We start from the raw sequence: 45,559 nt of genomic DNA, 5'->3' as shown, positions 1-45,559 counted from the left end.
CGCCCTTTCACGGCGGTAACAGGGGTTCGAATCCCCTATGGGATACCACTTTCTTGAGTGGTTGACTGCATAAGTTGACGATTCGATAGCGTTGAAGCGATAGCCTACTGGCTTCAACGAGTATTCACTCCCTTACGGAGTCTAAATGTAAGACCGGCGTCCCATTCGTCTAGAGGCCTAGGACACCGCCCTTTCACGGCGGTAACAGGGGTTCGAATCCCCTATGGGATACCACAACTTATTTTGATAAATTTTGAAATAAGACGTTGTGTTTGTTCAGGTTTTACTGTATAGTCACAATCAGTTTCGGGGCCTTAGCTCAGCTGGGAGAGCGCAACACTGGCAGTGTTGAGGTCAGCGGTTCGATCCCGCTAGGCTCCACCAAATAAGCGTTTAGTTACGCGGAAAAAACCACCCAATAGGGTGGTTTTTTTTCATCTGTTATTTATCTCTATCTCTATCTCTATCTCTATCTCTATCTTGCTTCTATCTGTTTGCTACCAGTACTAAACCGCTGGCTCCGGCAAAGCGTATCTATTGCGTCTACACTGACAGACTAACCATCAGTGCATTTGAGCAACAGAGTGAGTCAGACAATGAAGACATTTCTTTTACTGCTGTTATTAGCATTTTCATCAGTGAGTTACGCTGAGGAAACCACACCTTTGCCGTCCCATAAGATCGCCTATCCTCAAGGCTGGCAAACCTGGTCGAGTATCGCTGTCTCCCATCGCACTGATAACAACACGGTGAGGGCGATCCTGGGTAACGAGATTGCCGTCAATGCCGCCCGCAGTGGTAAGCACTCGCCTTGGCCCGATGGTGCCATCTTGGCCAAGGTGGTTTGGAAGGCTGGGGAATTGAGCCACTGGCCGCAGGCGATAGGGCCAAAGGCCTTCGTCCATGCCGAGTTTATGTTTAAAGACTCGGTAAAGTATGCTGATACCTATGGCTGGGGCTGGGCACGTTGGGTTGGCGAGGATCAGACACCCTTTGAGGGCGGCATGCAGGTCTGCATCAGCTGTCACACGCCGGTAAAAGACAATGACTGGGTCTTTACCGAACCGGCCTGGTTTCCGGCTAAGTGAAAGAGTCGCTGAGAGTAAAAGTGGAGGCTTTAGACCAAGCTTAAGAGCTAAGATTTAAAATTTAAGCATTCATCGACAGGCACCACGCGCTAAACGCGGCGATGCCTGTCGATGATTGATATGACTCGGTAACTAGGGTTACTCGATGCCGAGGAAACCACCGGTCTGATGGGCCCAGAGCTGAGCGTAGATCCCGCCCTGTTTGATCAGCTGCTGATGTGTGCCTTGCTCGACGATCTTGCCTTGATCCAACACGATCAACCTGTCCATGGCGGCAATGGTCGACAGGCGGTGGGCGATGGCGATCACCGTCTTGCCTTCCATCAACTGATAGAGACTCTCCTGAATGGCGGCCTCGATCTCCGAATCCAGTGCCGATGTGGCCTCGTCCAACAAGAGGATGGGGGCGTTCTTCAACAGCACGCGGGCGATAGCGATACGCTGACGCTGACCGCCCGACAACTTCACTCCTCGCTCGCCTACCTGGGCATCCAAGCCATGATTGCCTTCGGGATCGCTAAGTCCTTGAATAAAATCGAAGGCCTGTGCCTGACGGATGGCATCTTCCAGCTCTTCCTCGCTCGCATCCGGCTTACCGTAACGTATGTTGTCACGGATGGAGCGATGCAGCAGGGAGGTATCCTGAGTCACCATGCCTATGTTGGCCCGCAGCGAGTCTTGTGCCACCTCGCGAATGTTTTGCCCGTCTATGGTGATGCTGCCTTGCTCCACGTCGTGAAAGCGCATCAAGAGGTTAACCAGGGTGGACTTGCCGGCGCCCGAGCGTCCAACCAGCCCCACCTTTTCGCCTGGCTTGATCTTAAGGTCGAGATCTTCGATGACGCCGCTGGCCTCGCCATAGTGGAAACTGACGCGATTAAAGGCGATCTCACCTTGGGAGACGGTGAGCTGGCTGGCATTGTCGCTGTCTTGCACGCTGGTGGGACGTGACAGGGTATTCATGCCGTCGGCTACTGTACCTATGTTTTCAAACAATGAGCTTATCTCCCACATGATCCATTGCGACATGCCGTTGAGTCTGAGGGACAGGCTGACCGCGACCGCGATGGCGCCTATGGTGATGGCGTTGTCGCGCCACAGCCAGATGGAGACGGCGGCGACCGTGAAGGCGAGTAAGTAGTTAATCACCTGTACGCTAACGTTGATCCCCGTCACCAGGCGCATCTGCCGATACACGGTATCGAGGAAACCCGTCATGCTCTCCTTGGCATATTGGGCCTCTTTCTGGGTGTGAGAAAAGAGCTTCACCGTGGCGATGTTGGTGTAGCTGTCGACGATACGCCCCGTCATGGTTGAGCGGGCATCGGCCTGCTCGGTAGAGACTCGCTTTAACTTAGGCAGGTAGTAGCATTGTAGCCCCACATATATTATCAGCCAGGCCAGCATGGGCAGCATGAGACGCAGGTCGGCGTCGGCGATGATCACCAGCATGGAGAGGAAGTAGACCAGAATATAGACCAGGACATCCAGCAGCTTAGTGACCGTTTCGCGCACCGCCAGCGAGGTCTGCATCACCTTGGTGGCGATACGCCCGGCAAAATCGTTTTGATAGAAGGCGATGCTCTGTTTAAGCAGATATCGGTGGGCGAGCCAGCGGATCGACATAGGGTAGTTCCCCAAGAGCCCCTGGTAGATCACCAGGGCGTGCAGCAATACCAGCGCTGGGATCACCACAAGCACCAGGAGCGCCATCACCAATAGCTTGTCACCCTGCTCGGCAAACAGTGTCTCCGGGCTGTGGCTGGCGAGTAGATCCACTAGGTCGCCCATGAAGGCGAACAGGGAGACTTCGAGTATGGCTAATAGCGCGGTCAGTATCGACATCAAGGCCAGCGGCAGTTCGAAGCCGCGTGTGTAATGCCTGCAAAATTGGAAGATCCCACGCGGCGGCTGCACCGCTTCTTGGTCGGGGAGGGCGGAAACCCATGATTCGAAACGCTTAAACATTTAAGTCCTTATAAAAATTAGGCTTACTGGATTTAGTCGCTAGGTGTGATCCTTGTCACTCATCATATAGCAGGCGCCAGCCGAGTGCGATGAATTGTTGCGCTGAGATCTCATCTCGCCATGAGTGCCGTTTTCCGCTAGTATCCTAACTCGTGCTGCATTAGAGTGGCCTTATCAATCGAAATCGAGTCATCTGTTAGTGAGTCAGCAACAAGGTAAGATCAGTGCCGAGGCGCGCAATACTAAGTTCCCTGGGGGCCAGCATCCCAAGGCGGAGCAGTATCGCATCGCGCGTCTCTCCCGGGATGCAAGGTTCGACGGTCTCTTCTTTGTCGGTGTCTTCTCCACCGGCATCTATTGTCGTCCTATCTGTCCGGCCGTGCCTGCCAAGGAGGCGAATGTCAGGTATTTCGACGATGCCCTGTCGGCGGCCCAGGCGGGCCTGAGACCCTGTCTGCGTTGTCGTCCCGACAGTGCGCCGGGCTCTAACCCCTGGCTTGGCAAGCAGACCAGCCTGAATCGCGCCATGAGCCTGATCGATGCCGGAGTCTTGAGTGGCCCCCAGGCGATCCCTATGACAGGGCTTGCCGACCGCCTCGGGATCAGCGAGCGATATCTGCGCCAGTTGTTTCACGACAGCCTGGGAACCTCGCCCAAGCAATATGCCCTGTATCAACAGTTGATGTTTGCCAAGCAGCTGTTGCATCAAACCAAGATGCCGATCACTCAGGTTGCCTTCGCCGCCGGTTTTAACAGCGTGAGGCGTTTCAACGAGGTTTTCCGTGAGCAGTTGCAATTGACCCCGAGTGAGATCCGCAAGGCATCGAGTGAATCACAGTTGCCAATGCAGGGGCTGACACTCAAGCTTGCCTATCGCCCTCCCTATGACTGGCACCATCTGCGCAGTTTCTTTGCCCAGCGCGCCGTGCCCGAGATGGAGTGGCTGGATGAACACAGCTATGGCCGAAGCTTTGAGCTCGGCAGTGGTCGTGGCCGTAATAGTGACAGTGGTCGTGACGGTGACGGTGACCGTGACATTGTGAATGGCCGCGACAATGCTGGTCACGCCAAGGGCTATTTCTGCGCAGTCCATAGTGAGCGAGAGGCCTGTTTTCACGTCACGATTCACCTAGCAGAGGCTGACGCTCTTGGTCAGCTAAAGGGGAGCATCAGCCATATACGTCGCATCCTGGATCTCGACGCCGACATGCTGACCATAGGCGACAAGCTGCAGCAAATGGGGCAGGCCTTGCCTCGAGTCTCACCGGGCATACGTCTACCCGGTGTCTGGTCGCCATTCGAGGCCGCCTGTCGTGCCATTTTGGGGCAGCAGGTGAGCGTCACTCAGGCCATCAAGCTCCTGGGGCAACTGGTGGCCGATTATGGCGAGACGATCAGCCTAAACGAGCGAATGGTGCGTCTGTTTCCAAGCCCAGAGGCACTCATGGACGCCAGCCTGGAAGGGCTTAAGATGCCCGGGATACGAAAAGAAGCGATTCGGGCGCTGGCACGTTTTGTGGTGGCCAATCCTGAGGCAAACATAGACGACTGGCTGCAAATCAAGGGGATCGGCCCCTGGACGCTGGATTATGTGCGCCTGCGTGGGCAGAGCCTGCCGGACGTGCTACTCGTTGGGGACCTCGTGGTCAAACAGCAACTGCTGGCGAACCTATCGCCCGAGCCGTCCAGTCGTGATGGTGAGCCTGCTGAAGACGAAGATCCTAAGGCGGCCAAAAAACGGGCGCAGGCGTACTATCAAGGGCTTAGCCAAGAGGTGTTGCTGCAGGTTGCCCCATGGGGCAGCTATCTCACCCTGCAGCTCTGGAATCAGCAGTGAGCAAAAGCGTCAGCGATAAACCTCAATATTGATTAAGGAACTAAAAATGAGTCAGAAGAGCTTAGAGGCTAAGTATATTCCCTTAAATCGGGACGCTGGGTTAAGCGGCTATCAGGCGCTCGCCGAGCGCATCATAGCGACTCCCCTGGGGAAGGTGAGCCTGGCGGCCAATCAGTTTGGGCTGTCGCACCTGAGCTTTCTGCCCGGGCAAGATGATGATTTTACCGCGCGGCAGGTGACGCTAATTGAATGTGACCAGGAAGCGCAGATTAAGGCTCAGGCGCACCTAGAGCAGGCTGAGGATGAGTTAGCCGCCTATTTCGCCGGTCAGCTAACCGCCTTTAATGTGGCCCTGGCACCTGTGGGCACAACATTTCAGCATCAGGTATGGCAGGCGCTGCTCGCTCACCCCTTTGGCGATGCGGCAAGCTACTCGGATATCGCTAGTGCGATAGATAATCCCAAGGCTGTGCGGGCGGTGGGCAGCGCCAACGGCGCCAACCGAATCGCCATCATCATTCCCTGTCATCGCATCATAGGCAAGGATGGGGCGCTGACAGGCTATGCCTATGGCCTGACGATTAAGCAGCAACTACTGGCCTTGGAGGCTAAGGCTGTGGGTTGCTAGGGCCTGTTGACCTTTTGAGAACAAATTTTGTTCTAATTGAGCACGTTCAAATCGCGGCATGAGGCTTGTAGTATAGTTATTCTATATAAAAGCCGAGCAACAAAGAGTTGAACGTGCTCAAGACGAACCCTGCGGGCAGCGTCTGTATCATTTTTCTACTGCGTTATCGCTCATTGATGTAGCACACCACATTACAATCGCTCTGCCTTGTATAAAATCGATACAGAATGCTGCAAAAATGAACGCGAAAGATAAACAGGCCCTAGGCAGACGCAGAATAAAACCTAGGTATTATCTCTTAAGGTGAGAGTTTTATGGTAAGAGTCTTATGGTAAGAGTCTCGAGGCAAGGCTCTTAAGGCAAGATTCTCAAGGCAAGAGTCTTGAGGTAAGAGAGTAGCGAAAGATGAGGTGTTTACCCGTAAATTTAGGTACAATGCGCGGCTCTATTTTGTACGGGTAGCTAAATTTAATGACACCATCTGATCAGGCTCCATCAGCTCCGAAACCGACTGCGCCATCGGACCTGCCACTGTCGACCACAGATTTTAATCAGTTAAACCTGGTTAAGGCGTTGCAAGCCAGGCTACATCATCTTGGTTATCAGCAGGCGACGCCGATTCAGGCCGAGGCGATCCCTGCGATATTAGCCGGTCGCGATCTGCTGGCCGGTGCCAAGACGGGCTCGGGTAAGACCGCCGCCTTCGCCTTGCCGCTGTTGCAGAAACTGGTGGGCCAGAGAGCCTCTGGCGGCAATCATATCGGCGCCTTAGTGCTGGTGCCGACCCGCGAGCTTGCCCAGCAGGTTGCCGACAGCTTTACCAGCTATGGCGCCGAACTGGCACCCAGAGCCAAGGTTGTCGCCGTCTTCGGTGGTGTCTCGGTCAATAGTCAGATGCTGGCCCTGCGAGGCGGCGCCGATATACTGGTCGCGACGCCGGGGCGTCTGCTGGATCTGCTTGGCAGCAATGCCGTTAAGCTTTCTCAGCTCAAGGTGCTGGTGCTCGATGAAGCCGATCGCATGTTGAATCTGGGCTTCACCGAGGAGCTTGGTGAGATCCTCAAACAATTACCCACTCAGAAGCAGACTTTGTTGTTCTCGGCGACCTTTCCCGAAGAGGTGCTGAGCCTCACGGCCAAGCTGCTGAACGATCCCGTGGAGATCCAACTGCAAGAGGCGCAGAGTGCCGATATCGCCCAGCGCGTCTATACCGTCAATCGCAGTAACAAGACGGCCCTGCTGGCGGAGCTTATCAAGGTGCGTCAGTGGCGTCAGGTACTGGTGTTTGCCAGTGCCAAGCGCAGCTGCGATCACCTGGCGCAGAAGCTGGAGAAGCGCGGTATCACTGCTCAGGTGTTCCATGGTGACAAGGCGCAGGGCGCCAGAAGCCGTGTGCTCGAAGGATTCAAGAGCGGTGAGATCACAGTGCTGATCGCTACCGACATCGCGGCGCGCGGTATCGACATCGACAAGCTACCCGTGGTGATCAACTTTGAGTTACCAAGAAGCCCCGCCGATTATCTGCATCGCATCGGTCGCAGCGGCCGCGCGGGCGAGAGCGGCGAGGCGATCTCGCTTATCAGCCACGATGAGTATCATCACTTCAAAGTGATAGAGAAGAAGAACAAGTTGCGCCTGCCAAGGGAGCAGTATCCAGGCTTCGAGGCCGATGCTGAGGCGCCGGCCGATTGCCCATCACGTCAGGCGAAGCCTATGGCCAAACCCGAGGGCACGGGCAAGAAAAAGCGTAAAAAGTTACCCAAGATCAATGACGGGATCTGGAAGCGTCCCTCATAGTAGGGTGTTCAACTAACAGAGTGGAAGAGAGATGCAGCAGCTTTTTTGGTTAGTCGAAGGCCAGATCGCCGGTCGTTGTGGCCCCAACCTGGTGCCCTGGGAGCTAAGTGAACTCAAGGGGCAAGGGGTCGGTGCCATACTGTCGGTCAATGGCGGCGATCTCTGTGAGCCCGATGAGATGGCACGGCTAGATTTACGCTACGCCTGTATTCCGCTGTCGGGCAACATCCCGCCTATGGAGGGGGATGAGGCACACTGTGTGGCCCAGCTGCCCAAGGCGCTGGCCTTCATTCGCCAGTGTGAGGCCGATGGCCTGCCTGTGATGATTCACTGCCGCTCAGGCAAAGACAGAACCGGGCTCTTGATGGCCTATTATCTGATGGAGAATGGCGCCGCGCCGCTACATGCGGTCAGCCAGGTGAGGGCGGTGCGAGACATCGCCTTCAGCGCCGAGGGCTGGGATCAATTTGTCTACGACGTCTTGTACGCTTTACAGGAGTAAGCCTAACGCCTATGTTAGGCCCTAGGCCCATAAATTCATGGTGTTAGCCTAAGTGATTAACTTCTCTGCGGTAAGTCAAAAACGGATGCCCACAGTCTTAATGCGCATGGCATTGATGCTGATGGCCTGGACATTGGTGTCGGCCTGTAGCAGTCTGCCCCCGCCGCAAACGCTTACGCCCAGTCATAAACTGGCGGCGCCGACAGATTCTAGGCTATATCGTTACCTCGCCGATGACCTAGAGGCGCACCCTAACCTGACGGGCATACTGCCGCTTTCCTCCGGTGTCGATGCCTTCGTGGCGCGTCTGGCGATAGTGGATGCGGCGAGCCAAAGCATAGATCTGCAATATTATATCTACCATGACGACGAAACCGGCCGGCTGCTTATTTGGCACTTGATAGACGCAGCCGATCGTGGCGTGCGGGTGAGGGTATTGTTAGACGACCTCACCACTAAGACCCTAGACGTTGGCCTGATATTGCTGGCCAGCCACCCCAATATCGAGATCCGCCTCTTTAATCCTTCCTATGAGCGCACCTTTCGCAGTTTCGCCATGTTGACCGGGTTTTCCCGCCTCAACCATAGAATGCACAACAAGTCCCTCACGGTGGATAATCAGATCACCATAGTGGGCGGGCGCAACATAGGAAACGAGTATTTCTCCAAGAACGATGATGTGGATTTTGGGGACTTCGATCTGCTCACCATAGGCGATGTGGTCGATGAGGTGTCCGAACAATTCGACCGTTACTGGAACAGCGAACAGGTGGAGAGCGTGATCAACCTGGTGCCGCCGGCAACCAGTGAGATGTATCAAGCGGCGGCCAAGACCATGGCCAGAAACAAACAGAACTTCCTCCATGACGAGTATCTCAATCGTCTGGAGTTGAGCGAGCTGTTAAAACAGATCACTGGCAAGGGGCTTGATTGGTATTGGGGCGACGCCCAGCTGCTCTATGACCCGCCACAGAAGGCGAGCAGACAAGATAAGCAGGAGTGGTTGCTAACCGACTTAAGCCAATTTCTGGCTAGGGCCCGCGAGGAGGCGCTGATCGTTTCGCCCTATTTTGTGCCCACCGAAGGCGGTTGTCAGGCCTTAATTGAGGCGGCCAAACAGGGCATTAAGATCACCATAGTCACCAACAGCCTGGCGGCCACTGATGTGTTGGCGGTGCACGCCGGCTACAAGGCCTATCGTGAGCGTCTTTTGGAAAATGGTATCGCCCTGTATGAGGTGAAGGTGGATATTAATAACCGTCCCAGCGCCTGGAAGGGCAGCTCGCGCACCAGCCTGCATGCCAAGACCTTTGTGCTCGATAGAAGCTCAGTGTTTGTCGGCTCCTTTAATTTCGACCCTAGATCGGCCTGGATCAACACCGAGATGGGGCTGATTGTCGACCAGCCCAGGTTTGCCGGAGAGATGGTGGATGAGATCACAGCGTCCCTCAAGCGCAGCAGCTATCGCTTAGGCCTGCAACAGGGAGAGTTGATCTGGCATGATGATTTAAACGGTAAAGTCTATTATGCCGACCCTGATGCCAGCTTCTGGCGGCGTTTCATGGCCGATTTCATCGGTGTGCTGCCCATAGAGTCACAATTGTAGAGGTAATTTATCGGGGCATGAGCATCGTCAATTTAATCTGGCTATGCTAGGGTTAAACTTATCGCTAATTAAGCATTTATGTGTCGGTAAGAATATGAAAAGTAAGGCGAGCCAATCTCAAGGCCTATTATTGTTCCGCTTGTCCCATACTCAGTTGTTTGCCCTCGGCACGCTCAAGATCCGCGAACTGGTTCCTTTCTCTAAACTCAGTGCCATCCCTCAGTCTCATCCCGCTATTTTGGGCGCCGCGACGGTGAGGGGGCACACCATTCCCATCATCGACATGGCCGCGGCCGTGGGCTATGCGCCTATCACAGAGCAGGAGTTCGCTAACGCCTATATCATCATCACAGACTGCCAGCGCATGGTGATGGGCTTTCTGGTGCGCAGCATAGATAAGATCATCGAGTGCAACTGGCGTGACATCGAGTCGCCGCCGGATAACCTGGGTAAGAATGCCTTCCTGACCGGGGTGACACGGGTCGATGACAAGCTGGTGCAGCTGCTGGATGTGGAGCTCTTACTGTCGAAGATATTCCCCACCAGTCCGGAAAGCACCCGGGCAATACTGACAGATGTGCAGCGGGAGATCTTAAAACCGCTCAATATCCTGCTGGTGGACGATTCCATGGTGGCACGCAAGCAGCTCAGTGACGCGCTCGATAGCATCAATATTCCCTATCTGGTCACCTCGGACGGTCGGGAGGCGCTCTCCATCATGGAGGAGGCCGCGAAGGAGGGAAGACCCGTGGATCTCCTGGTGAGCGACATCGAGATGCCGGGACTCGATGGCTATGAGCTGGCGTTCGAGGTGAAGAACACACCTGCCTTGGCCGACGCCTACATCATACTGCACACCTCACTCTCCAGTGAGATCAGCGTGAGTCAGGCCCATCAGGTGGGCGCCAACGAGGCGCTGACCAAGTTCGATGCCCACGAGTTGATCGAGGCCATGCTGAGGGGCGCCAAGCGGCATCAGGCGAGTTAAAAATTAGATTTTTGTTATCTTTATGATGCTAGTGGGTAATAACTAAAGCGAAATCGAGCGGTTTGCTAGACAAGACGGGGGAGTTTCTATAAAACACAGGATGAAGGAAGTTTAACCTTGGGCCAGATCCTGTGTTTGACGTCAGCTTTTACTCTCATCCCTGGTACTTTTAGGCCGTAGTGGCCAAGCGGTATCGTGACGAGAGACGATAAATACCATAAAGAAAGCTGTTCTGCTCAGCGAACGTTGAAGGCGATGAGCAAAGGTTAAATTCAATTAATTATAATGATAGGTCAATCAATGAATCAAAATCGTTCCTTATTTGCCAAGTTGGCAGATGGCAGCTTAGTGCTGCAAATTATCTTGGGGATCATTGCCGGGGTAGCTCTGGCGAGTTTTTCACCTTCCTCGGCAGGGAGTGTTGCCTTCTTAGGGGATCTGTTTGTCGGCGCGTTAAAGGCGATCGCGCCTATTTTGGTGTTTATTCTGGTGGCGGCCTCGATTGCCAATCAGAAGAAAAACACCAAGACCAATATGCGACCTATCATAGTGCTCTACCTCTTTGGCACCTTTGCGGCGGCCATTACCGCTGTGACCATGAGTTTCCTCTTTCCAACCACTCTGGTGCTGGTAAGTGGCGCCCAAGGCGCGACGCCACCGGAGGGAATAGGTGAAGTTCTCAATACCTTGCTCTTCAAGGTGGTGGATAATCCGGTCAATGCCCTGATGACGGGTAACTACATCGGCATCCTAGCCTGGGGTATAGGTCTGGGCATCGCCCTGCATCACGCCTCAGAGAACACCAAGACGGTATTTGCCGATGTGAGCCATGGGGTATCGCAGATGGTGCGCTTCGTGATCCGTCTGGCGCCTATAGGTATCTTCGGCCTGGTGGCCAACACCTTCGCGGCAACCGGCTTCGAGGCGATTGCCGGCTATGCCAAGCTGCTTGCGGTGCTCCTGGGCTCCATGCTGATCATCGCCCTGGTGATCAACCCGCTTATCGTCTGGTTTAAGATCCGCCGCAACCCTTATCCTCTGGTATTAACCTGTTTAAGAGAGAGCGGCGTGACCGCCTTCTTTACCCGTTCGAGCGCGGCAAACATTCCGGTCAACATGGCCCTGTGCGAGAAGCTCGATCTGCATGAAGACACCTACTCAGTGTCTATCCCACTGGGCGCGACCATCAACATGGCGGGCGCGGCGATAACTATTACCGTGTTGACCCTGGCGGCCGTGCATACCGAAGGGATCCAGGTCGATATCCTGACCGCTATCTTGCTGAGCGTTGTGGCGGCGGTATCTGCCTGTGGTGCCTCTGGCGTGGCCGGTGGCTCGCTGCTGCTTATTCCGCTGGCCTGTAGCCTGTTTGGTATCTCTAACGATGTTGCCATGCAAGTGGTGGCCGTGGGCTTCATCATAGGGGTGATCCAAGACTCGGCGGAAACGGCGCTTAACAGCTCGACCGACGTGCTCTTCACCGCGGCGGCTTGCGAGGCGGCCGAGCGTCAGGTGGAGATCTAAGCCTTTTAGATATCAGCCTCAGAGGCAATATCGATTTGAAAAGGAGCCTGCTGGCTCCTTTTTTTGTGGCGGCCTTTTAAAGCTTATTCACCTAACCCTAATGTTATACCAATCGTAATAAATAATTGATCATTCTAGCTTGTTAAAACGCTCGATAACTGTATTAGTATTTTTAATTGTAGAATAACTACTTATCTAAAAATCCTGCTTTGTTCTCAAGCGTTTTTCCTGCGCTATTTCTGATCACATGTTTACTGTGATTGGTATTAAGAGGACGTGCGGCCGATAGGGTTATATTGCTTTGGCCTGTTGAAAAAAATTTGTATTACACTTTACTTAAATAATGCATTAAAAGTGATTTAGATCGCGTTTTTATTTTCGCTCTAGGTTACAATTTCACATAAAGGAGACGACAAGTTGGTTTAACTTGTTGGTTTATAGTTGCTTTTTTACAATGTTTTAACATTTGCGATAATTTAGAGGTTAAATAAATATGAGTTCTGAGCTTAGGGTAATGTTAGGCAATGCCAGTGCGAATGGTTCACAGTCATTACTTCAAGTTATCGAAATGTCGGTTGTTGAAAAGCGAAAACGTTTACGTTGGCAGGAGCAAGATATGGAAGCACGCGAAATTATTGGCCAGTGGATAGATGAGCGCCCCTCTCTGGGCGACAAGATCACCCTTTATCGTCAAGGCGAAAAGCTGTTTCTAGAGACCTGGTATAACGACGGTTGCCATAGCTTAGATGAGATGCAGGCAACGCAGCTCGATAACGGCCTCAAGCTGGAAGACTTAGGTGGCAACCTGTTTGGTGAGTATTTCCTCCTATCTCACGACAATAACCTGCAATTTTGCAACAGCACGAATGCTTCTATACCGCTAAACGCGCGGCATAAGGGTTAAAATAAAGGCGCCAGATAGGCGCCTTTATTGTGTCATGGCGATAAGCCGCAGTCCGCACGGCTATCTAGCCTAGAAGGGATGAAGACTCGAGAAACTCAGCCTGGTCTGTTTGTAAGGATGAGTGATGCTTAGGTGCTCGGCGTGCAGGTGTAGACGCGGCGCGGCGGCGATAATGGCGTCGTCGCCATAGAAGTCATCACCCAGTATGGTGTGGCCCAGGGCCTTCATGTGTAACCTGAGCTGGTGGGTTCGGCCGGTGATCGGCTTGAGCTTCACCAGGGTGCTGTTGCTGCGTCGGTCCAGCACCTCAAAATAGGTGGTCGCTGCCTTGCCATCGCTGGCAATTATCTGCAGCGGCGGCTGCTCACTGTCTGGCTTCATCGCCAATTCTATTTTCCCCCTGTCCTGGCTCATCAGACCCGCGACCTCGGCCACATAATATTTCTCTGTGGTGCGATTTTGAAATTGGGTCTTGAGGTGAGATTCGGCCTTCTTGTTGAGGGCGAACACCATGATGCCAGAGGTGGCGCAGTCTAGCCTGTGCACCAGGATGGCTTCGGGAAATCGCTGTAACAGGCGGTTGATGGCGCAATCATGGGTCTCCTCGGCGCGGCCGGGATTGGACAACAGGCCTGATGGCTTATTGATGATAATGATGTCGCGATCTTGATAGCGAATGTCGAGCCAGGGAATAGCCGGGGGCTGGTAACTAAAAATTTTCATCGTCTCTCCTCGGCGGCGATACTAACAAAGAATGCCTGCCGTGCCTATCCTATGCGCCCCTCTTTGCGCCTTGACGGCCACTTTAGGGGCGGTTTACACAGCCCTTTACAGGAGCGGTTAGTTGAATTTTCTTAAGCTTTGCCACAGGCAGGCCGAGTTTGGTTATCATAGGTCAATTCAAACGAACAAAAATGGTTTGGCCGAGGCAGAGAATAAGATGGAAAACGAGAATACAGCGCAGCAAGGTTATTGGATTGGCGAGGCGGGTAAGCCATGGGGCGAGGCGGAAAAGGCGCAGTGGCGCGCGGCGCAGCAGAAGAAACGCTCCTACGAGCAGGAGGTGCTGAGCAAGTTCAGCCAGATCAGCGAGGCCTTCGAGGCGCAGCAGTATGGTGAGCTGAACTATGATGAGGGGCGATATCCGCTCTATGGTTTTAAATCACGCGACTGGGACCAGACTAAGCCTACTATTTTGGTCACCGGCGGTGTACACGGCTACGAGACCAGTGGCGTGCAGGGGGCGCTACGCTTTTTGATCGCCAAGGCAAGTGAGTACAGCCAAGATTTCAATATCCTGGTTGCCCCCTGTGTCAGCCCTTGGGGTTACGAGACCATCAATCGCTGGAATCCTGAGGCGATTGACCCAAATCGTTCTTTCTATGCCGATAGCCCGGCTCAGGAGTCCCGCGCCCTGATGCAGTGGGTGGCGAGTTTCAACCAGCCGCTGATGGCGCACATAGATCTGCACGAGACCACTGACACTGACAACAGCGAGTTTCGCCCGGCGCTGGCGGCCAGAGACGCCAAGGTACAGACCAACTGGAATATCCCCGACGGCTTCTACTTGGTGGGCGATAGCGAAAATCCCAACGATGAGATGCAGGAGGCCATCATCGAGGCCGTGGCTAAGGTCACCCATATCGCCCCCGCCGATGAGCAGGGTAGGTTGATCGGCGAGCCCATCACTCAATTCGGGGTGATCAACTATGCGACTAAGGCGCTGGGGCTGTGCTGTGGTTTCAGCGATGCCAGATACAACACCACCACGGAGGTCTATCCCGACAGTCCGCTGGTGGACGATGAAAACTGTATTCAGGCACAGGTGATGGCGGTGAGCTCGGCGCTGGATTATATCCGCACTCAGACCCATACCCAGAGCCAGAGCCAGAGCCAGGGCTAGTCGTCCACCGTCTACCTTATATTAGAGAATAGGCGGTGGCAGGGGCTTGGCGCCACTGGATTAACGGCGCACAGGTTTAACCGTGCATAGGTTTTTACGCTGCACAGGCTTAACGGCCTAGGGCACCGCTGAGGATGACCCCAGCGACGAAGATAAAGAGCAATCCGGTCAGCAGGTTGATCATTGGGGTTGCTCTTTTCATTTTGAGCTGCATCCTGGGATGGGACAGCACCAGGGCGATCAGGCTAAACCAGCCCAGGGAGAGGGCAAACATCATCAAGGTGGCGGCGACCTTAGTGGTCAGCGTCACCTCTGGCGTGATCAGAGTCGAAAACAGTGTGATAAAAAACACCAGCGCCTTGGGGTTAAGTAGGTTAGTCGACACGCCCTGCATGAAGCCCTGTGCCGCGCCGAGACCTCGTCCCGCGACGCTCGCCCCATTCAGATGGGCCTCATCTCGCCAGTGGGCGATGGCGGCGCGTATGGCGCCAATGCCCATCCAACCCAGGTAGCTGGCGCCAATCAACTGCACCGCCATGAATAGGTTGGGGGAGCCCTTGATGAGCAGGCTGACCCCGGTCAGACTCAGGAGGGTGTGCAGCGTGATGGCCACCGCCAGTCCCAGCGCGGCGGCGATAGCCGTGCGTCTGTGCTCCTGCGCCGCCAGTCTGACCACCAAGGCAAAGTCCGGACCTGGACTCGCCAGGGCGACCGTGTGGATGACGGCCAATGAAACAAGCAGTTGCAGTTGTAATTCCATCTCGGTGTTGCACTCTCAAAGGTTAGGCTTTCTCTGTTAGGGAAAGTGAATTCATGGCTAGTCCTCCATGTTAAGTCGATTCGGCCGCTGGAGATTGTAAAAAATTGCACCTTAGCCGGAATTGCCCTTGCTCTCTCGCTCTCTTGCTCCCTTACCTCTAGGCACTAAAGCATCAGGGGGTGACCCGTCTTTGAAAATGGGCCGGGGTGATCAAAAACGCTCGCTTGAAGGCCTTGTTGAAGTGGCTCTGGTCGAAGAAACCCAGTTCAAATGCGGTGCTGGTGGCGCTGTCGCCCCGCATCAGCGCCTTCTTGGCGTACTCCAGTCGCAGACGTTTCAGGTAGGCGTGGGGCGTCATGCCGGTAGCCGCCTTGAATTGACGCAAGAATTGAAACTTACTCAATCCGATGGAGCTGGCCAGCTGCTCCAGCTCGAACTCCTGATCCAGCCCCTGATGAAACTGCTGCTTGATGTCGTCGAGCTGGGCGCCGCTCAACTTGGCGTGGCTTGTCGGCAGGTTTCGCAGCTTGCCATGGCGATAAAACAGCTCGCTGATAAAGCCCAGCAGCAGGGTCTCGGCCTCCAGTGGACTGATGTTGGCCTGATGCAGGGTAAGCTGCCTATGCAGGCGGATAAAATAGCCCCTTAGCCTGGCGTCATTCAGTATAGGCGCGCTGAAGTAGAGTTGGTCTTGATTGAGCGCCTCACCCACCTGCTGCACATAGCCAGTGGGCAGAGACATCACCAACGCCTCGTAGCCGCTGTCATCCAGGCTCTGGCCGTTGTGGCTCTCGTCCGGGTTGAGGGTCGAGAGACCGCCCGGCGTCAACCGATACTCGCTGCCTCTGTGATGGTAGCGTTGCCCTCCATGGCTGACCACGCCTATATGGTAGTCCAGATGCACATGTTTCTCGAAGGCGAAGTGGGTAAACTGCGCGCGGCTCAGCTCCATCTCTTTCAAGACGCTTGCCTGCCAATAATCGATTCTCTCTACCGCGCTTGTTGCCATCATCCCGCTTCGCTTGACTCTTGTGCCACTGACCGGATCCTCCGACCGTCTGACTAGCCAGTGTAGATCAGGGCGTTTTCCTCTGACTAGTAAATAATTGCAGCCTCTCGGCCCATTTATTGAATTGGGGCAAGCTTAGGTCGTGAATTTCCCGATAAATTGGCTCATAATGGTCAGCTTAGAATCATGCTGACAGTTAACCTAAGTGGAGTCGGACCAGTGAAAGGACAGATCATACGTGAAATGAAGGTGCAGCCGCATATTGAGGTGGAATATGAGGTGCAAAGACGTATCGCCTTTATCAAAGCAAAACTCAAAGAGGCGCGTGCCACCAGTCTAGTGCTGGGGATCAGCGGTGGGGTAGACTCCTCACTGGCGGGTCGTCTGTGCCAGCTGGCGGTGGATGAGCTGAACAGCGAAGGCGAGTATGAAGGCAGCTATCAGTTTATCGCGGTGAGACTGCCCTTTAAGGTGCAAAAGGATGAAGATGAGGCGCAGATGGCCTGTCAGTTCATTCAGCCCAGCAAGCAGGTGACGGTTAATATCGGTGAAGGGGTCGAAGGGATCCATCATCAAACTCTGGCGGGGCTTGAAGTTGCCGGCGTTATCTCTCACCCTCACAGCAATGTCGACTTTGTGAAGGGGAACGTCAAGGCCAGAATGCGTATGATCGCCCAGTATGAGATCGCCGGCCTGACAGGTGGCCTGGTGGTGGGGACAGACCACAGCGCCGAGAATATTACCGGTTTCTACACCAAGTGGGGCGATGGCGCCTGCGACCTGGCGCCATTGTTTGGCCTGAGCAAGCGCCAGGTACGTCAGCTTGCCGCTGCGCTGGGTGCGCCAGACGTGCTGGTGAACAAGGCGCCGACGGCGGATCTCGAGTGTGATAAGCCGCAGCTCGAAGATGAGGTGGCGCTGGGCCTGACCTATGATCAGATAGATGATTTCCTCGAAGGCAAGCCGGTGGACGCCGCGGTAGAGGCGCGTCTGATCGCCATCTATAATGCGACCCAGCATAAGCGTAAGCCTATCCCGACCCTGTACGACTGATCTTGGTAGGCAAGACAAAGGATAAAGGCGCCTAGGGCGCCTTTTCTATTTGGCCGCTAGCTTCTAACGCCTAACACCAAATGCCTAACGCTTAACGCCTAAACGCTGCTCCGATAGCTAATCCGTCATGTTCTTGCTCGCCAAAGACTGTCTTACTTGGCCAGCGAGGTGCGCTGCTCGCGCAAGGCGGCGATCAGGGCGTTGGGGCACTGGCGATAATCTAGGTAGGGCAGGCGGAAGATTTGTTGCTCGTCTTCTGAGTGTTGCAGAAACTGCTTGGGTTCGCTAAGAGGTGTTAAGCCCAGCTTGATGGCGCTCTGCTGGCCGCACACATAGTGCTCCTTGGCATGGGGCGAAAGCCTTGCAGCCCCGAAATGTATCTGCTCGTCAGCTTTTAATAGCCTTTTCATGTAGCCGCGCCAATCTTCATCCGGTGCGCTAAGCTTGGCCATGATCACCAAGATCTTGCGCCAGTGGTTGCCATTGAGGGCGACTAGCTTATCCAGGCTGTCTGGCGTATCAAGCTGCCAGTCGTCGGCTAGTTGAGGCGGCGTAGGCAGATAAAAGCAGCGTTTGGCACCATCTTGCCCTAAGGGCTTCACATTATCAGACATATTCTTCATTCCTTGGGCTTTGGGGCTGGAGTTTACGCAATAAAGACGTGTATGTTAATGATTAACGGACTTGGCGCTCGTTAGCGCACACAGGGAGCCTAGCGGTTATTCGTCATGAAAACATTGCTCATCCACTCGACTAAACATCTTACCATCGCCGTCACCTATGCCTGTCTCGGCATCACTGTGGCCGCGCTCGCCTTTGGGGTTTGGTTTTTAAATGCCCGTCCCGACTTGTCGGTCTGGCATTCGACTCGCCTCGAACATCAGTTTCGCCTAGACAGCGAGGTCGAGGATTTCCCGGCCTATCAGGCCTTAGAGGCCAAGCTGTTCGAAGAAGTAGAGCGCAAGATCTATCGCCGGACCCAAGGGCTAGAGCAGCCCCTCAACCGTTATTGGCATGGCAGCTTTGCCGACCCAGGCAATTGGCCCCAGGCCTGGAATCGCAGTTATGAGTGGGCTAATCCTCAGGCCGAGTTTGGTGTCTTGCTGCTGCATGGCATGTCAGATTCACCCTATTCCTTGTCTCACTTTGCCGAGCATTTCAGGACGCGCGCCCACCTGCTGGGGCTAAGATTACCGGGCCACGGCACCATTCCCTCTGGCCTGGTAGAGCTACAATGGCAGGAGATGGCCAGGGCCGTTGAGCTGGCGAGCGAACATCTTAGGCGGCAACTGGGTGACAAACCCATCTATGTGGTGGCCTTCTCAACGGGGGCGGCGCTGGCGTTAAACCATGAGCTTGAGCAGTTAAGCCTGGGACAGGGGCTTAGCTATCGCGGCATGATCTTCCTCTCGCCGGCCATAGGTCTGTCACCCGTGGCGGCCGGCGCCAAGTGGCAAGACAGGTTAGGGCGTATGCTGGGGCTGGAAAAGCTGAGCTGGAATTCGATTCAAACCGAGTACGATCCCTTTAAATACAACTCCTTTGCGGTCAATGCTGGCGATGTTGTCTATCAACTGGCCGAGCGCAATCAACAACTGATGCAGGCGCTGCCCGAGGAGAAGTTGTCGGCGCTGGCCGATATCCTGACCTTTCAGTCGGTGGCCGATGGCACTGTCTCGGCCCAGGCGGTGGTGAGCGATCTCTATGGGCGCCTGCCGGCAAAGCAGCATCAGTTGGTGCTGTTTGACATCAACCGTCAGCCCCTGAGCCTCGCCTTAGTCGCTAACGACCCGCTGGCGGCCTTGCTGCCCGCTCTCGGTTTGGATGCGCCCAGGTTTGATCTCACCCTAGTGCAAAATCGCCATGCTGAGTTGCAGCAACAGCCGCTATCAGCGCAGAAAGCGGCGTTAAGGCGTTTTGATGAGGTGGAGGCCAATCGGTATCGCCCAGGTTATGAGGCTAGCCATCAGCCATTAGGGCTGGCTTGGCCCAAGGGGATCTACTCGCTCTCCCATGTGGCGCTGCCTTATCCGGCGAGCGACAGTCTGTATGGTACGGCGTTTGAGAAGGGCAGACACAGGGTACAGATTGGCGCGGCGGCCGCCCGAGGGGAGCGCGGCGTGCTTGGAGTCTCGGCAGATGAGGTGCTGCGGCAGAAATGGAACCCCTTCTTTCCCTATGTGCTAGACAGGGTGGATAAGTTTATCGATGCGCGCCAAGGGGCGCAAAGCCGCTAACTCTTTAAGCCGCTAAGTCACTAAGCCACTATGCGATTAAGTCATTCAGCCAATCGCCGTTAAGCCTGCCTTGCTCGGTGCGGGGCTAAGCCCTTTGAGTTAAAGGCTGGCCATTAAAGTCTGTTCGTTAAAGCCTGGCCATTAAAGTCTGTTCGTTAAAGCCTGGCGGCTTGTAGCTATGTTAGCTGAACTGATCGTCGGCCGAAAGTAGCGAACAGACCACGCGATTACGGCCATTTTCCTTAGCCTCGTAGAGGTTAAGGTCGGCCATCTTGAACCAATGATCTATGTCGCTCATATAGCCGGCATTGCTGATCACCGCGCCTATGCTAATGGTCATGCCGATCGCTCGCTGGCCCGGCACCTCAATCTGGTAGGCTGCGACCTGTTCTCTAAACTGATTCAGGTGTTGCTCTACCTGCAGGGCGTTGCATTGGGGCAGTACGAGCAAGAACTCTTCACCGCCATAGCGAGAGACGATATCCGTGTCTCGCTTAAAGAACTGCTGCATTAGCTCGGCCAGGGCAACCAGGGCTTTATCGCCCATCTGATGGCCGTAGGTGTCGTTGATCTTCTTAAAGTGGTCGATATCTATGATGCAGAACGCCAATGCCGCATAGCTGCGCTTGCACATGTCGTGAATATTGGCGAAATGGTTTTCCACATAGCGTCTATTGTAGAGGTGTGTCAGTTCGTCACGCTCCGCCAGCGCCTGGAGTTTAAGGTTGGCATCTTCCAGTTCTACCGTGCGTAGGGCCACTTTCTCTTCCAGCTCTAGCTGATAGCTGATCAGCTCCTGTTTACTCTTCTGAATACTGCTGGAGAGGGCGTAGATCTCCTTGGGTATGGTGTCTGACATCACCTCATCCTGATGTTGGGTCATGCCCCACTGGCTAAATTTTTTGGCGATGGTCTCAAGCGGCTGGGTCAGACGATAGCTGATCACCTTGATCAGTAATATGGTGATGATAAAGGCGACAAACAGCAGGCTAAAGGTGGTCAGGTATTGCTGCTCCACTTGTTTTATCAGCGGCTCGAAAGGCATCACCACATAGAGTGACCAGCCGTTTTTCAGCACATATTTAGTGTAGGCAAACTCGGGGCTTAGGCTGTCGAGCTTGCGAAAATTGATCATGTTCAGGCTGGTGCGATAGCGCTGCCCAGAGGTCGCTACCTTAAGCGGCGTTAAGGGCGCCAGTTGCAGAGAATCCGAGGCGTATATCACCAGGTCATTCTCGTCGGTGAGCACCATGGCTTGCTCATGATATTCGCGGTTGCGTTCATCTATGCTGGCAAACTTGTTCAGGTTTAATGAGCCTTCGATGATCCCTATGGGCGTGACGTGGTTGTCTTTGGAATAAATCGGCGCACTGATGGCGACGATGGGATCTGAGCCAAAGCCCCGGCCGAGAAAGGCGGGAGAGATAAAGGTCAGCTGATTGTAAAAGGCTTCCTGAAAATAGTGTCTATCACGGATGCTGAGGTCTTTGTTCTTAACCACATCCTTGTCTAGCCTGGAGATAGGGCTGGCGGCCGAGATGAGTGCCTCATCATCTGCGATCAGCATAGAGATAAAGAAGGGGTAGCTTTGGTGCAGCTTAGACAGCAGGCTCTGCCACTGGGCCGAATCATAGTTAGACAGACTCAACCAGCGCGCCGCATTATCGATGGCACTGATATGCCCCTGAATAAAGCTCTCGGTGGCCTTGCCAAGGTGCGCCGCCGAGTCTTCCAGGTTGAGTTTGACATCCTTTTGCTGCTGCTCAATGGAGTTGTTGTTGAAGATCAGCGCCGAGACCAGCAGCACTAAGGTCATGACCTGGGTAAAGGTGTAGGTAAGCTGGGCGTTGAAACTCTTACGCTTTTGGTTAATCAGCTTGCCTTGAATATGCAGATGATTCGGTAACATGGTGACGCAGATGGCACCGATCGCCGTATAGAGCATGCCGTTGATCCCCTGCTTGAGGGTGATAAAGGTCATGTAGCTGTTGGGCATCTGAAACACTAGGTTGGCGTACAGATAGAAGAGCGGCATGCCGAGCAACAGCCAGAAGGTGATATCGGCATACAGGGTATAAAATTCCTTGCGCCGGGCATAGCCCAGCCACAGGGCCTCCAAGGGAAAGAGCAGATACATGTGCCAGCTGTCCCAGGCAAGGTGGAGGCCGGTGGCGCACAGCAGGGAGGCTAACAGGGCATACCAGGGGCCGAGGAAGATGGCCACGATCACGAAGAAGAGGTTACCAATGATCAGCTGTTGGTTACCAAACAGGGGAATAGGCGACAGGTTTACCAGCAAGCCGAGTAAACCCAGTAGCACGGCAAACCCAAGGTGATTCTTATTGAGCAATTGCATTCTTCCCTATCTAAAATCCATGTATACAGCCGCCAAGCGATGCTTTGAGGCTGCAATATGCAGTGTAAGTGAATCCCTAGTTAAATGCTAACCAAATGTTTCTTATCACTCTTTTGGTTTTTTGGGAGGGCTTGTTGTCTAGTGAGAACATTGACTAAGAGTTTGGTTAAGAATGAGGATGATCACTTAGGCTAGTAATTTGCTGCATTTGTTGCGAGAAAGCAGAGGAGATTTTTTGAATCACTGAGTACAAAAAGGGCTACCAACATGTAGTCCTTTTTATTTGGCTATATTGGCGATAAACTCAATAGGTTAGTTCGACATAGGATGTTAAGAATGCATAAATGGATGTTTATCATATTGATTATGGCTAACTTCAACCTTCATGCTGCAGTTTATAAATGCACCATAGACGGGGTTGAAACCTACAGCCAAGATCCTTGTGCTGAAGATGCGCAAGAGATCACAGTAACTCCTCCCGTGAAAATGAATAGTAGTGTCAATGATTTGAGCGTCGATCAATTGGTCGAGCAATGCATAACGACGTTAACATTAATTGGGGGATTTAAAGATCCAGAGTCAATTAAGGTGCTTGGTCACCATTTTGACTGGCTGCAGGATGACACTGGGGCTCGTCGCGTACTCCAACTAAGAATCAATGCAAAGAATAGCTATGGTGGTTACAGCGGGGCTGAATTTTACCCCTGCTTCTTGAATCATAGCGGTACTCAGCTGAGTGAATATCAATATGAAATTCGCAATTAATGGTTAAAAGACAAATATATGAATGTTGAAGATCTGCTTGAAGGGAAGACCGAAGATAAATTTAAAAGGTATAAAATATTTCGTTCGTTATCGAGGTATAATTACTTCCCTAATCAAAAGCAATCTATTGGAGAGCTTCCAGATTGTTTTAGCACGTCAAAATTTACTCCTGAAGTGTGTTTAAAACTTCTTTCCGGTGGAATATCAAAATCTAGAAAGAGATCTGGTTTTGCTCCTGTAGAATTTAAATCTACCCGTTATAACAACATTCCTAGGATACTTTCTTTAGTCCATCCCGTAGCTCATGCTCAACTTTGTTTACATATTCGCAATTACTGGAATGAAATAGAATATATTTCAGATAATGAGTCAAGTCGAGTTAGACCACAGTTTTACGAAGAAGATCGTCGGATTATTATTATGAATTATGATGATCCGATAGTGAAAGATAGAAAACACAATATTATTACATTTGGAAAGAAGTATCTTGTAAAGGCTGATATAGCTAATTGTTTTGATAGCATATATTCTCATAGCTTATCTTGGGCAATCGTAGGCTATGATCACGCTAAAACAACAAGAGACCCACAACTATGGTTTAATAAGTTTGATAAATATTTGAGTACGACCAAAAGATGTGAAACTAATGGAATGCCTGTTGGTCCTGCTACTTCTTCAATTTGCCTAGAAATTATCCTTGCTAGGATTGACTCTAAATTAAAGGCCCAAGGGTTCGAACATGAAAGATATGTTGATGATTTTTGCTGTTATTGTTCGACAAAAGAGCAAGCGGAAAAGTTTATAATAAAATTGTCGGAGTTTTTAGCAGAATATCGATTAAGCTTAAATTTAAGAAAGACCTCTATCGTTGATTTACCTATTTCCTCAACCGATGATTGGGTGGTTGAGCTAAACCACTTATGTATGGATAGGTATAATGATAATGGGGAGTTAATCAAATGCACCTCTAAAGAGGCGCTTAACATTATTAACAAGGCATTGATTTTAAGTAAGTCACATAAAGATGGAAGTGTTATTAAGTTTTCTGTGAGTTCAATAGTTAAAAAGTTGGAAGATTCTGCTTATCAAGATGTGTTTGAGTGTTTACTTAGTTTGTCATTTTATTATCCAATTTTAATCCCTTACTTATCCATATTGCTGGATAAAGGTAAGTTGGATGTTTCACGGTATATTTGCAATATTAATATGATTATTAGTGAAAACGCTATTCACAATAGATCCGATGGTATGGCTTGGCCGCTTCATATTTTTAGAGAGAATGATATTGAGCCAACTGAAGATATCATTGAGCAAGTATTGGCTACTAAAGATTGTGTTTCCATCACGATTTTGCAAGATATTTGCCCTGGAAATGAGAAGATAAGAGAGTTTGTAGTAAATGTATCATCAGATGTTGATATTAAGAAAGATGAGTATTGGCTGTTACTTTATCAGTCATTTCTTCGTGGTGATATTTCCAATCCTTATGATGAAAGGTGTTTTGATGTTCTAAAAGAGTATGGTGTAACTTTTTTTAAGTCTGATATCAGTACTAAGTCAGAAAATAAATGTGATTCAGTTGATGCAGTTTGGGCGTTCAATTTGTTTGAATCTATGCCTTTAACAAATTCTGCATGATATTATTCATCAATCCCAAAATCTTTCCTATCGACTTAACCTTATAAGCCGAGACAATGGCATTACGTTCACTGTCTCGGTTTTTTATGTGTGACAATTATCTTGTGCTTTGATCACTAGGGGCTAGCGTAAAGAGCCTTTAGTTACTTTGATACGCTATCAAATCCCAGATAGCAAAAAGCCAGCTTTTCAGCTGGCTTTTTTGAATTTGGTCGGTATGAGAGGATTCGAACCTCCGACCCCTGACACCCCATGACAGTGCGCTACCGGGCTGCGCTACATACCGATTTTATCCAAAGCAGCAAAGACTTGGGGTCTGCTTCGAACAGGCAGAACTTTATCAAGTCGTTTGCCCCTGTGCAAGTGTTTCAGCCGTGGAGCCCGATCGACTGGCTAGTTTATAGTCGCTAGCGACTCATTCCCTAATGCAGATCCTAATGGTTATAGAAGCGTCGTCCTTCGCGCATCACCTGGATAAGCTCGGGGGCGCTGATCTTCTTGTTGCGCAGACGCTGGCTATAGTCACGGTTATAGATACGGTACTTGCCGTGTCTGTCGATCACAGTGATCTCATCTTCCTGGTAGATACCAAACACCAGGTTGTCGCCGATATAGGTCCAGTTCTCGCTCTGGGGCTGCAGAATGTTGCGTCCGGCGCTGTAGTCGCTGGCCTTGTTGGTGCAGTCCAATAGCTGGGTCATCAGGGTCGGTACCACGCCATAGTGGCTGCTGGGGTAGGTGACCGTCTTGTCGTACTCCATGCCTGGCCAGTGGATAATCAGCGGCACATGCACGTTGGCCGGTGACAGGTTGCCACGCTGGTTGTCGTTGTCGCCGGTAAAGACCTTGCCCGAGACGCCGGTGACCATCACGAAGGTGCTGTCGGGCAGGCGTTCGATAAGCCGCTGTAGCTGCTTGTCGATAAAGTTGAGCGACTGACGATATTGGTTAAACAGTACCTTCTGCGCCGGTTTGAGTGGCGTGGCGGGTTTGACTGTCTCGATACCCAGGAAGCCGATAGGGGTATCGTAGCTGTCCGGGCTCTGCAGGTTGAGCAGGGCAAACCAAGGTTTCTCCTGCTGCATGCGCCACTGGTCGAAGCTGTCGATGGATTGAATATCGGCATCGGCCACGCCATTGGTCAGCGGCTGCAGGTGCGAGGTCAGGTCCTGATAGATGGCCTGGGGCTGAATAGTGCTTGTCTCGGGGGCGAAGCGCGCCAGGGTATAGCCCTGTTTGGCCAGCTCCTGGGTGAACACGGGTGAGCGATAGCTGAGATCGTCGGCGGCGATATAGCTGCCCTGCAAGCCATAGAGCAGGGAGAACATGCCGCTGTTGTGCATATTGCCGCCACTCAGGTGCTGCTTAAATTCGTGGTTGTGTTTGCCGTACTCATAGAGGAACGGCATGGTGTCCTTGTTGACCAGATCGGCCCTGAAGCCGTCGATAGCTACCATCAATATGTTGATCTCAGGGTTGGCGCTGCACTGCAGCGGCGAGATCGGGTAGTTGAGGCTAGGCTGTAACTTGCTCGGGTCCTGAGGCTTGTCGCTCTTCTCTATGCCGTGGCTCTCCATGAAGGAGCGAGCGGTGGCGGGATATGAGAGTGGGTAGGCATCATCCAGGCGAGTGATCTCGGTTATGTCGGCGGCATCGGCCCAGATGTGGATCAGGTGGCTGCTGACGAAACACAGGCCGATCACTATGACTACCTTAGGGCCGTAATTAGACTTACGGATCTTCTCAATCCGCTTCCACAGGAAGTTGGCGGCAGTCAGCTCGAGGATGATGATCCCCAGCGGCGTCACTATATAGGAGGTGCCCTGCAACAGGGCGTTGAGATCGGCCCAGGCAATGTCGAACACAAATGGACTAAGGTGCAGACCGTAGTCGTCGTAGATCAGGGTGTCATACAGCAAGATACACAGGCCCAGGGTGGCGGCAAAGGCCGCGAGGCCGCGCAGTATCTTGGAGTAGGGCAGCAAGAGGGTGACGGGAAAGAGCACCACCAGATAGACGATGAAGGCGAGAAAGCTAAAGTGGCCCAGGGTGCTGATGGCCAGGTAACCCCAGCCAATCCAGGACTCGGGCGCGCCCACGGTTTCAATATAACGGACACCGACTATCATCGCCAAGAAGCCGTTGAAGAAGGCAAACCAGTGCCCCCAACTGACTAAGCGTGACACGCGATCACGGCCCATCTCTTTTTTACGCTCGATCATAGGGATCCGTTATTAGTTGAAATACTTGTCTATCTTAATTTTTTTTAAAGCGGATTGGCCAGTTTTTTGCGAACAAAAACCGCTTTTTTAGCCGTTAGTGTTAGCTTTTTACCGACTGAGTCAGCGCCTTGGCAAACTGTTCGGCCACTTGCTCGCGTGCCGCCTCTGGCACCTTGCGCATCAGCAGATCTGTGACACAGTTGCCCAGTACCATCAGGCTGAGATCGGTTGGCGCCTGGTGCTTGTCGAGTACAGCCAGGATCTCGGCGATGACGGCTTCGACCTGGGCGTTTGAATATTTAGATTGGATAGCCATATTTAAAAATTTTTTCACTTTAATTTGAAATAGCGGCATATAATAACGGATTTCTACCAACATCACTATCGAGGCTTATGAGTATTAACGTCGAACAAGCAATTATTCACGCGATATCCCAAGATGGCGAAGGCCAGCTCAGCTGTAGATTGCGTCCACAACCGCTACTAAATAGTCAAGCCGTCGAAGCCATGCTCGAAGAGCTGCACCAAACTTACACCAGCAAATCGGGTAAGGGTTTTGGTCATTTTGGTACCCACGGCGACGATGGTGAGGCCAATCCCAAGTTTAAAGAGGCACTTAGCCAGTATCTGGGTGGCGAACTAGGGTTTGTCGAGTTCTCTGGCGTAGCGGGGCAGCTGCTGCAAGAGGAGCTGGCTAAGTATGATTTCAGCCAGGGCGGTTTCCTACTGCTTGCCTGCTACACCTATATGACCAGCGATTACCTGTTTGTCTCCCTGCTTAACGCCAAGTCGTCGATGACGGTGCTTGACGATATGGAGCTGTCGCAGAATACCCACCTGGATCTCAACAATGTGCAGCTGGCGGCGCGTATCGACCTGACCGAATGGCAGGCTGATCCGGATTCGCTCAAGTATATCTCCTTCGTGCGCGGCCGTGCCGGGCGTAAAGTTGCCGACTTCTTCCTCGACTTCATGGGATGTGTCGAAGGGGTTAACACCAAGGCGCAGAACAAGTCGCTGATGAATGCGGTAGAAGACTTTGTCGCCAGCAGCGAGCTGACCAAGGATGAGCGCCAGCAGTGCCGCGAGAAGGTGTTCGAGTATTGCACCGAGCGGGTCGACAGCGGCGCCGATATTCAGCTCAAAGATCTGGCCGATGAACTGGCCGATGCCGGTATGGACTCCTTCTATGACTTCGCCCAGGGCGGCGACTATGAGCTGGAAGAGGAGTTTCCCGGCGATAAGCCGACCCTGCGTCAGCTCAAGAAGTTCTCGGGCACAGGCGGTGGCGTGACCATCAGCTTCGATGGCCAGCATCTGGGTGAGCGAGTGATCTATGACCCTATCTCAGATTCCATCTTGATCAAGGGCGTGCCGGCTAACCTCAAAGATCAGCTGGACCGTCGCCTCAAGGGTGGCCAATAAACCATAGCTAAGCCCACAACAGTGGGCGAGTTAGCGCCAGTGTAAAGCGTCTGTATTAGGCGCTTTTTTCATTGATGATGTGTAATACCAATCGTAATAAATAATTGATCATTCTAGCTTGTTAAAACGCTCGATAACTGTATTAGTATTTTTAATTGTAGAATAACTACTTATCTAAAAATTCTGCTTTGTTCTCAAGCGTTTTTCCTGCGCTATTTCTGATCACATACTTATTGTGATTGGTATAATGTGAGTCGGTTTGGTTAGACGACGAACGCTTAACCGCTGCATGACTTGCTAAAATATCGCAGATGAGTTGAAATTATCTGCTGAAACAACAGTACTGTTGAAACAAATGTGTCCGTCGGCCGTTTGCCGGAGGGATCAAATAAGGTGGACTGTTTTTCTGCCTACGGAGCGTAAATGCAACTTTTTGTTAGAGATTTAACCGTAATCGATTTTTCTTACCTGTGCCCTATCCGTGGCATGGTCGGGGAGAGCTGGATTGTCGACGTGCTGCTCGATGGTGGCCTGGACGATCAGAACATGGTGCTGGACTTTGCCAAGGTAAAGCGCACCATCAAGAGCACCATAGACGATGTGGCCGATCACCGTTTGCTTATCCCTACCGCCTGCGCCGAGGTGAGATGGCAGCAGCAGGGCGATCGTGTCTGGATGGATTTCAACAGCCTGCAGGGAGATATCCATCTCGCCTGTCCCGCTCAGGCCTTTGCCCTGATCCCCACTGAGATCATCGATTTCGACAGCGTGAACGCCTTCTTGCAGAAAGCCTTGAAAGAGGTGCTGCCGGACAACGTTCAGGGCATCGCATTGACCCTGCGTAACGAGCTGCACGAGACCCCTTATTACCACTACTCTCATGGCCTGAAGAAACACGACGGTAACTGCCAGCGGATCGCCCACGGTCACCGCAGCCCGATCAACGTGTTTGAAAATGGTGTCGCCGCGCCTAAGTGGGACGAGTACTGGGCCCGTCGCTGGAAAGATATCTATCTCGGCTCTGAAGATGACTTGGTCGAGGTGGACGAGCTGGAGCTGTCGCCACAGACAGTGGTGAGCGATGAGACCCACTATGGGTTCCACTATGTGGCGCCACAGGGCGATTTTCAGCTGGCCATGCCCAAGAAGCGCTGCGAGATCATTCCCCACGATACCACGGTAGAGCTGTTGGCCGACTTTATCGCCACCACCCTGGCTAACGAGAATAGCGACAGCTCATTTAAGGTGATCGCCTACGAAGGCGTGGGCAAGGGGGCTATCGCGGTTAAAGGGGCAAGCCAAGCCTAAGCGCTCAGGCCTAAGTAAGCTGCCCAAAGCCTGGCAGACGATTTATGAGTATTAATCAGAAGGAGTCGAATGTGAACTTGTTGCGCTTAGTTGCGGCGATACTCTGTCTGGGAAGCGCCGCGGGCGTTCAGGCCGAGGTGAACCTGAGCGAGGTTAACTTGAGTGGCAAGATGGAGCAGGGGGCGCTTATTCGCGGCCTGGCTCAGGCGGGGACTCAGGTATGGCTCAACGGCGAACCGGTTAAGGTGAGTCCCGAAGGTCTGTTTGCCTTCGGATTCGAGCGCCAGGCGGCGCTTAGTCAAGAGCTTAAGCTGGTGTATCCCGACGGTCTGACGCAGATCATGCCGCTTAAAATCAGCGAGAAGCAATACAAGATCGACAAGGTCAACGGCATCGCCAAGAAGATCATGAAGCCAGACCCCAAGGCTCAGGCACGCGCGGCCAAAGACAGCAAGCAGGTCAAGGCGGCAAGAGCCACCTTCTCGGGCCAGACCGCCTTTGCTAAAGATTTCATCTGGCCGCTGACCGGGCGCATCTCGGGTGTGTATGGCAGTCAGCGTGTCTACAACGGTAAGCCGGGTAATCCCCACTATGGTGTGGATGTGGCGGCCAAGACAGGCACCGTGGTGGTCGCGCCGGCCGATGGCGTGGTGACCCTCTCTGTGCCCGATATGTTCTACTCTGGCGGTACCATGATCATCGACCACGGCTATGGGGTGAGTTCCAGCTTCCTGCACCTGAGCAAGCTCTATGTTAAGCCGGGTGAGACCATCAAACAGGGTCAACCCGTTGCCGAGGTGGGCGCCACAGGCCGCGCCACCGGGCCACACCTGGACTGGCGTCTCAATTGGTTCCAGATGCGCCTGGATCCTGTGACCGTAGTGCCGTCCATGGCGAGCGTGCTTGAGCGTCAAACCCAGGCCAAACAGACCAAACAGGCAAATTAGGTCAAGTAGTGCAAAGTGCTCTCTGACAAGGAGAGTGGAACTTGATATCAGTTAAGGCGGCCAAGGGTCGCCTTTTTCATGTCTCTCATTGTTTATCTCTTCCTTGATTTGTCGCTTTCTTAACCCATCTGGCGTTTGGGTGATCGATTTTTGGTATCGCTGCGTAATCAAGTTATAGGTCAAGCAGACATCGTGAGCAGCAAAGCTACTGCGCTTTGATTTCTGCGTTGGAAAGCATTTAAGCAGAAGAGTCGTGTAAGTCAGTATGAAGATCACCCATGAAACCAGCCCTGCTACCGGGGCGCAGCAAGCGGATCTCACCCAGTCGCGGCAACAGCAGCCCACCAAGATAGCGGAGCAGACTCTGTCGGTCTTTCCCCTGCCGCTGTTTGTGCTGCCGGGCGGCGTGCAGCGCCTGAGGATCTTCGAGCAGCGTTATCTTGCCATGGTTACAGAATCCATGGCGGACGAGTCCAGCGGCAGCGGCTTCGTGATCGCTCGCTACGATAAGGCCTTTGACTTCAATGTGCCGGATTGGGGCACCAAGGTACAGATCGTCGATTTTCATCATGGCGAAGATGGCCTACTGGTTATCGATGTTAGGGCCAGCCATCTGGTGAGCCTGGACAGATTCGAGATGCGTGGTGACGGCCTGTTGATGGCGCGCTGTCGCTATCGCGACCATTGGCCTGCTCAGCCGCCCAGTGCTCGGCGCGGCGAGCTGGGGCAGGCCCTCAGCGAGCTGTTTGTACAACATCCTCCATTGGCGCAACTCTACCCTCAGCCAGAATTTAATCGGCTGGATTGGGTCTGCGCTCGCTTTTTAGAGATATTGCCTTTATCTTTGAATGAGAAGGAGAAATTCATCTTGCCTAACAGTTTTCCTCAGGCAAAGTCGTTTCTCGATACATTTATTTTGGGTCAGGACAAAATTAATTGATCCAAGTTGCCGGCGCCTGCGTATAGACGATTATCTATGGGTCATACGTGAATTCAGATGCAGACATTTGTTAGCGCAGGCGCCCCGGATAAAGGGAGTGCGAACATTAACAGTCATCCAGAGACGCAGGTACCGCCAGAGTTGTCTGTCTGGTTGGTGCGAGTCGCCGATGAGAGGGATAAGCAGGCGTTTACCCGGTTGTTTCAATTTTTTGCGCCTAAGATTAAACGCTTCGGTATCAAGCAGCTAGGCAACGAGGCTCAGGCACACGAGTTGGTGCAGGAGACCATGAGTAATGTCTGGCGCAAGGCGCATCTCTATGACGGTGACAAGGGCGCGGCCACCACTTGGGTCTATACCGTGATGCGTAATGCCGCCTTCGATATGCTCAGGCGTGTCAAGGCCAAGGCGGAGATGAATCTCGGCGACGACATCTGGCCTATCGAGCAGGTGCAGAGCGAAGAGTCACTGCCTGAATTTGCCGACCATCTGATGGAGAAGCAGATGCTTGCCTATGTCGACAGCCTGCCCGAGGCACAACGCGCCGTGGTCAAGGGTGTCTACTATCAGGAACTCTCCCAGGAGCAGTTGGCACAGCAGTTCGGCGTACCCATAGGCACCATTAAATCCAGACTCAGGCTCGCCCTGGCGAAACTCAAGCAGCAGATGGGAGACCAGCAGCATGATTAATCACCATCCCACTTCTGACGTGCTGGCACAGTTTGTTGCCGGTAACTTACCCGCCTCGGTATCCGTATTGGTGTCGAGCCACGTCGAGCTGTGCGCCGAATGTGCCCGATCGGTGCAGCGTTTAACCCAGCAGGCTGCCATCGACGCCTTTGGCGAACTTGCTGACGAGACAGCAGGCGATGAGTTGCTTGTAACCGATATGACAAGCGAACTGGCCGGCGAATTTGAGTTCGAGCTAGAAGATTTCGACGAGTGTATCGCCGCCATCACGGCCGAGGAAGCCGATGACAAGCGGCAGTTGCCGCAAACCGTTACCGAAATTGCCGTGGGAGGAGAGCGTATCGCGCTGCCGACGGCGCTCAGGTCGATTCCCCTCAGGGAGTGGCAGGGCATGGGCAAGCTGTCACGCTCGCGCCTGGCGCTGGATGATGGCGATCTCAGGATGAGCCTGCTGCACATAGATAAAGGCGGCAGCGTGCCTTGTCATACCCACAAAGGGTTCGAGATCACCTTGCTGCTGCAGGGCAGCTTCACCGATGAGATGGGCGAGTATCGCAAGGGCGACTTTATCTGGCTCGACGGCCAGCACACCCATCAGCCGGTGACCGAAGAGGGCTGTGTCTGCCTCACGGTTTCCAGCGATGCGATCCATTTTACCCAGGGAATGAGCCAGCTGCTTAACCCAATCGGACGTTTTATCTACTAATTCCTTGATGCCTGGTCTGCTAAATGGAGGCGACATGAAGAAGAAATTGAAGATAGGCATAAGTGCCTGCGTGATGGGGGAGCCGGTACGCTTCGACAGAGGCCACAAAAAGTCCGGTTTCTGCATGGAACAACTGGCGGAGTTTGCCGAGTTTAGGCCCGTTTGCCCAGAGATGGCCATCGGCCTGCCGGTGCCTAGGCCAACCATCAGGCAGATCGTTAAGGACAATATCATCACCGTCTCTCGCCCCGACGGCAGCGGCGATGTGACCGAGGCCCTGAAAGCGTTCGGCGCTAAGGCCGCCCAAGGCTATCAGGATCTGGCGGGCTTCGTGTTTTGTGCCAAGAGCCCGAGTTGTGGCATGGAGCGGGTGAAGGTATATCACCACCATGGTAAAGGCTCTGAGTCTACAGGCGTTGGTGTATTCGCCGAGCAGGTGATGAAGGCCAATCCGCTGCTGCCCTGTGAGGAGAACGGCAGGTTGAATGACCCCATCATTCGCGAAAACTTCACCACACGTATCTTTACCTATCAGAAGTGGCTGGATCTTAAGGCCGAAGGGCTGACCCGGCACAAGCTGATCCAGTTTCACAGTGCCCATAAGTACCTGGTGATGAGCCATCATGTACAGAGCTACCGAGAGCTGGGGCGTCTGCTGGGCCGCGCCGATATTGGTGTCGAGGAGCAGGGCGAGCGCTATATCTCTGGTTTGATGCAGGCCCTTAAGAATAAGGCGTCCCGTCGCAGTCATACCAACACCCTGCAGCATCTGCAGGGCTACTTTAAGCGTCAGCTCGATGAGCATAAGCGCCGTGAGCTGACCGAGGAGATCGCCGCCTATCGCGAGGGGCTGTCGCCACTGTTGGTGCCACTGACGCTGATTAAGCATCACCTTATCGAGTATCCCAACGAGTACCTGCAGCAGCAGGCCTATCTCAATCCTCATCCTAAGGAGCTGAGACTGAGGTATGGCTATTGAGCGCACTACTCTGGCTGAGAAGGGACTTTCGCCTCCATGACAACCCCGCCTTGAGTGAGGCGGTTCGCCTTGGGGTAAAACAGGCGGTCTTTATCGCCACCCCGGCCCAATGGCATAAGCATGATATGGCGCCGATCAAGGCCGATCTCATTCGACGCCATCTTAACTTAATGCATAAACGGCTATCTGAGTATGGCATCGAGCTGTTGGTGTTATCGGCCGCTGACTTTAGCGATCAGGTAAAGGTCCTGTGTGACTTTTTCCGCGCTAACGCAATCACTCTGCTGCTGGCCAACGGCGAGCCAGAACTCGATGAGCGTCAGCGTGACGCCGACATAATGGCCACAGGCCTGGAGCTGAGGCTATGGCAAAACGATTGTATCTTGCCCCCCGGCAGCGTGCTCAATCAGCAGGGGGAGATGTTTAAGGTATTTACCCCCTTCAAGAAGGCCTGGCTTAAATGTGTCGCCGCTCGAGGCATAGAGTGTGTGCCGACGCCGACACTTGAGAAACCTTTGACGAGTGATGAGGTGTTGGCAGGCAGTGCCGACGCCTTTAGCTTAGATTATCCCCTAGCGGACTCCAGTATCTGGCCCGATAGTGAGCAGGTGATGACTAAGCTCTTGCCCGCTTTTTGGCAGGAGAAGCTGCTCGACTATAGTGAGCGGCGTGATTTTCCCGCCATCAAGGGCACCTCGGGGCTCTCTCCCTACTTAGCCATAGGCGCCATCAGCCCACGTTGGCTGGCACTGCAACTGGTGCAGCGTCATCCAGAGGTGATCTATGACTCCCAGCACGCCGCCTTTTCCTGGCTCAATGAGCTGATTTGGCGCGACTTCTATAAACATCTGCTGTTTCACTATCCCGATCTCATCAAGGGCAGGAGTTTTCAGCCCAAGTATGAGTCGCTGCCCTGGCCCAATAACGAGTCGCACTTTCAGGCCTGGTGCGAGGGACGTACAGGATATCCCATAGTCGATGCCGCCATGAAACAGCTGCGCCGCACCGGCTGGATGCACAATCGTCTAAGGATGATAGTGGCCAGTTTTCTGACTAAACACCTGCTGGTGGACTGGCACAAGGGCGAGCGCTTCTTTATGCAGCAGCTGATCGATGGTGATTTTAGTGCCAATAACGGCGGCTGGCAGTGGGCGGCCAGCACGGGCTGTGATGCCCAGCCCTATTTTAGGATCTTCAACCCTATCACCCAGAGCCAAAAATTTGATCCTCGGGGCGATTTCATCCGTAAGTATCTACCAGAGTTAAGTGAGGTGCCCGACAAGCAGATCCACTTCCCCCACGACTATTTGGTGAGTCAGGGCAAGGGTGAGATCTACCCCGCGCCGATAGTGGACCATAAGGCGGCGCGTCAAAGGGCGCTGGCGTTTTATAAGGTGGAGTAGGATGACAAAGACGATGGCAAACGCCTTGTGGTTACAAAATTTTATCGCCGTGTATAGCGACCTCGGCACAGAGAACCTGGAGGGGCTGCGCCAGATCTATCATCCCGACGTAGTGTTTTGCGATCCCCTACATCGCGTCGAGGGGCTGGATAGCCTGCTGGGCTATTTTCAAGGGCTTTATCACCAGGTGATAAGCTGTGACTTCACCATAGCGTCGGTCTTAGAGCATCAGGGCGAGGCCGCCGTCTACTGGACCATGACCTTCAGACACAAACAGCTTAATGGCTGCCAGCCCATTGAGGTCGAGGGGCACTCTCAACTGCGGGCCAAGGACAACAAGGTGATCTATCACAGGGATTACTTCGATGTCGGCGCCATGTTATATGAACAGCTGCCATTGCTCGGCAGCCTGATACGCGCGGTAAAACGCCGCGCCGTGCGCTAGGGGAGGTCGCCATGAAGCTAATGATCACAGGGGCAACCTCGGGGATCGGCAAGCAGCTGGCCCTTGGCTATGCCAATGCCGGTCACCAGGTACTGGCCTGCGGACGCAGCCAGGCAAAACTAGATACGCTTACACAGGCATCGGCAAATATCCATGCCCTCTGTTTCGATTTGACCCAGTATGATAGCTATCCCGAGCTGCCTGCGGCCAGTGATCCGCTGGATCTGTTGATCCTCAACGCCGGGGATTGCGAATATATCGACGATGCGCTTAATTTCGATGCCAAGCGTTTCGAGAAGATCATCAATATCAATCTTATCGCCATCGGCTATGCCCTGCAGGCCTGGTTACCAAGGTTAAGACCCGGCGGTCGCCTGGTGTTGGTGAGCTCCAGCGCTCAGCTACTCGCGCTGCCACGAGCCGAAGCCTATGGTGCCTCCAAGGCGGGACTGAGTTATCTGGCCAAGGTGCTGGCCATCGACCTGGCGAGACATCAGATAGAGGTGACCCTGGTGCATCCGGGCTTTGTGCAGACACCGCTCACCGATCGCAACACCTTCGCCATGCCCATGATGATCGGCGCCGAGGAGGCGGCCGACACCATAATGCGTGGTATCGCCAAGGGCAAGCGTGACATACGCTTCCCGCGCCTGTTTATCCTGGTGATGCGTGGCCTCTCGCTGTTACCTTTTTCACTCTGGCGTCGTCTCGCCATGAGGATGGTGTCTCCATGAAGAAAATTGCCATTATCGGCTCGGGCATCTCGGGCCTGACCTGCGCCTATCTGCTGGACAAGCACTATGAGGTGACCCTGTTTGAGCAGAACGACTATGTGGGCGGACACACGGCCACCGTCGATATAAATCATCAGGGGCGCGACTACGCCATAGACACTGGCTTTATCGTGTTTAACGACAGAACCTACCCCAACTTCAATCGCCTGCTGGCCATGCTTGGCATTGAGGGACAGGCCACCGAGATGAGCTTCAGCGTCCATAACCGTCAGACTGGTTTCGAGTATAACGGCCACGGCCTCAATAGCCTGTTTGCCCAGCGGCGCAACCTGTTTCGCCCCCGTTTCTGGCGTCTGCTGAGTGAGATCTTAAGGTTCAATCGACTCTGTAAGGAGAGTTATGGCCAGGACGCCGTGCCCGAGGGGATGACCCTAGGGGAGTTTCTGGCGCAGCATGGCTTTTCATCATTTTTCAGCGAGCACTACATACTGCCGATGGGGGCGGCCATCTGGTCGACCAGCCTGAAAGAGATGCAGGCCTTCGAGCTTAAGTTTTTCATCCGCTTCTTCTATAACCATGGCCTGCTTAACATCAGTGACAGGCCTCAGTGGTATGTGGTGCCTGGCGGCTCCCGCCAATATGTTGAGGCGATCCTCTCCGGCTTGTCTTGTCCTGTGCGTCTGGGCAGTAAGATCCAGGACGTGTATCGCCAGGATGGTGAGGTAAGGCTAGTGATGCAAGGGGGCGAGACACAGGTATTCGATGAGGTGATCTTCGCCTGTCACTCGGATCAGGCGCTAGCGCTGCTGGGGGATGCCACGCCCGAGGAGCAAGCGGTTCTGGGGAGCATCCCCTACAGCCGTAACGAGGTCGTGCTGCACACAGATATCAAGTTATTGCCTAAGCGGCCACTGGCCTGGGCGAGCTGGAACTACATGCTGGATGATAATCTCGAGCGTGCGGCCTGCGTCACCTACAACATGAACATACTGCAGGGCATAGAGAGTGATACCACCTTCTGTGTCACCCTGAATCAGAGTGAAGAGATAGAGGATGACAAGGTGCTGCGCCGCTTCGTCTATCACCATCCCGTGCTGAACGAAGCCAGTGTCGCGGCCCAGCAGCGGCGCCTGGAGATCTGCGGTAAGGCTCACACTCATTTTGTCGGCGCCTACTGGTACAACGGTTTTCATGAAGATGGCGTGCGCAGTGCCCTTGATGTCACCAAGCGCTTCGGGATGAGTCTATGAGTGCATTGGGTCAAGGCTCGTCCAGCCCTCGAGAGCTTGATGAGCATAGCGGTATCTATACGGGCCAGGTGCGTCATCGCAGGTTTGGCGATATCCCACATGCCTTCGGCTATCGTCTCTACATGATGGGGCTGGATCTCGACGAACTGCCGACGGTCACCGCCCGCAGCTGGCTGTTTGGCCAGCGCTGGTTCAACCCCATACGTTTTTATGAAAAAGATTACCTCAAAAATGAACCCGGTAGCCTTAAGCAGCGTATTGCCCAGAAAGTCGTCGCACTCGGTGGACGTTGGCAGGCAGACAACAGGGTTGTGATGTTGGCCCAGTGCCGCTGCCTGGGGATCTATTTCAGCCCCATCAACTTCTACTTCTGTTACGACGAGCAGCAAGTTTGCCGCTACATGTTGGCCGAGGTGAGTAATACGCCATGGAATCAGAGGCACTATTACCTGTTGAGCCTGGAGGGTGAGATGAAGGTTAACAAGGCATTTCATGTATCGCCCTTCATGGAGATGGAGATGACCTACCACTGGCGGGTGTCGCCGCCGGCGGCCAAGGCGCTGGTGCATATCGAAAACCATCGGGAGACCGAGGGGGTCACTAAGGTGTTCGATGCCACTTTGGCGCTCGACAGGCAGGGGATCACCCCAAGCAACCTGATGAGCACCTGGCTCAGGATCCCGGCGATGACGGTGAAGATGGTCCTGGGGATCTACTGGCAGGCCCTTAAGCTGTTTGTTAAGCGAGTGCCTTTTATCGCGCATCCCGATGTCGGTGAGTCGGCCAAGTAGCAAAGATCACCGCGGGCGTAACCAACGGGGCGGCGCAACATAGAGCCTGAATCAGAGAGTATTTCATTTAGCGAGGTAGAGATGGAACAGATAATCAAACAAGAAAACGGCGTGAAGCCTCGCGGCGCAGCAGTTAACGAGGCCGTTAAGCGCGGCGCTAAGCCAAGATATCGCGCCCTGGTCATCCGCTTGTTGGAGCAGCTCCAGGGGGGACGTATCACCTTGATTGAAGGCGACACACGTCGGCAATTTGGTGAGCTAACCTCTAGTTTTAATGCCGAGATAGTGGTGCTGGATCCCAGCTTCTATCGGGATCTTATTCAGGGCGGCAGCATAGGCGCCGCCGAGGCCTTTCTCGACGGTAAGTGGACCAGCCCTGATCTTACCCACCTGATCCAGCTGATGGCCCGCAATCAAACTAGGCTGGATGCCCTGGAGCAGAAGATGGCCTGGCTGACCCGCATCAAGCATCTGTTTTTAAGGCTGAGTCAGCGTAATACCGAGCAGGGCGCTAAGCGCAACATCCTTGCTCACTACGACATAGGCAACGAGCTCTACGAGCGCTTTCTCGATTCGAGTATGCTCTACTCCTGCGCCCTCTATGATGAAGCGGCGCAGAGCCTGGCCCAGGCGCAGCAAAATAAGCTGCGTACCATCTGCGACAAGCTGGAGCTCAAGCCGGGCGAGCATGTGCTGGAGATAGGCACAGGCTGGGGCGCGCTGGCCATCTATATGGCGCAGCATTATGGCTGCCAAGTTACTACGACCACCATATCCGATGCCCAGTATCAATATGCCAAGACAAGGATAGAAGAGGCTGGCCTTAGTGAGCAGATAACCCTGCTCAAGCAGGACTATCGTCGCCTCACGGGGCAGTATGACAAGCTGGTCTCCATAGAGATGATAGAGGCCGTGGGCCACGAATACCTGGGAACCTTCTTCGAGACCTGTTCAAAGCGACTCAAGCAAGATGGCAAGATGCTGCTGCAGGCCATAACCATCAGCGATGATCGCTATGACAAGTATCGCAGGGGCGTCGACTTCATTCAGAAATATATCTTCCCCGGTGGCTGTCTGCCCTCGGTAGCCGTGATGAGCGAGCAGATCGCCAATCGGACCGACATGGTGATCTGCGATCTGCAAGATATTGGCCTGCACTATGCCAGAACCCTGTATGACTGGCGTCAGGCCTTCGAGCAGGCCTGGCCGGAGCTGGAGGCACTGGGTTATGACGCCAGCTTCAAGCGTCTCTGGCTATTCTACTTCTGTTACTGCGAAGGGGCATTCAAGGAGCGGCTGATCGCCACTCATCATCTGGTTGCCCGTAAGCCCAGGTATTTTGGGGCTCAGGATGAAAGCGTTCTGGCTTATTAACCTTGGCCTGTTCCAGCTTGCCTGGTGGTCGGCGGCCTGGCTGACGCAATCGGCCAGCTACATCATCTCTGGGCTGATCATCTTGCATTGTCTGCTGTCGCCCAGTCTGAAAGCGGATCTGAGGCTGATGGCGCTGCTGCCGCTAGGCTTGCTGGTCGATGGCGTGCTGATTGCCCTCGGTTGTTTTCGCGGCATCGAGTCGGTATTTCCTCTCTGGCTAGCCCTTCTTTGGGTGATCTTCTTGATGAGTCTTAACCATAGCCTGCGCGCGCTGTCACGGCTCGGCCTGCCTTGGCTGATGCTTATTGGTGCCTTCGGTGGGGCGGGTAGCTACTGGGCCGGCCTGAGCCTGGGGGCGTTGGCGACCCCACTGTCCGATCTCAATTTTTGGTTGGTCACGGCGCCGGTTTGGGCATTGCTCCTGCCTTTGTTGGTGTGGGGGCAGGGGGTGTTATCTGCGCAGCAAGTGAGTCAGGTAAGAAAGTGAGGTGAGTCATGGGTAAATATCTATTGCTATTACTCTTTAGCCTGAATGTTCAGGCAGCCGATCTCGACCGGTTACACAAGATAGGTAGCGCCGAGATGCAGTATCTATTTTGGACCTTGTATCGCGCCGAGCTGTATGGCGCAGCCCCTGAGTATCAGGCCGCTGGTGACAAGGCGCTGAGGATCAATTACTACCGAGATATCGACAGTGATGCGCTTATTGAGGCGACCATAGACCAGTGGCGTCACCTGGGGTATTCCGACGAGCAGATAGCGCCTTGGCAGGCACATATTATGGACCTGTGGCCCGACGTGCGCCAGGGCGACAGCCTGACGCTATGGGTGAACTCACAGGGCGACAGTCATTTCTACTTTGGTGACGAGGAGCTGGGACAGATCCAGGATCAAACCTTTGGCGAGGCGTTTCTGGCCATCTGGTTATCTGAGCGCACCTCAGAGCCTGAGCTCAGGCAAGGTTTATTAGGATTAAGACAATGAAAAAGATCATTTTACTAGGTTTGTCCTGTCTAGTGTTGCTGCTCGGCGGCTGCGGTAGTGCATCACTCGAGGATTATCGCGATACCAGCCCGGCGCTGCATCTGGATCAGTTTTTCGACGGTAAGCTAAAGGCCTACGGCATAGTGCTTGACCGCTCGGGTACACTTATCAGGCGCTTCGAGGTCGATTTGTTGGCTCACTGGCAGGGGGATAGCGGTGAGATCAAGGAGTGGTTTGTGTTCGACGATGGCGAGCGTACCACTCGCACCTGGCAGCTGACCAAGCTTAGCGATGGTTCCTATCAAGGCAGCGCCGAGGATGTGGTGGGCATCGCCCTCGGCCGCACCCGAGGCGCGGCGTTGTTCTGGCAATATCAACTCGAGATCCCCATCGATGGTGAGATCTATGAGGTAACCCTGGATGATTGGATGTTTCTGCTCGATGAAAAGCGCTTGTTTAACAAGACCGAGATGAGCAAGTTTGGCTTCAAAGTCGGCGAAGTTATCTTGTATATCGAAAAACAGTAAGGGCAAAGGATTTACCCGTTTGGTGTCGCTAATGGCTCTCGCTGTTTTTGCGAATGAGTCTGGTTATCCAAACGGGAGAGTTTCTACTAACATAAAGACTGATGCTCTTTTGAAATGCAGTAATTTTAATCCTTATAGAAAGCCCTTATACCAATCACAGTAAGTATGTGATCGCAAATAGCGCAGGAAAAACGCTTGAGAACAAAGCAGGATTTTTAGATAAGTAATTATTTTACAATTAAAAATACTAATACCGTTATCGAGCGCTTTAACCAGCTAGCATGATCAATTATTTATTACGATTGGTATTACTCTAAATAGAATCACGATGTAAAGATGTTGAACTTGAGGGAATGAGCATAGCACTTATTGGCAAATACATTGTTTGCGCGACGATGTGACGCATAAGAGGCAGCTTATATGAAAGGTTTACAACAATCTCAGGTGGACAGCTTTAAGGCTGATTTTAGTGGCGAGGTGATTTTTCCCGAAGACAGCGACTACGACGAGGTGCGACAGATCTGGAATGGCATGATAGATCGCAGACCGGGGATGATTGCCCGGTGCACCTCGGCAGAGGATGTCGTTAAAGCCGTTAACTTTGGCAGAGAGAATCAACTACTGATTTCGGTGCGTGGCGGTGGCCACAATATCGCGGGCAAGGCCCTTTGTGACGATGGCTTGATGATCGACCTGTCACTGATGAAACAGGTCAGGGTGGATCCCGACAAACAAACGGCTTGGGTCGATCCGGGTTGTACGCTGGAGGATGTGGATTCAGCCACGCAAGAACATGGCCTGGTTACACCCGTGGGGATCAATTCCACCACGGGGATAGCAGGGTTAACCCTGGGTGGTGGATTTGGTTGGTTAAGCCGCAAGTTTGGCATGACTATCGATAACCTGGTCTCTGCTAATGTGGTGACCGCCGACGGCAAACAGCTTGTTGCCAGCCAAGCCAGTGAGCCAGAGCTATTCTGGGGATTGCGTGGCGGTGGCGGCAACTTCGGCATAGTCACTCAGTTTGAGTTTAAACTGCATCCTCTGGGGCCCGACGTTCTCAGCGGTCTGATAGTGTTTCCCTTCGAGCAGGCAAAGTCTGTTATCAGTCAGTTTGTTAACTTTACCGCCAACGCCCCCGATGAACTGAGTGTTTGGATGGTTGCTCGCAAGGCACCACCGCTGCCATTTTTACCCGAAACGGTACACGGCAAAGAGGTGATAGTGCTGGCGATATGCTATGCCGGCGATCCTGTCGAAGGTGAGAAACTGATCGCACCGCTTCGTCAATTTGGCACACCTGTGGGTGAGCATGTGGGTGTACAACCCTTCGCTGCCTGGCAGCAAGCCTTCGATCCGCTATTGACACCTGGTGCCCGTAATTACTGGAAATCCCACAATTTTACTCAGTTGACTGAAGCGGCTATCGATACGGCTATCGAATACGCCGGCACCCTGCCCACAGAGCAATGTGAGATCTTCATCGCGTCCATAGGTTGCGCAACTTGTCTGCCAGCAGCCGATGCCATGGCATATTCAGCACGAGATGCCCAGTACGTCTTAAATGTGCACGTTCGCTGGGAGTCTGCCGATGACGATAAACGCTGCATCGCCTGGGCGCGGGAGTTCTTCGATAAGACCAAGCCTTTTGCCAGCGGCGGCGCCTATATCAATTTCTTGACCGATGATGAAGCCGACCGCACCGAGTCAGCCTATGGTGAGACCTACGGGCGCTTGCGGCAGCTGAAGAAACAGTACGATCCGAACAACCTGTTTAGGGTCAATCAGAACATTAAGCCCGCTTAGCTAGCAGCTTTGGGCGCAAACCAGAAGCCAAGTGACTGTCGCTTATCATTCGATAGTCACTTGGCTGATTACTGTTTGGTACCTGTCTACTGCGCTGATAAGAGCCTACTTGGCTTCTGAGGCGATAACCGTCTTAATGCCGTGGGGATGTACCTTAATACAGAGATTTCCCCGCTTGAATGCGATGGTAGGGTTAGCCAGGCGCTCATGCTCCCCCTGGGGGGAGTTCATCTTCACCTTAATCTCTGTCTCTTGCGCCAGCACAGGGGCAAGCGTCGGAACCCGTGCCAGTAATTGCTGGCACAAAGTGTCTGTGGTGGTGGCGCCGCCTGGCAGCACTAACTCGATATGTTCCCAGCCCTCGACCGGGTAGCTTTTATTGCCGGGGTAGGGCAGTTCGATACAGTCTATCGCCAGTTCGCCCAGCATCCAGGGCGTATCGAGGGCGATGATGAGTATGGGGCGGCCGTTGATCACATTGTTTGAGATGATCTCTCCCTGACGGCAGAAGGCATCTCTTAGGCTATCGGCGCCTTGGCTTGTGTTGACCCTAAGGGCGGCGTGATCGCACTCAAGGCCCAGGCCATCGAGTCCTAGCTCCTGCATGAAATCTAAAATAGCTTGGCTAAAGCCGGGCCACTGGGCTGTGAGCGCGGCAAAAGTCGGCTGGTGAGAAGTTTGTGATTCGGTTGTCATTGTAATCTATCTTGTCTGGACTCAATATTGCGTGTTGGCTTGGCTATCGGCTTAGCGATTAGCGCCGCGCACCGGGATCTGCAAGCGGGTTGAAAACCGGTCTTATGGCCAGATCTCGATAGGGGTTCCCGTATCGACGGCGCGCCACAACTCGTCAATCTCCTCATTCTTGATGGCGATGCAGCCGTCGGTCCAATTGAGGCGCTGGGCTTCATCCGGCGTGAGTGAGGAATTGGGGTTCTGGCCGTGGATCATGATCTGTCCGCCGGGATTGATACCCAGAGCGGCGGCCCTGAGTTTATCTTCATCATTCGGATAGGAGATATGGATAGCGCGGTAATAGGCGCTGTCGGCCTTCTTGTAGTCGAGGATATAACGACCTTCTGGGGTGCGTTGATCGCCCTCTTGCAGCTTGTGGCCCACCGGGCGATCGCCCAGGGCAATCTTGTAGCGTCTTAATACTTTACCTTGACGCATCAATAGCATGCTGGCCTCAGACTTATTGACCACCACCAGATCTACCTTGCCAATCTGGCTCTTGCTGGCGCTATGGGGCGAGCTTAAGCCGCTCGATTGCGCCCAGGTAACCCCTAACGGAGCGAGTAGGCAAAGCAGCAGGAGTTGTTTAAAAAATGTCTGCATCGTCTTGGTTCGGTAAAATAAAGCCACTACTTGGGTGTTCATCATACCTTATTTTAGATTAAGCTGGATCGGTTAATTCCATGTTGCATCATAGTGGGTGGAATTGGCGTCTTCGATGACGAGAGAAAAGGATTGTTGATTTAGATGGATGAGACCCCGCAAGAGGCGCGTAAACAGAAGCTTAGACAGATTATTTTCGGTACAGACACCCCGGCCGGTCGTTATTTCGACATCAGCCTGATCGTCTGCATCGTGTTGAGCGTCGCCCTGGTGTTTGTCGACACCATAGACAGCATACATAACCGTTATGGCGATTGGATCCGTATCGCCGAGTGGTGCTTTACCGGTATCTTTACCTTAGAGTACATGCTCAGACTCTACTGCTCCGCTCAGCCCGCACAATATGCCCGCAGCTTCTATGGCGTGGTGGATCTGCTCTCTATCTTGCCCAGCTATCTGGCGCTCATCTTCCCTGGCGCCAGCTTCACCCTGGTGATCCGTGTGCTGCGTCTGTTTCGGATATTTCGTGTGCTCAAGCTGCTGCGCTACCTCAGCGAGGGTAACCTCTTGCTGCGGGCCATGATGCAGTCGAGTCGCAAGGTCTTTCTATTTTTCTTCTCGGTCAGCCTGATCGTCATGGTGCTTAGCGCCATCATGTATGTGGTGGAGGGACCCGAGCATGGTTTTACCTCCATGCCCAAGTCGATCTACTGGACCATAGTGACCATCACCACAGTGGGCTATGGTGACATCACGCCCCAGACCACTCTCGGCCAGGGGATCGCCGCGCTGACCATGCTGATCGGTTACTCCATTATCGCGATTCCCACGGGTATCTTGACCTCGGAGATCTCCCAGGAGATGGTGCGTAAGAAAGATCTACGCCGCTGCAGCAACTGCCTCAAGATGGGCCACGAAGTCTCGGCGCTCTATTGTGACAAGTGTGGCAGCGAGTTGGAAACCGACCTCTAGGGAGCCTAGGGCCTGTTTATCTTTCGCGTTCATTTTTGCAGCATTCTGTATCGGTTCTATACAAGGCAGAGCGATTGTAATGTGGTGTGCTACATCAATGAGCGATAACGCAGTAGAAAAATGATACAGACGCTGCCCGCAGGTTTCGTCTTGAG

41 protein-coding genes, 3 tRNA genes and 1 pseudogene are annotated in these 45,559 nt (G+C 53.3%); 34 read left to right on the top strand and 11 right to left on the bottom strand.

The window, feature by feature from the left end:
* Nucleotides 1-158: 158 nt before the first annotated feature.
* From DB48_RS18960 to DB48_RS18950, 3 genes are all read left to right on the top strand, one after another.
* Nucleotides 159-234: transfer RNA gene (locus tag DB48_RS18960), tRNA-Glu, on the top strand.
* A gap of 74 nt (nt 235-308) precedes the next feature.
* Nucleotides 309-384, top strand: a tRNA-Ala gene (locus tag DB48_RS18955).
* A 212-nt stretch (nt 385-596) separates the two neighbouring features.
* Nucleotides 597-1,088 carry a cytochrome P460 family protein gene (locus DB48_RS18950; protein ID WP_041511742.1) on the top strand — a complete coding sequence of 164 codons (492 nt, stop codon included), beginning with the start codon at nt 597-599 and terminating at the stop codon, nt 1,086-1,088.
* Nucleotides 1,089-1,226: 138 nt separating this feature from the next.
* Here DB48_RS18950 and DB48_RS18945 read toward each other — a convergent pair whose 3' ends face one another.
* Complete coding sequence (locus DB48_RS18945; RefSeq protein ID WP_041511741.1) at nt 1,227-3,056, bottom strand: ABC transporter ATP-binding protein; 1,830 nt, start codon at nt 3,054-3,056, stop codon at nt 1,227-1,229.
* A 286-nt stretch (nt 3,057-3,342) separates the two neighbouring features.
* Here DB48_RS18945 and DB48_RS18940 point away from each other — a divergent pair, with 286 nt between their 5' ends.
* The 8 genes and pseudogenes from DB48_RS18940 to DB48_RS18905 all read left to right on the top strand — a co-directional run bounded on the left by DB48_RS18940 (nt 3,343) and on the right by DB48_RS18905 (nt 12,835).
* Nucleotides 3,343-4,893 (top strand): AlkA N-terminal domain-containing protein, encoded by a 1,551-nt coding sequence (locus DB48_RS18940; protein WP_041511756.1) that lies wholly within the window; start codon nt 3,343-3,345, stop codon nt 4,891-4,893.
* Between the two features lie 46 nt (nt 4,894-4,939).
* Nucleotides 4,940-5,521 (top strand): methylated-DNA--[protein]-cysteine S-methyltransferase, encoded by a 582-nt coding sequence (locus tag DB48_RS18935; protein WP_052813873.1) that lies wholly within the window; start codon nt 4,940-4,942, stop codon nt 5,519-5,521.
* A 471-nt stretch (nt 5,522-5,992) separates the two neighbouring features.
* Nucleotides 5,993-7,318, top strand: coding sequence for a DEAD/DEAH box helicase (locus tag DB48_RS18930; RefSeq protein ID WP_152619203.1), 1,326 nt, complete (start codon nt 5,993-5,995; stop codon nt 7,316-7,318).
* 31 nt (nt 7,319-7,349) lie between these two features.
* Entirely contained in the window at nt 7,350-7,820 is a 471-nt protein-coding gene (locus DB48_RS18925) for a dual specificity protein phosphatase family protein (protein WP_041511740.1), read from the top strand.
* Nucleotides 7,821-7,905: 85 nt separating this feature from the next.
* On the top strand, nt 7,906-9,426 hold the full coding sequence (locus DB48_RS18920; protein WP_041511739.1) for a phospholipase D family protein: 1,521 nt from the start codon (nt 7,906-7,908) through the stop codon (nt 9,424-9,426).
* A gap of 94 nt (nt 9,427-9,520) precedes the next feature.
* On the top strand, nt 9,521-10,414 hold the full coding sequence (locus DB48_RS18915) for a chemotaxis protein CheV (RefSeq protein WP_041511738.1): 894 nt from the start codon (nt 9,521-9,523) through the stop codon (nt 10,412-10,414).
* Nucleotides 10,415-10,714: 300 nt separating this feature from the next.
* Nucleotides 10,715-11,938: a serine/threonine transporter SstT gene (sstT, locus tag DB48_RS18910; RefSeq protein ID WP_041511737.1), complete on the top strand. Its 1,224-nt coding sequence runs from the start codon at nt 10,715-10,717 to the stop codon at nt 11,936-11,938.
* A 514-nt stretch (nt 11,939-12,452) separates the two neighbouring features.
* Nucleotides 12,453-12,835 (top strand): annotated as a pseudogene (locus tag DB48_RS18905) (hypothetical protein).
* Between the two features lie 76 nt (nt 12,836-12,911).
* Here DB48_RS18905 and DB48_RS18900 read toward each other — a convergent pair.
* Nucleotides 12,912-13,565: a pseudouridine synthase gene (locus DB48_RS18900; RefSeq protein ID WP_041511736.1), complete on the bottom strand. Its 654-nt coding sequence runs from the start codon at nt 13,563-13,565 to the stop codon at nt 12,912-12,914.
* A 217-nt stretch (nt 13,566-13,782) separates the two neighbouring features.
* Between DB48_RS18900 and DB48_RS18895 the strand changes: the two genes are divergently transcribed.
* Entirely contained in the window at nt 13,783-14,745 is a 963-nt protein-coding gene (locus tag DB48_RS18895; protein WP_052813876.1) for a M14 family metallopeptidase, read from the top strand.
* A 109-nt stretch (nt 14,746-14,854) separates the two neighbouring features.
* On the opposite strand, the gene DB48_RS18890 is transcribed toward DB48_RS18895, so the two are convergent.
* Entirely contained in the window at nt 14,855-15,505 is a 651-nt protein-coding gene (locus DB48_RS18890; RefSeq protein ID WP_041511735.1) for a LysE family translocator, read from the bottom strand.
* Between the two features lie 172 nt (nt 15,506-15,677).
* A complete protein-coding gene (locus DB48_RS18885) occupies nt 15,678-16,517 on the bottom strand; it encodes a helix-turn-helix transcriptional regulator (RefSeq protein ID WP_041511734.1) in 840 nt (279 codons plus the stop codon).
* A 216-nt stretch (nt 16,518-16,733) separates the two neighbouring features.
* Between DB48_RS18885 and nadE the strand changes: the two genes are divergently transcribed.
* Nucleotides 16,734-17,567, top strand: a complete 834-nt coding sequence (nadE, locus tag DB48_RS18880) for an ammonia-dependent NAD(+) synthetase (protein WP_152619202.1) — start codon at nt 16,734-16,736, stop codon at nt 17,565-17,567.
* 152 nt (nt 17,568-17,719) lie between these two features.
* On the opposite strand, the gene DB48_RS18875 is transcribed toward nadE, so the two are convergent.
* A complete protein-coding gene (locus DB48_RS18875) occupies nt 17,720-18,181 on the bottom strand; it encodes a DUF6942 family protein (RefSeq protein WP_041511732.1) in 462 nt (153 codons plus the stop codon).
* A 114-nt stretch (nt 18,182-18,295) separates the two neighbouring features.
* Between DB48_RS18875 and DB48_RS18870 the strand changes: the two genes are divergently transcribed.
* Nucleotides 18,296-19,804: an alpha/beta hydrolase gene (locus DB48_RS18870; RefSeq protein ID WP_041511731.1), complete on the top strand. Its 1,509-nt coding sequence runs from the start codon at nt 18,296-18,298 to the stop codon at nt 19,802-19,804.
* Between the two features lie 181 nt (nt 19,805-19,985).
* Here DB48_RS18870 and DB48_RS18865 read toward each other — a convergent pair whose 3' ends face one another.
* Nucleotides 19,986-22,160, bottom strand: coding sequence for a sensor domain-containing diguanylate cyclase (locus DB48_RS18865; protein WP_041511730.1), 2,175 nt, complete (start codon nt 22,158-22,160; stop codon nt 19,986-19,988).
* 336 nt (nt 22,161-22,496) lie between these two features.
* On the opposite strand from DB48_RS18865, the gene DB48_RS20480 reads away from it, so the two are divergent.
* Both DB48_RS20480 and drt4 read left to right on the top strand, forming a co-directional pair.
* Entirely contained in the window at nt 22,497-22,925 is a 429-nt protein-coding gene (locus tag DB48_RS20480) for a DUF4124 domain-containing protein (RefSeq protein WP_052813872.1), read from the top strand.
* A gap of 18 nt (nt 22,926-22,943) precedes the next feature.
* A complete protein-coding gene (gene drt4, locus DB48_RS18855) occupies nt 22,944-24,563 on the top strand; it encodes an antiviral reverse transcriptase Drt4 (RefSeq protein ID WP_082035684.1) in 1,620 nt (539 codons plus the stop codon).
* Between the two features lie 209 nt (nt 24,564-24,772).
* Here the strand turns inward: drt4 and DB48_RS18850 are convergent.
* The 3 genes from DB48_RS18850 to DB48_RS18840 all read right to left on the bottom strand — a co-directional run bounded on the left by DB48_RS18850 (nt 24,773) and on the right by DB48_RS18840 (nt 27,101).
* Nucleotides 24,773-24,849: transfer RNA gene (locus tag DB48_RS18850), tRNA-Pro, on the bottom strand.
* Between the two features lie 148 nt (nt 24,850-24,997).
* A complete protein-coding gene (locus DB48_RS18845) occupies nt 24,998-26,785 on the bottom strand; it encodes a DUF3413 domain-containing protein (RefSeq protein WP_041511729.1) in 1,788 nt (595 codons plus the stop codon).
* A 100-nt stretch (nt 26,786-26,885) separates the two neighbouring features.
* The gene (locus DB48_RS18840) at nt 26,886-27,101 is read right to left on the bottom strand and encodes a YejL family protein (protein WP_041511749.1); all 216 of its coding nucleotides are present in this window, start codon (nt 27,099-27,101) and stop codon (nt 26,886-26,888) included.
* A 77-nt stretch (nt 27,102-27,178) separates the two neighbouring features.
* On the opposite strand from DB48_RS18840, the gene yejK reads away from it, so the two are divergent.
* The 17 genes from yejK (at nt 27,179) to DB48_RS18755 (ending at nt 43,094) form a co-directional block, all read left to right on the top strand.
* Complete coding sequence (gene yejK, locus DB48_RS18835) at nt 27,179-28,210, top strand: nucleoid-associated protein YejK (protein ID WP_041511728.1); 1,032 nt, start codon at nt 27,179-27,181, stop codon at nt 28,208-28,210.
* Nucleotides 28,211-28,633: 423 nt separating this feature from the next.
* The gene (locus tag DB48_RS18830; protein WP_041511727.1) at nt 28,634-29,518 is read left to right on the top strand and encodes a 6-carboxytetrahydropterin synthase; all 885 of its coding nucleotides are present in this window, start codon (nt 28,634-28,636) and stop codon (nt 29,516-29,518) included.
* 170 nt (nt 29,519-29,688) lie between these two features.
* Nucleotides 29,689-30,465, top strand: coding sequence for a M23 family metallopeptidase (locus tag DB48_RS18825; RefSeq protein ID WP_235375446.1), 777 nt, complete (start codon nt 29,689-29,691; stop codon nt 30,463-30,465).
* A gap of 265 nt (nt 30,466-30,730) precedes the next feature.
* Complete coding sequence (locus DB48_RS18820) at nt 30,731-31,405, top strand: LON peptidase substrate-binding domain-containing protein (protein WP_052813870.1); 675 nt, start codon at nt 30,731-30,733, stop codon at nt 31,403-31,405.
* 57 nt (nt 31,406-31,462) lie between these two features.
* Nucleotides 31,463-32,095, top strand: a complete 633-nt coding sequence (locus DB48_RS18815) for a sigma-70 family RNA polymerase sigma factor (RefSeq protein WP_041511726.1) — start codon at nt 31,463-31,465, stop codon at nt 32,093-32,095.
* A complete protein-coding gene (locus DB48_RS18810) occupies nt 32,088-32,801 on the top strand; it encodes a ChrR family anti-sigma-E factor (protein WP_041511725.1) in 714 nt (237 codons plus the stop codon). The genes DB48_RS18815 and DB48_RS18810 overlap by 8 nt, the downstream gene beginning before the upstream one ends.
* A 34-nt stretch (nt 32,802-32,835) precedes the next feature.
* Entirely contained in the window at nt 32,836-33,780 is a 945-nt protein-coding gene (locus tag DB48_RS18805; RefSeq protein WP_041511724.1) for a YbgA family protein, read from the top strand.
* Nucleotides 33,777-35,183, top strand: a complete 1,407-nt coding sequence (gene phrB, locus DB48_RS18800) for a deoxyribodipyrimidine photo-lyase (RefSeq protein ID WP_041511723.1) — start codon at nt 33,777-33,779, stop codon at nt 35,181-35,183. The genes DB48_RS18805 and phrB overlap by 4 nt, the downstream gene beginning before the upstream one ends.
* A gap of 1 nt (nt 35,184) precedes the next feature.
* The gene (locus DB48_RS18795; RefSeq protein ID WP_200890565.1) at nt 35,185-35,628 is read left to right on the top strand and encodes a nuclear transport factor 2 family protein; all 444 of its coding nucleotides are present in this window, start codon (nt 35,185-35,187) and stop codon (nt 35,626-35,628) included.
* Between the two features lie 11 nt (nt 35,629-35,639).
* The gene (locus DB48_RS18790; protein ID WP_041511722.1) at nt 35,640-36,362 is read left to right on the top strand and encodes an SDR family NAD(P)-dependent oxidoreductase; all 723 of its coding nucleotides are present in this window, start codon (nt 35,640-35,642) and stop codon (nt 36,360-36,362) included.
* Nucleotides 36,359-37,612 (top strand): NAD(P)/FAD-dependent oxidoreductase, encoded by a 1,254-nt coding sequence (locus DB48_RS18785; protein WP_041511721.1) that lies wholly within the window; start codon nt 36,359-36,361, stop codon nt 37,610-37,612. The genes DB48_RS18790 and DB48_RS18785 overlap by 4 nt, the downstream gene beginning before the upstream one ends.
* A complete protein-coding gene (locus DB48_RS18780; protein ID WP_052813869.1) occupies nt 37,609-38,403 on the top strand; it encodes a DUF1365 domain-containing protein in 795 nt (264 codons plus the stop codon). Before DB48_RS18785 ends, DB48_RS18780 begins: the two co-directional genes overlap by 4 nt.
* Nucleotides 38,404-38,484: 81 nt before the next feature.
* Nucleotides 38,485-39,777 carry an SAM-dependent methyltransferase gene (locus tag DB48_RS18775; protein ID WP_041511720.1) on the top strand — a complete coding sequence of 431 codons (1,293 nt, stop codon included), beginning with the start codon at nt 38,485-38,487 and terminating at the stop codon, nt 39,775-39,777.
* Nucleotides 39,755-40,264, top strand: a complete 510-nt coding sequence (locus tag DB48_RS18770) for a DUF2878 domain-containing protein (protein ID WP_052813868.1) — start codon at nt 39,755-39,757, stop codon at nt 40,262-40,264. Before DB48_RS18775 ends, DB48_RS18770 begins: the two co-directional genes overlap by 23 nt.
* Before the next feature lie 8 nt (nt 40,265-40,272).
* Nucleotides 40,273-40,761, top strand: a complete 489-nt coding sequence (locus DB48_RS18765; protein WP_041511719.1) for a chalcone isomerase family protein — start codon at nt 40,273-40,275, stop codon at nt 40,759-40,761.
* Nucleotides 40,758-41,288, top strand: a complete 531-nt coding sequence (locus DB48_RS18760) for a DUF3833 domain-containing protein (RefSeq protein WP_041511718.1) — start codon at nt 40,758-40,760, stop codon at nt 41,286-41,288. The genes DB48_RS18765 and DB48_RS18760 overlap by 4 nt, the downstream gene beginning before the upstream one ends.
* Before the next feature lie 420 nt (nt 41,289-41,708).
* Nucleotides 41,709-43,094, top strand: coding sequence for an FAD-binding oxidoreductase (locus tag DB48_RS18755; protein WP_041511717.1), 1,386 nt, complete (start codon nt 41,709-41,711; stop codon nt 43,092-43,094).
* Nucleotides 43,095-43,199: 105 nt separating this feature from the next.
* Here the strand turns inward: DB48_RS18755 and DB48_RS18750 are convergent, their stop codons facing one another.
* Both DB48_RS18750 and DB48_RS18745 read right to left on the bottom strand, forming a co-directional pair.
* Nucleotides 43,200-43,790, bottom strand: coding sequence for a VOC family protein (locus tag DB48_RS18750; protein ID WP_041511716.1), 591 nt, complete (start codon nt 43,788-43,790; stop codon nt 43,200-43,202).
* Between the two features lie 102 nt (nt 43,791-43,892).
* Nucleotides 43,893-44,432 carry a L,D-transpeptidase family protein gene (locus DB48_RS18745; RefSeq protein WP_041511743.1) on the bottom strand — a complete coding sequence of 180 codons (540 nt, stop codon included), beginning with the start codon at nt 44,430-44,432 and terminating at the stop codon, nt 43,893-43,895.
* Nucleotides 44,433-44,576: 144 nt separating this feature from the next.
* On the opposite strand from DB48_RS18745, the gene DB48_RS18740 reads away from it, so the two are divergent.
* Complete coding sequence (locus DB48_RS18740; protein WP_041511715.1) at nt 44,577-45,404, top strand: ion transporter; 828 nt, start codon at nt 44,577-44,579, stop codon at nt 45,402-45,404.
* The last annotated feature ends 155 nt before the right edge of the window (nt 45,405-45,559 follow it).

This window comes from Shewanella sp. cp20 (genome assembly GCF_000832025.1).
GTDB lineage: Bacteria > Pseudomonadota > Gammaproteobacteria > Enterobacterales > Shewanellaceae > Shewanella.
The sequence above is the reverse complement of the archived record's forward strand: the minus strand, read 5'-3'. Positions and strand labels throughout refer to the sequence as shown.

Coding starts and splice junctions, on each gene's coding strand:
- DB48_RS18950 (WP_041511742.1), top strand. CDS start 597: ATGAAGACATTTCTTTTACTGCTGTTATTAGCATTTTCATCAGTGAGT.
- DB48_RS18945 (WP_041511741.1), bottom strand. CDS start 3,056: ATGTTTAAGCGTTTCGAATCATGGGTTTCCGCCCTCCCCGACCAAGAA.
- DB48_RS18935 (WP_052813873.1), top strand. CDS start 4,940: ATGAGTCAGAAGAGCTTAGAGGCTAAGTATATTCCCTTAAATCGGGAC.
- DB48_RS18930 (WP_152619203.1), top strand. CDS start 5,993: ATGACACCATCTGATCAGGCTCCATCAGCTCCGAAACCGACTGCGCCA.
- DB48_RS18925 (WP_041511740.1), top strand. CDS start 7,350: ATGCAGCAGCTTTTTTGGTTAGTCGAAGGCCAGATCGCCGGTCGTTGT.
- DB48_RS18920 (WP_041511739.1), top strand. CDS start 7,906: ATGCCCACAGTCTTAATGCGCATGGCATTGATGCTGATGGCCTGGACA.
- DB48_RS18915 (WP_041511738.1), top strand. CDS start 9,521: ATGAAAAGTAAGGCGAGCCAATCTCAAGGCCTATTATTGTTCCGCTTG.
- sstT (WP_041511737.1), top strand. CDS start 10,715: ATGAATCAAAATCGTTCCTTATTTGCCAAGTTGGCAGATGGCAGCTTA.
- DB48_RS18900 (WP_041511736.1), bottom strand. CDS start 13,565: ATGAAAATTTTTAGTTACCAGCCCCCGGCTATTCCCTGGCTCGACATT.
- DB48_RS18895 (WP_052813876.1), top strand. CDS start 13,783: ATGGAAAACGAGAATACAGCGCAGCAAGGTTATTGGATTGGCGAGGCG.
- DB48_RS18890 (WP_041511735.1), bottom strand. CDS start 15,505: ATGGAATTACAACTGCAACTGCTTGTTTCATTGGCCGTCATCCACACG.
- DB48_RS18885 (WP_041511734.1), bottom strand. CDS start 16,517: ATGATGGCAACAAGCGCGGTAGAGAGAATCGATTATTGGCAGGCAAGC.
- DB48_RS18875 (WP_041511732.1), bottom strand. CDS start 18,181: ATGTCTGATAATGTGAAGCCCTTAGGGCAAGATGGTGCCAAACGCTGC.
- DB48_RS18870 (WP_041511731.1), top strand. CDS start 18,296: ATGAAAACATTGCTCATCCACTCGACTAAACATCTTACCATCGCCGTC.
- DB48_RS18865 (WP_041511730.1), bottom strand. CDS start 22,160: ATGCAATTGCTCAATAAGAATCACCTTGGGTTTGCCGTGCTACTGGGT.
- DB48_RS20480 (WP_052813872.1), top strand. CDS start 22,497: ATGCATAAATGGATGTTTATCATATTGATTATGGCTAACTTCAACCTT.
- drt4 (WP_082035684.1), top strand. CDS start 22,944: ATGAATGTTGAAGATCTGCTTGAAGGGAAGACCGAAGATAAATTTAAA.
- DB48_RS18845 (WP_041511729.1), bottom strand. CDS start 26,785: ATGATCGAGCGTAAAAAAGAGATGGGCCGTGATCGCGTGTCACGCTTA.
- DB48_RS18840 (WP_041511749.1), bottom strand. CDS start 27,101: ATGGCTATCCAATCTAAATATTCAAACGCCCAGGTCGAAGCCGTCATC.
- yejK (WP_041511728.1), top strand. CDS start 27,179: ATGAGTATTAACGTCGAACAAGCAATTATTCACGCGATATCCCAAGAT.
- DB48_RS18830 (WP_041511727.1), top strand. CDS start 28,634: ATGCAACTTTTTGTTAGAGATTTAACCGTAATCGATTTTTCTTACCTG.
- DB48_RS18825 (WP_235375446.1), top strand. CDS start 29,689: ATGGAGCAGGGGGCGCTTATTCGCGGCCTGGCTCAGGCGGGGACTCAG.
- DB48_RS18820 (WP_052813870.1), top strand. CDS start 30,731: ATGAAGATCACCCATGAAACCAGCCCTGCTACCGGGGCGCAGCAAGCG.
- DB48_RS18815 (WP_041511726.1), top strand. CDS start 31,463: ATGCAGACATTTGTTAGCGCAGGCGCCCCGGATAAAGGGAGTGCGAAC.
- DB48_RS18810 (WP_041511725.1), top strand. CDS start 32,088: ATGATTAATCACCATCCCACTTCTGACGTGCTGGCACAGTTTGTTGCC.
- DB48_RS18805 (WP_041511724.1), top strand. CDS start 32,836: ATGAAGAAGAAATTGAAGATAGGCATAAGTGCCTGCGTGATGGGGGAG.
- DB48_RS18795 (WP_200890565.1), top strand. CDS start 35,185: ATGACAAAGACGATGGCAAACGCCTTGTGGTTACAAAATTTTATCGCC.
- DB48_RS18790 (WP_041511722.1), top strand. CDS start 35,640: ATGAAGCTAATGATCACAGGGGCAACCTCGGGGATCGGCAAGCAGCTG.
- DB48_RS18785 (WP_041511721.1), top strand. CDS start 36,359: ATGAAGAAAATTGCCATTATCGGCTCGGGCATCTCGGGCCTGACCTGC.
- DB48_RS18780 (WP_052813869.1), top strand. CDS start 37,609: ATGAGTGCATTGGGTCAAGGCTCGTCCAGCCCTCGAGAGCTTGATGAG.
- DB48_RS18775 (WP_041511720.1), top strand. CDS start 38,485: ATGGAACAGATAATCAAACAAGAAAACGGCGTGAAGCCTCGCGGCGCA.
- DB48_RS18770 (WP_052813868.1), top strand. CDS start 39,755: ATGAAAGCGTTCTGGCTTATTAACCTTGGCCTGTTCCAGCTTGCCTGG.
- DB48_RS18765 (WP_041511719.1), top strand. CDS start 40,273: ATGGGTAAATATCTATTGCTATTACTCTTTAGCCTGAATGTTCAGGCA.
- DB48_RS18760 (WP_041511718.1), top strand. CDS start 40,758: ATGAAAAAGATCATTTTACTAGGTTTGTCCTGTCTAGTGTTGCTGCTC.
- DB48_RS18755 (WP_041511717.1), top strand. CDS start 41,709: ATGAAAGGTTTACAACAATCTCAGGTGGACAGCTTTAAGGCTGATTTT.
- DB48_RS18750 (WP_041511716.1), bottom strand. CDS start 43,790: ATGACAACCGAATCACAAACTTCTCACCAGCCGACTTTTGCCGCGCTC.
- DB48_RS18745 (WP_041511743.1), bottom strand. CDS start 44,432: ATGCAGACATTTTTTAAACAACTCCTGCTGCTTTGCCTACTCGCTCCG.
- DB48_RS18740 (WP_041511715.1), top strand. CDS start 44,577: ATGGATGAGACCCCGCAAGAGGCGCGTAAACAGAAGCTTAGACAGATT.